Annotated in this window: 50 protein-coding genes (1 of these 50 only partly in view); 36 read left to right on the top strand and 14 right to left on the bottom strand. The window is 64.7% G+C overall.

The window, feature by feature from the left end:
- Together hpnI (ACQKRQ_RS12820) and ACQKRQ_RS12825 are read left to right on the top strand one after the other, a co-directional pair.
- Window positions 1-852, top strand: partial view of a bacteriohopanetetrol glucosamine biosynthesis glycosyltransferase HpnI gene (gene hpnI, locus ACQKRQ_RS12820; RefSeq protein ID WP_132374289.1) — the 3' portion only. The gene continues 309 nt to the left of window position 1, outside the view; only the last 852 of its 1,161 coding nucleotides appear in the window; its start codon lies beyond the left edge, outside the window; it ends in the stop codon at window positions 850-852.
- Between the two features lie 93 nt (window positions 853-945).
- The gene (locus tag ACQKRQ_RS12825) at window positions 946-1,944 is read left to right on the top strand and encodes a flippase-like domain-containing protein (RefSeq protein ID WP_427477301.1); all 999 of its coding nucleotides are present in this window, start codon (window positions 946-948) and stop codon (window positions 1,942-1,944) included.
- Here ACQKRQ_RS12825 and ACQKRQ_RS12830 read toward each other — a convergent pair.
- Both ACQKRQ_RS12830 and ACQKRQ_RS12835 read right to left on the bottom strand, forming a co-directional pair.
- Window positions 1,941-3,344, bottom strand: a complete 1,404-nt coding sequence (locus ACQKRQ_RS12830; protein ID WP_427477303.1) for an ATP-binding protein — start codon at window positions 3,342-3,344, stop codon at window positions 1,941-1,943. The genes ACQKRQ_RS12825 and ACQKRQ_RS12830 overlap by 4 nt on opposite strands.
- A complete protein-coding gene (locus ACQKRQ_RS12835) occupies window positions 3,341-4,000 on the bottom strand; it encodes a response regulator (RefSeq protein ID WP_132374292.1) in 660 nt (219 codons plus the stop codon). The genes ACQKRQ_RS12830 and ACQKRQ_RS12835 overlap by 4 nt, the downstream gene beginning before the upstream one ends.
- Window positions 4,001-4,328: 328 nt before the next feature.
- Between ACQKRQ_RS12835 and ACQKRQ_RS12840 the strand changes: the two genes are divergently transcribed.
- The 3 genes from ACQKRQ_RS12840 to hpnK are packed head-to-tail and all read left to right on the top strand — an operon-like array spanning window position 4,329 to window position 6,779.
- Window positions 4,329-4,679 carry a hypothetical protein gene (locus ACQKRQ_RS12840; protein ID WP_132374293.1) on the top strand — a complete coding sequence of 117 codons (351 nt, stop codon included), beginning with the start codon at window positions 4,329-4,331 and terminating at the stop codon, window positions 4,677-4,679.
- Between the two features lie 11 nt (window positions 4,680-4,690).
- Window positions 4,691-5,965, top strand: coding sequence for a bacteriohopanetetrol glucosamine biosynthesis glycosyltransferase HpnI (gene hpnI / locus ACQKRQ_RS12845; protein ID WP_427477306.1), 1,275 nt, complete (start codon window positions 4,691-4,693; stop codon window positions 5,963-5,965).
- Window positions 5,955-6,779 carry a hopanoid biosynthesis-associated protein HpnK gene (hpnK, locus tag ACQKRQ_RS12850; RefSeq protein WP_427477308.1) on the top strand — a complete coding sequence of 275 codons (825 nt, stop codon included), beginning with the start codon at window positions 5,955-5,957 and terminating at the stop codon, window positions 6,777-6,779. The genes hpnI (ACQKRQ_RS12845) and hpnK overlap by 11 nt, the downstream gene beginning before the upstream one ends.
- Window positions 6,780-6,869: 90 nt before the next feature.
- Here the strand turns inward: hpnK and ACQKRQ_RS12855 are convergent, their stop codons facing one another.
- From ACQKRQ_RS12855 to ACQKRQ_RS12865, 3 genes are read right to left on the bottom strand one after another with little or no spacing between them, the layout of a single operon-like run.
- A complete protein-coding gene (locus ACQKRQ_RS12855; protein WP_427477310.1) occupies window positions 6,870-9,920 on the bottom strand; it encodes an efflux RND transporter permease subunit in 3,051 nt (1,016 codons plus the stop codon).
- Entirely contained in the window at window positions 9,917-11,050 is a 1,134-nt protein-coding gene (locus ACQKRQ_RS12860) for an efflux RND transporter periplasmic adaptor subunit (protein WP_427477312.1), read from the bottom strand. The genes ACQKRQ_RS12855 and ACQKRQ_RS12860 overlap by 4 nt, the downstream gene beginning before the upstream one ends.
- Window positions 11,040-12,518, bottom strand: coding sequence for a TolC family protein (locus ACQKRQ_RS12865; RefSeq protein ID WP_427477314.1), 1,479 nt, complete (start codon window positions 12,516-12,518; stop codon window positions 11,040-11,042). Before ACQKRQ_RS12865 ends, ACQKRQ_RS12860 begins: the two co-directional genes overlap by 11 nt.
- Before the next feature lie 206 nt (window positions 12,519-12,724).
- Between ACQKRQ_RS12865 and ACQKRQ_RS12870 the strand changes: the two genes are divergently transcribed.
- Together ACQKRQ_RS12870 and ACQKRQ_RS12875 are read left to right on the top strand one after the other, a co-directional pair.
- Window positions 12,725-13,384, top strand: coding sequence for a response regulator (locus ACQKRQ_RS12870; protein ID WP_408430516.1), 660 nt, complete (start codon window positions 12,725-12,727; stop codon window positions 13,382-13,384).
- On the top strand, window positions 13,384-14,748 hold the full coding sequence (locus ACQKRQ_RS12875) for a sensor histidine kinase (RefSeq protein WP_132374299.1): 1,365 nt from the start codon (window positions 13,384-13,386) through the stop codon (window positions 14,746-14,748). Before ACQKRQ_RS12870 ends, ACQKRQ_RS12875 begins: the two co-directional genes overlap by 1 nt.
- Before the next feature lie 25 nt (window positions 14,749-14,773).
- Here the strand turns inward: ACQKRQ_RS12875 and ACQKRQ_RS12880 are convergent, their stop codons facing one another.
- Window positions 14,774-15,760 carry a LysR family transcriptional regulator gene (locus ACQKRQ_RS12880; RefSeq protein ID WP_427477317.1) on the bottom strand — a complete coding sequence of 329 codons (987 nt, stop codon included), beginning with the start codon at window positions 15,758-15,760 and terminating at the stop codon, window positions 14,774-14,776.
- A gap of 305 nt (window positions 15,761-16,065) precedes the next feature.
- Between ACQKRQ_RS12880 and ACQKRQ_RS12885 the strand changes: the two genes are divergently transcribed.
- The 9 genes from ACQKRQ_RS12885 (at window position 16,066) to ACQKRQ_RS12925 (ending at window position 26,705) form a co-directional block, all read left to right on the top strand.
- Window positions 16,066-17,550 carry a UbiD family decarboxylase gene (locus ACQKRQ_RS12885; RefSeq protein ID WP_427477318.1) on the top strand — a complete coding sequence of 495 codons (1,485 nt, stop codon included), beginning with the start codon at window positions 16,066-16,068 and terminating at the stop codon, window positions 17,548-17,550.
- Window positions 17,543-18,166, top strand: a complete 624-nt coding sequence (locus ACQKRQ_RS12890; protein ID WP_427477319.1) for a UbiX family flavin prenyltransferase — start codon at window positions 17,543-17,545, stop codon at window positions 18,164-18,166. The genes ACQKRQ_RS12885 and ACQKRQ_RS12890 overlap by 8 nt, the downstream gene beginning before the upstream one ends.
- The gene (locus ACQKRQ_RS12895; protein WP_427477321.1) at window positions 18,163-21,201 is read left to right on the top strand and encodes a xanthine dehydrogenase family protein molybdopterin-binding subunit; all 3,039 of its coding nucleotides are present in this window, start codon (window positions 18,163-18,165) and stop codon (window positions 21,199-21,201) included. The genes ACQKRQ_RS12890 and ACQKRQ_RS12895 overlap by 4 nt, the downstream gene beginning before the upstream one ends.
- Window positions 21,198-22,019: an FAD binding domain-containing protein gene (locus ACQKRQ_RS12900; protein WP_427477323.1), complete on the top strand. Its 822-nt coding sequence runs from the start codon at window positions 21,198-21,200 to the stop codon at window positions 22,017-22,019. Before ACQKRQ_RS12895 ends, ACQKRQ_RS12900 begins: the two co-directional genes overlap by 4 nt.
- Before the next feature lie 32 nt (window positions 22,020-22,051).
- Window positions 22,052-22,573, top strand: coding sequence for a (2Fe-2S)-binding protein (locus ACQKRQ_RS12905; protein ID WP_427478312.1), 522 nt, complete (start codon window positions 22,052-22,054; stop codon window positions 22,571-22,573).
- A complete protein-coding gene (locus ACQKRQ_RS12910) occupies window positions 22,566-24,143 on the top strand; it encodes an AMP-binding protein (protein ID WP_427477325.1) in 1,578 nt (525 codons plus the stop codon). Before ACQKRQ_RS12905 ends, ACQKRQ_RS12910 begins: the two co-directional genes overlap by 8 nt.
- Before the next feature lie 4 nt (window positions 24,144-24,147).
- Window positions 24,148-24,954 carry an enoyl-CoA hydratase/isomerase family protein gene (locus ACQKRQ_RS12915; protein WP_427477327.1) on the top strand — a complete coding sequence of 269 codons (807 nt, stop codon included), beginning with the start codon at window positions 24,148-24,150 and terminating at the stop codon, window positions 24,952-24,954.
- A 102-nt stretch (window positions 24,955-25,056) separates the two neighbouring features.
- Window positions 25,057-25,245, top strand: coding sequence for a hypothetical protein (locus tag ACQKRQ_RS12920; protein WP_427477329.1), 189 nt, complete (start codon window positions 25,057-25,059; stop codon window positions 25,243-25,245).
- A gap of 83 nt (window positions 25,246-25,328) precedes the next feature.
- Entirely contained in the window at window positions 25,329-26,705 is a 1,377-nt protein-coding gene (locus ACQKRQ_RS12925) for an MFS transporter (RefSeq protein WP_427477331.1), read from the top strand.
- A gap of 31 nt (window positions 26,706-26,736) precedes the next feature.
- Here ACQKRQ_RS12925 and ACQKRQ_RS12930 read toward each other — a convergent pair whose 3' ends face one another.
- Window positions 26,737-27,648 (bottom strand): LysR family transcriptional regulator, encoded by a 912-nt coding sequence (locus ACQKRQ_RS12930; RefSeq protein WP_132374310.1) that lies wholly within the window; start codon window positions 27,646-27,648, stop codon window positions 26,737-26,739.
- Window positions 27,649-27,871: 223 nt separating this feature from the next.
- Here ACQKRQ_RS12930 and ACQKRQ_RS12935 point away from each other — a divergent pair, with 223 nt between their 5' ends.
- Window positions 27,872-28,666, top strand: a complete 795-nt coding sequence (locus ACQKRQ_RS12935; protein ID WP_427477333.1) for a ProQ/FinO family protein — start codon at window positions 27,872-27,874, stop codon at window positions 28,664-28,666.
- A gap of 162 nt (window positions 28,667-28,828) precedes the next feature.
- Here the strand turns inward: ACQKRQ_RS12935 and ACQKRQ_RS12940 are convergent, their stop codons facing one another.
- Entirely contained in the window at window positions 28,829-30,181 is a 1,353-nt protein-coding gene (locus ACQKRQ_RS12940) for a TAXI family TRAP transporter solute-binding subunit (RefSeq protein WP_132374312.1), read from the bottom strand.
- 264 nt (window positions 30,182-30,445) lie between these two features.
- On the opposite strand from ACQKRQ_RS12940, the gene ACQKRQ_RS12945 reads away from it, so the two are divergent.
- From ACQKRQ_RS12945 to hypB, 19 genes are all read left to right on the top strand, one after another.
- Window positions 30,446-30,898, top strand: a complete 453-nt coding sequence (locus ACQKRQ_RS12945) for a DUF2946 domain-containing protein (protein WP_408311013.1) — start codon at window positions 30,446-30,448, stop codon at window positions 30,896-30,898.
- 106 nt (window positions 30,899-31,004) lie between these two features.
- The gene (locus ACQKRQ_RS12950) at window positions 31,005-31,901 is read left to right on the top strand and encodes a hypothetical protein (protein WP_408282019.1); all 897 of its coding nucleotides are present in this window, start codon (window positions 31,005-31,007) and stop codon (window positions 31,899-31,901) included.
- Window positions 31,902-31,916: 15 nt separating this feature from the next.
- Entirely contained in the window at window positions 31,917-32,309 is a 393-nt protein-coding gene (locus ACQKRQ_RS12955; protein WP_427478314.1) for a copper resistance CopC family protein, read from the top strand.
- A 135-nt stretch (window positions 32,310-32,444) separates the two neighbouring features.
- A complete protein-coding gene (locus ACQKRQ_RS12960; RefSeq protein WP_427477336.1) occupies window positions 32,445-33,500 on the top strand; it encodes a HoxN/HupN/NixA family nickel/cobalt transporter in 1,056 nt (351 codons plus the stop codon).
- A gap of 337 nt (window positions 33,501-33,837) precedes the next feature.
- On the top strand, window positions 33,838-34,896 hold the full coding sequence (locus tag ACQKRQ_RS12965; RefSeq protein ID WP_132374316.1) for a hydrogenase expression protein HypE: 1,059 nt from the start codon (window positions 33,838-33,840) through the stop codon (window positions 34,894-34,896).
- A 53-nt stretch (window positions 34,897-34,949) separates the two neighbouring features.
- Window positions 34,950-36,764: a nickel-dependent hydrogenase large subunit gene (locus ACQKRQ_RS12970; RefSeq protein ID WP_408176541.1), complete on the top strand. Its 1,815-nt coding sequence runs from the start codon at window positions 34,950-34,952 to the stop codon at window positions 36,762-36,764.
- Complete coding sequence (locus tag ACQKRQ_RS12975) at window positions 36,761-37,375, top strand: NifU family protein (RefSeq protein WP_427477338.1); 615 nt, start codon at window positions 36,761-36,763, stop codon at window positions 37,373-37,375. The genes ACQKRQ_RS12970 and ACQKRQ_RS12975 overlap by 4 nt, the downstream gene beginning before the upstream one ends.
- Complete coding sequence (locus ACQKRQ_RS12980) at window positions 37,372-38,010, top strand: DUF5947 family protein (protein ID WP_427477340.1); 639 nt, start codon at window positions 37,372-37,374, stop codon at window positions 38,008-38,010. Before ACQKRQ_RS12975 ends, ACQKRQ_RS12980 begins: the two co-directional genes overlap by 4 nt.
- Window positions 38,003-38,662 carry a DUF6084 family protein gene (locus ACQKRQ_RS12985; RefSeq protein ID WP_132374319.1) on the top strand — a complete coding sequence of 220 codons (660 nt, stop codon included), beginning with the start codon at window positions 38,003-38,005 and terminating at the stop codon, window positions 38,660-38,662. Before ACQKRQ_RS12980 ends, ACQKRQ_RS12985 begins: the two co-directional genes overlap by 8 nt.
- Window positions 38,659-40,071, top strand: coding sequence for a hypothetical protein (locus ACQKRQ_RS12990; RefSeq protein WP_427477342.1), 1,413 nt, complete (start codon window positions 38,659-38,661; stop codon window positions 40,069-40,071). Before ACQKRQ_RS12985 ends, ACQKRQ_RS12990 begins: the two co-directional genes overlap by 4 nt.
- Window positions 40,068-40,619: a hydrogenase maturation protease gene (locus tag ACQKRQ_RS12995; protein WP_132374321.1), complete on the top strand. Its 552-nt coding sequence runs from the start codon at window positions 40,068-40,070 to the stop codon at window positions 40,617-40,619. Before ACQKRQ_RS12990 ends, ACQKRQ_RS12995 begins: the two co-directional genes overlap by 4 nt.
- A 60-nt stretch (window positions 40,620-40,679) precedes the next feature.
- The gene (locus ACQKRQ_RS13000; RefSeq protein ID WP_408176547.1) at window positions 40,680-40,781 is read left to right on the top strand and encodes a DUF6893 family small protein; all 102 of its coding nucleotides are present in this window, start codon (window positions 40,680-40,682) and stop codon (window positions 40,779-40,781) included.
- Between the two features lie 24 nt (window positions 40,782-40,805).
- Window positions 40,806-43,217, top strand: a complete 2,412-nt coding sequence (hypF, locus tag ACQKRQ_RS13005) for a carbamoyltransferase HypF (protein ID WP_427477345.1) — start codon at window positions 40,806-40,808, stop codon at window positions 43,215-43,217.
- 31 nt (window positions 43,218-43,248) lie between these two features.
- Window positions 43,249-43,524, top strand: a complete 276-nt coding sequence (locus tag ACQKRQ_RS13010; protein ID WP_132374323.1) for a HypC/HybG/HupF family hydrogenase formation chaperone — start codon at window positions 43,249-43,251, stop codon at window positions 43,522-43,524.
- A gap of 31 nt (window positions 43,525-43,555) precedes the next feature.
- Window positions 43,556-44,263, top strand: a complete 708-nt coding sequence (locus ACQKRQ_RS13015) for a D-sedoheptulose-7-phosphate isomerase (protein WP_427477347.1) — start codon at window positions 43,556-43,558, stop codon at window positions 44,261-44,263.
- Window positions 44,260-45,489, top strand: a complete 1,230-nt coding sequence (gene hypD / locus ACQKRQ_RS13020) for a hydrogenase formation protein HypD (protein WP_427477349.1) — start codon at window positions 44,260-44,262, stop codon at window positions 45,487-45,489. Before ACQKRQ_RS13015 ends, hypD begins: the two co-directional genes overlap by 4 nt.
- Window positions 45,486-46,568 carry a hydrogenase expression/formation protein HypE gene (gene hypE, locus ACQKRQ_RS13025; protein ID WP_427477351.1) on the top strand — a complete coding sequence of 361 codons (1,083 nt, stop codon included), beginning with the start codon at window positions 45,486-45,488 and terminating at the stop codon, window positions 46,566-46,568. The genes hypD and hypE overlap by 4 nt, the downstream gene beginning before the upstream one ends.
- Window positions 46,569-46,589: 21 nt before the next feature.
- On the top strand, window positions 46,590-46,919 hold the full coding sequence (gene hypA / locus ACQKRQ_RS13030; protein ID WP_427477352.1) for a hydrogenase maturation nickel metallochaperone HypA: 330 nt from the start codon (window positions 46,590-46,592) through the stop codon (window positions 46,917-46,919).
- A gap of 203 nt (window positions 46,920-47,122) precedes the next feature.
- Window positions 47,123-47,839, top strand: coding sequence for a hydrogenase nickel incorporation protein HypB (gene hypB, locus ACQKRQ_RS13035; protein WP_427477354.1), 717 nt, complete (start codon window positions 47,123-47,125; stop codon window positions 47,837-47,839).
- Here hypB and icmH read toward each other — a convergent pair.
- The 6 genes from icmH to ACQKRQ_RS13065 form a co-directional block, all read right to left on the bottom strand.
- Window positions 47,823-49,028 (bottom strand): type IVB secretion system protein IcmH/DotU, encoded by a 1,206-nt coding sequence (icmH, locus tag ACQKRQ_RS13040; RefSeq protein WP_427477356.1) that lies wholly within the window; start codon window positions 49,026-49,028, stop codon window positions 47,823-47,825. The genes hypB and icmH overlap by 17 nt on opposite strands.
- Before the next feature lie 73 nt (window positions 49,029-49,101).
- Window positions 49,102-53,160, bottom strand: a complete 4,059-nt coding sequence (tssM, locus tag ACQKRQ_RS13045) for a type VI secretion system membrane subunit TssM (protein WP_427477357.1) — start codon at window positions 53,158-53,160, stop codon at window positions 49,102-49,104.
- Between the two features lie 32 nt (window positions 53,161-53,192).
- Window positions 53,193-54,527 (bottom strand): type VI secretion system protein TssL, long form, encoded by a 1,335-nt coding sequence (gene tssL, locus ACQKRQ_RS13050; RefSeq protein ID WP_427477359.1) that lies wholly within the window; start codon window positions 54,525-54,527, stop codon window positions 53,193-53,195.
- 87 nt (window positions 54,528-54,614) lie between these two features.
- Complete coding sequence (gene tssK, locus ACQKRQ_RS13055) at window positions 54,615-55,961, bottom strand: type VI secretion system baseplate subunit TssK (protein WP_427477361.1); 1,347 nt, start codon at window positions 55,959-55,961, stop codon at window positions 54,615-54,617.
- A gap of 12 nt (window positions 55,962-55,973) precedes the next feature.
- The gene (gene tssJ, locus ACQKRQ_RS13060) at window positions 55,974-56,474 is read right to left on the bottom strand and encodes a type VI secretion system lipoprotein TssJ (protein WP_427477363.1); all 501 of its coding nucleotides are present in this window, start codon (window positions 56,472-56,474) and stop codon (window positions 55,974-55,976) included.
- A gap of 100 nt (window positions 56,475-56,574) precedes the next feature.
- The gene (locus tag ACQKRQ_RS13065; protein ID WP_132374334.1) at window positions 56,575-57,057 is read right to left on the bottom strand and encodes an Hcp family type VI secretion system effector; all 483 of its coding nucleotides are present in this window, start codon (window positions 57,055-57,057) and stop codon (window positions 56,575-56,577) included.
- Window position 57,058 lies beyond the last annotated feature (1 nt).

Below are 57,058 nucleotides of genomic sequence, written 5' to 3' on the forward strand. Positions count from 1 at the left end.
CCCGAAGCCGACATCACCGTGGTGGCCGACACGCGCCTGTACGGCCCGAACCGCAAGATCAGCAACATCCTCAACATGCTGCCGCAAGCGCGGCACGACGTGCTCGTTTTCGCTGACAGCGACGTGAGCGTCGGCCCGAACTATCTGCGCAATGTGATCGGCGAGTTGCAGAAGCCCGGCGTCGGACTCGTCACCTGCGCGTATCGCGGACAGCCCGATCCGGGCTTCTGGCCGCGCCTGTCGGCCAAGGCGACCAACTATCAGTTCCTGCCGGGTGTCGTGACTGGTCTCGCGCTCGGGCTCGCGCGCCCGTGCTTCGGGCAGACCATCGTGATGCGGCGCGATACGCTCGAAAAAATCGGCGGCTTTACGCCGTTCGTGCGGCATCTGGCCGAGGACCATGCGATCGGCGAGGCGGTGCGCCTGCTCGGCGAGAAGGTGGTGATTCCGCCGTTCACAATCTCGCATGCTTGCGTCGAATCGAGCGCGGCGCAACTGATCGCGCATGAACTGCGCTGGAGCCGCACCATTCGCCGCATCGATCCGCTCGGCCATCTCGGCTCCGCGCTGGTTCATCCGTTCGCGTTCGCGTTGCTCGCGGTCATCTTCTCGGCAGGCGGCTGGTGGGCGTGGTCGCTCGCGCTGGCCGCCATGTGCGCGCGGCTCGCCTTGAAACTGCTGTCCGATCGCGCGTTGAAGCAGGCGCATCGCGATCTGTGGCTGCTGCCGTTCTGGGATATCGTATCGTTTGCGATCTTCGTCGCGAGCTTCTGGTCCTCGCGCGTGATCTGGCGAGGCGTCAGCTTCAAGGTGGATGGCGACGGCCTGTTGTCGGCGGCACAGGACGAATGAACGGCACCACGGATCGGTCATGATGCGCAGTTTTTTTAAAGCAGCGGTTAAAAGCACGGCAAGGCGCCTGAAGCGCGCGCAGGGGGTGCTCGCGTGACGAAGCATCTCGGCCGCGTAGCTGCGCTAGCCGGCTTGCTGGTGTCGCTCTGGCTCGTCTGGCAGGACAATCCGGGCGCCGTGCTCGGCGCGCTGCGCGCGGCCGGCGCGGGGCTGCTGCTGGCGGCGCTCGCGCACGTGCTGCCGATGCTCGCCAACGCTTGCGACTGGCGTTCGCTGATTCGTGGCGCGAACCGTCCTGGTCTCCTCAATATGCTGCACCTCGTGTGGGTGCGCGAATCGGTGAATAGCATGCTGCCGGTAGCGCGCATCGGCGGCGAAGTGGTGTCGTTTCGCATGCTCAAGCGCTGGGGCGTGCGGCCGTCCATGGCGGTGGGCAGCATCATCGTCGATATGCAGCTCACGGTGATCAGCCAGTTGCTCTTCACGATGGTCGGCATCGGCTTTCTGTTCGCACACGCGCATTCCGACACGCTGCGGCTCGCCGGGCAACTGGCGTGGGGCGTGGTGGTGCTCACGCCGTTGCTGGTGCTGTTCGCGCTGGTGCAGCATGCGAGTCCGTTCGAGCGCATCACGCGCGCGCTCAATCATATGACGAGCGGCAAGCTCGCCGCGCTGGTCGGGCAGTCGGCGCAGATCGATCAGGCCATCAAGCTGATCTGGCGCCGGCGTGGCGTGGTGTTGCGCTACCTGTTCTTCTGGCAGCCGCTGCAGTGCTTCCTCACGTCGCTGGAAATCTGGCTGGCGCTGCACTTTCTCGGCGTGCAGGTCACGCTGGTGGAAGCGGTGGTGATCGAATCGCTGATCCAGGCAATCAGTAGCGCGGCCTTCTTCGTGCCGGGCGGTCTCGGCGTGCAGGAGGGCGGCTTCATTCTGATCGGCGGCGCGCTGGGCCTCGATCCATCCATTTGTCTCGCGCTGGCCGGCGCGCGCCGGATTCGCGACCTCGTGATGTTCGTGCCCGGCCTCATTGCATGGCAGTTCGCGGAGTCGTCGAACCGGGCACCCGAGCGGGCGTTCGAGCGCGCACCTTAGCTCGCCTGCGCATAAGCGGGAAACGACACCTCGACCGCGAGCCCGCTCTCGCCGATACCCTTGCCCAGACGCAGGCTCGCGCCGAAATGCTCCGCGATCCGCGCGACGATTGAAAGACCTAGTCCGCTGCCGGTGGCCTGATTGCCGGTCGCGCGGAAAAAACGATTCGTCAGACGGTCGAGGTCGCCCGCCGCGACACCGGGGCCGTCATCGCGCACGGTCACCTGCACCCGGTCTTCGGCGTGCTGCACCGCCACTTCGATGATGCCGCCGGCATGCCCGTACTTGATCGCGTTATCGAGCAGATTGTCGAGCAGGATGCCGATCAGCACGGGCTCCGCGTCGATTTCCGCGCGCATGTCGCCGAGCAGCATCACGTGAATGTTTTTCTGCTGCGCGTTGCGCTCGTTCGCGAGCAGCGCGTCTTTCGCCACCGTTGCCGGTTTGAGCGGCGCCGTCGAGATTTTTTCATGCACGTCCAGGCGCGCGAGCAGCAGCAATTGCTCCGCGAGCCGCGCGCTGCGGTCGACGCCTTGCACCACGCGCTCCATGGCCAGCCGCTGGCGCACGGTGTCCTGTTCCGCCAGCGCGACTTGCGCCTGCACCTTGATCGCGGCCAGCGGCGTTTTCAGTTCGTGCGCGGCGTCGGCGGTGAACGCGCGTTCGCGCTCCAATGAATGCAGCAAACGCGACAGCAGCTGATTGATCGCATCGACGAGCGGGCGCACCTCGGTCGGCGCGCGGCCGATGTCGATCGGTTCCAGCCGGTTCACGTCGCGTGAGCGGATAGCGCGCGAGAGCAGCCTGAGCGGCGCCAGACTCCAGCCGATGCTGAACCACACCAGCACCGCCAGCACCGGCAGCGCGACCAGCGTAGGCCGGGCGATCCGGCTCGCGACGCCGCTCACCAGGTCGCTGCGCGTATTGGCCGGTTCGAAGACGCGCACGGTGTGGCCGAGCGTGGTGTCGCGCAAGGTGAACGAGTGGTACATCTGGCCGCCGAGCGTGATGTCCTGCGTGCCGCTCACGGCCGGCACCGGCAGGTCCCACGCCTTGAGCTCGCGCAATTGCGGGCTGCCCGCCAGCACGGCGTCGTTCGGGCCGCGCACCTGGAACAGCGCGTCGCGCGGCAGCGCGTCGTCGTCGTCGCTGTCGTTGGCGCCCGGCTCGCCGCCTTTTTCTTCCTCGCGCACGTCGATGCGCGCGTTGGCGAGCGTGGTCAGATTGCGCTGATCGAGCAGGGCGAGAATCTGCGCGAGTTCCGCGAGACGCGCCTCTTCCCATTCGGCGACTTCGCGCGTGGCCTGACGATAACTCGACACCAGCGCAATGCCCCAGACCAGCGCAATGCTGGTGAGGACCAACAGCACGAGACGCCGGCGAATCGACGCGCCCATCATTCTTTCTCCACCACGTAGCCGATATTGCGCACGGTCTTGATCAGCTTCGCGCCGAGTTTCTTGCGCAGATTGGACACGTGCACCTCGATCGCGTTGCTCTCGATTTCTTCCTGCCAGCCATACAGGCTTTCTTCGAGACGCGAGCGCGACTGGGGAATCCCCTGGTTGGTCAGCAACTGCAACAGGATCGCCCACTCGCGCGAGGTGAGCGACACGCGCGTCGCGCCCACTTCGACGGTTTGCGCGGCCGGGTTGACCGTCAGGTCCTGATAGCGGATCCGCTCGACGCTGCGGCCCTGCGCGCGGCGCAACAACGCCCGGCAACGGGCGATCAGTTCGGTCAGATCGAAGGGCTTGCCGAGATAGTCGTCGGCGCCCGCTTCGAGGCCGCCGACACGGTCGACCACCGTGCCCCGCGCGGTCAGCACGAGCACCGGCACGTCCTTGCCCGAATCGCGCAGGCGTTTCAGCAGTTCCATACCTGACACGCGGGGCAGGCCGAGATCGAGCAGCACCAGCGCGTAGGCGGTGGTGTCGAGCGCGAGACCGGCCTTGTGGCCGTCGCGAGCCCAGTCGACCGTGAAGCCGGCTTGACGCAGTCCCGCTTCGATACCGCAGCCGATCAGGTCGTCGTCTTCTACGAGGAGTACGCGCATGAGTTGAATATTTCCGTTCGATGTTCCATTGCACGGCAGCGGCGATATTCGAGCAGGCGCTGGGCCGTAATCCGAAGTTTAACCATGCTGTTCATCCCCCGCTTTATACGCCTTCTTCCTTAAGGTTTCCTTCAGCTTGAATCGCTACTATCGCCCCTCAACAGATCGCTGTCGCGGCGTCATCGCGGACACGCGGCGGCGGGGCTGTTGCGATGTCGTTGCAGTTCAATCGTAAGCACATCGATGGGATGACAGTCGGTGCTTTTCCACGCCGACGAGTTGCGTCGAATCAGGCGCCGGGCATTCCATCAGGTCACGAGACCCAGCCATGAAGCCAGCCACCGTCGACATGCTGCGCGCCCACCTGATGGTGGCCTCGCTCACCGCCATGGGCGCCGAGTTGCTCGCGTGCCTCGCACTGCTGGTGCTGCCGGTTTCGCAGAGCGTCTTCAGTTCCATGCCGTTCCGTCTGCTCGCCATCGCCGTGATTGCGAGCGGCGTGATCGTGACGCGCCAGTTCGCGCACGCTGCCTTCGAACTCGCGCTGCAGGGCCACTATGCGACCGGGACCAACCGTCTCGCGCGGCCGGTCGCGATCGCCTCGGATTGTCCGCGGCGCTGGCTCGTGATTCTTCATCTGCGCCTGACCGGCAGAGCGTTCGTGCTGGCCGAGCACTGACGGAACGGACGATGGCGGTGCACGCGGTGACGGCATCCCAATGGATCCTGCTAGCCGGCTGCGCATGCGCGTCGCTGTACGCGCTGCTGGCGGCGGTCGCGATGCCGTTTTTCGGCTCGCGCCGCGGCGCGGCGGGTCGTGCCTCTTATTCCACCTCGCAAGCTTCGCAGCCGCTGCATCGCTTTGCGCGTGTCGGCGTCAGCGTGCTCAAGCCGCTGTGCGGCGCGGAGCCGCGTCTCTACGACAATCTGCGGACCTTTTGCGATCAGCGTCATGAGCATTTTCAACTCGTGCTCGGCGTGTCCTCGCCGGACGATCCGGCGATTGCCGTAGTGCGCCGTTTGCAAGCCGCCTATCCATCGCACGACATCGAACTCGCGATCGACACGCGCGTGCACGGCAGCAATCTCAAGGTCAGCAATCTGATCAACATGGCGGCGCGGGCACGCCATGACGTGATCGTGATTGCCGACAGCGACATTGCCGTCGAAGCCGATTATCTCGACACTGTGGCCGCGCCGCTCGCGGATGCGCGGGTGGGCGTGGTCACGTGCCTCTACGTGGCGCGCGGCATCGGCGGCTTCTGGCCGCGCGTGGGCGCGCTCTTCATCAACGAATGGTTCGCGCCGTCGGTGCGGGTCGCGCACGCGGCCGGCTCGCGCCGTTTCGGCTTCGGTGCGACGCTCGCGTTGCGGCGCGCCACGCTCGAGCGCATCGGCGGTTTCGAGGCGCTGAAAAACTGTCTCGCGGACGATTACTGGCTGGCCGAACACGTGCGCGCTCTCGGCCTGCAAACCGTGCTCTCGCGCGTGACGGTGGCTACCGACGTGATCGAGCCGGCGTTATCCGCCTTGTGGCAGCGCGAAACACGCTGGCTGCGTACGATTCGCTCGGTGAATGCGCCCGGTTTCGCGTTCCTCTTCATTACGTTTCCTACACCCTGGCTCGTGGCCGGCGCGTGGCTCACCACCGCCCTCGCGGCCAGTTCGTCCGACGCGGTGCATGCGTGGGCCGCGTTCACGAGCGCAACCGGCACGGCCGCCGGCCTCGCCGCGCGTCTGTTGTTGCATCTGCGCTCGGCGCGTCGTGAGCGTACGTTCTGGCGAGATCTGCCGCTGGTGCCGTTGCGTGATACGTTGCTGGCGTTGCAGTGGTGCGCCGCCGTGTTCGGCTCGCATGTGATATGGCGCGGTGCGCGCGTGCCCGTCGACGCTTGCACGTTGAAGGCCGCGCGCAACGGCGCGTTGAACGTGATGGATGTGATGGAGACGTCGGATGGCGGCTAAGCCACGCGCATTGATCGTCACCGCGGACGATTTCGGCCTGCACGCGCGGGTGAATCTGGCGGTCGAGCGGGCGCATCGCGAAGGCGTGCTGAGCGCCGCGAGCCTGATGATCGGCGCACCGGCTGCCGGCGACGCGGTGGCGCGCGCCCGCGCCTTGCCGCGGCTGCGCGTCGGCCTGCATCTGGTGCTGGCCGACGGCGACGCGGTCACGCCGCGCGCGGGGATTGCCGCCTTGCTCGACGAGCATGGCCGTTTCGGCGACAACATGGTGCGCGACGGCGTGCGGTTTTTCTTTTTGCCGCATGTGCGCAAGCAGCTTGCGCGGGAAATTCGCGCGCAGTTCGATGCCTTTGCGCAGACCGGTCTGACGCTCGACCACGTCAACACGCACAAGCATTTTCATTTGCACCCGACGGTGCTCGGATTGATTCTGGACATCGGCCGCGAGTATGGGATGAAGGCCATGCGCTTGCCGTTCGAAGCGAATGCGCCGCTGTGGTTGCGGCCGTGGATCGCGCGGGTGAAGGCGCGTCTGGATCGCGCCGGCATCGCGCATAACGATTACGTAGTGGGAATCGCCGATAGCGGCCGGATGGATGAGGCGGCGTGGCTGGCGGCGCTCGCCGATCTGCCGCACGGGGTGGGGGAGATTTACTGCCATCCCGCGGTGGCGGGGGAGCGGCCGTTGAGTGACGGGATGAGGATGTATCGTCACGAGGACGAATTGCACGCGTTGTTGTCGCGGAAAGTTGCTATGGCGATTCGTGCGGCGGGGGTGCGGGTTGGCGGGTTTGGTGATGTGCTGAAGGTGTAGGTCTCTCGATTGCGTCGACTGAGTCGGAGATGCGCCCGCGGCGAGCCACAGGCGCACACACCGGAAGCCGCGCGGGCCGCATAGCGCGGCTTAAATCGCCTCCTTCTTCATCAACAACTTCAACAACACCGGCAGCAACAGCAACACCAGCGGCAACTGAACAATCAGCCCCGAGATAATCGCGATCGCCAGCGGCTGCTGCATCGCCGATCCTTGCCCCAATGCAAAAGCCAGCGGCAGCAGCGCCAGAATCGCGGCGATCGTCGTCATCGCGATAGGACGCAGACGATTGCGCCCGGCGCTCAGCAACGCTTCCTCGAATGGCATTTCGTCATCCCGCACGAGCCCCTGCAGCTCCGACACATAAAAAATCGCCACCTCGGTCACGATGCCGATGATCATCGTCATCCCCATCATCGCGGAGATGTTCAACTCGATGCCGGTGATCCACAAGCCGATGAACACCGCGCCCGCCGCCAGCAACGGCATCGCCATGACCGCCAGCGCAACGCGAAAGCGCTCGTACAGAAACAGCAGCAAACCGAACACCAGCGCGATCGCCGCACCGAACACACTCAGCAGCCCTTTGAACGCGATCTGCTGCTGCTGATACAGGCCGCCCAACTCGTAATACACGCCGCTCGGCAATAGAGCCTTATCGCTGAGCGTCTTCTGCACGTCGGCGATCGTCGAGCCGAGATCGCGGCCGTCGATGCGCGCGGTCACCGCCACCATCCGTTTCAGATTGTCGCGGCTGATTTCCGGTTGGCCTGTCACCGTCAGCTGATCGGCGACGCGATCGAGCGCGAACAGGTGGCCGTCTGGCGCGCGAATCTGCAACTGTCCCAGTTGCGTATCCGTGAGCTTCATCGCGCCGGCCACGCGCACGCGCACGCCGACCGTTTTCGGGCCGCTCTGGAATTGCGTGGCCACATTGCCTTCCACCATATCGGAGACGGCCTGAGCGATCGACTGCGGGTCCATGCCTTCGGCGGCCGCCGCTTCCGGGCGGATGTGCAATTCGAGGGCGTCGCCGGCCGGATTGATGCCGTCGTTCACGTCCACCACGCCCTGGATCTTGCCGATTTGCGCCGCGACCTTGCGCGCGGTCGTGTCGAGCGTGTTCGGGTCGTCGGAATAGATCTTGATCTGGACCGGTTGCGGCACTGCCGTCAGGTCGCCGATCAGATCCTCCATCAACTGCGCGAGTTCGATACTCACGCCCGGCACCTGAGTCTCGATCTTCGAGCGGATTTCTTCCATCACGGTATCGATTGGTTCGCGATTGCCAGACTTCAGCCGCACGAAGAAGTCGCCCTTGTTGGGCTCGTTCAGGTCGCCGCCGAGACCGGCGCCGGTGCGGCGCGAATAGGTCGCGACATTCGGATTCGCGCGGATGATGCTCTCGATCTGCTTCATCAAGCGGTCGGTCTCGGTCACCGACGTGCCCGGTTCAGTGTGGTAATCGAGCACGAAACCGCCTTCGTCCATGCTCGGCATGAAACCGCTGCCCACGCGAGTGAACGCGAACGCGGCCACCACGATCAACGGCAGCAGGCCCAATAACACGAGCACCGGCCGCGCGGTGACGCGCTCGACCAGAAACGCGTAGCGCCGGTTCATCCACGAGGCGAAGCGGGTTTCCTGGTGTTCCTCGGCGTCTTTCGGTTTCAGCCAGCGGTCGCACAGAATCGGCACTGCGAGCCACGTGACGAGAAACGAGATGAACAGGGCGCTCGCCATGGTCACGGAGAGCGCCTTGAAGAACGCACCCGTCACGCCGGACAGAAATGCCAGCGGCACGAAAATGATCAGCGTTGCCGCCGACGACCCGGCCAGCGGTCGCGTGAATTCGAGCGCCGCCGCCATCACGCGGCCATGAAACGCGCGCGCGCCGCCCTCGCGCATGCGCCGCACGATGTGTTCGATCATCACGATCGCATCGTCGATCACGAGACCGACGGCGGCTGCCATGCCGCCGAGCGTCATGATGTTGAAGCCCATGCCGAACACGTCGAGCAGGAGGATCGTCGCGGCCATCACCACCGGCACGAGCGCGACGGCGATCGCGGTGATCTTCCAGTTGCGCAGGAAAGCGAACAGCGTCAACGCCGCCAGCACCACGCCGATCATGATCGCGTCGCGCACGCTGGTGGCCGAGGCGATCACCAGTTCGCTCTGGTCGTACCAATTCGACAGATGCACGCCGGCCGGCATCTGATGCTGGAAATCGGCGAGCTTCGCGCGGATCGCCTTGGCCATCGCCACGCTGTTCGCGCCCGGCTGCTGATACACGTTGATGAGCACGGCGTCCTGGCCGTCGGCGGTGACGCGCATCCATTGCGGCACCACGCCAGCGCGTACGGTCGCGATGTCTCCGAGGCGGATCTGCGTCGCGCCGTTGGCCGACACCACGACATTGCGCAGTTCGTCGAGCCGCGTAATGGTGGTGTTGGCGATCACGAGGTAAAGCTTGTAGTGATCCTCGATGCGGCCGTTCGCCATCAGCACATTGCTCGCGCCGATCGCCTTCGACACATCGGACAGCGAGAGCTTGTACGCGGCGAGGCGGGCGGGATCGATCGCGACTTCGAACTCGTCCTGATCGCCGCCCGTCACGTCGACGCGCGCCACGCCTTCCACCGAAGACAGCAACGGCCGCATCTGGAATTGCGCGAGATCGTGCAGCGCGGAGAGCGACTGCCGCTGCGAAGTCAGGCTATACGCCAGCACCGGAAACACGGTGGGGTCCATGCGCCGCACCTGCATCGAGGTGCCTTGGGGCAGCGTCGCGAGTATTTCGCTGATGGCCGACTGCGCCTGCAAGGTGGCTTGCGCCATGTCGGTGCCCCAGTCGAAATTGATCGAGATTTCGGCCGCGCCGCGGCTCGTTTTCGATTCGACGTCGCGCACGTTCGGCACGCGCCGCAGCGCTTCTTCCACAGGCATCGTGACGAGCGTGGCCATCTGTTCCGCGGGGCGGTCGCCCGCGTCGAGCGAGACGACCGCACGCGGAAACGCGACGTTCGGGAACAGCGAGATCGGCAGGCGGAACGCGGTCAGTGCGCCCGCCATCGCCAGCAATGCGATCACGAACAGCAGCGAGCGCCGGTGCTTCTGCATCCATTGACCGAAATTCATCGCGGCGCGCCTCCGCTGGTTTGCACCGCCATGCCGTCCTTCAACTCATAGTTGCCGCTGACCACGAGGCCCTCGCCGGCGTCGAGCGGGCCATCCACGCCGTAGCGGTCGCCGTTCTCCACCTGCGTGGTCACCGCCACGCGGCGCGCCTTGTTCTGCGGCGTGATCTGAAACACGTACGCACCGTTGTCATCTTTCAGCACGGCGGCGCGCGGCACGATCCAGTGCGTGCCGCTGCGGGTCGCGATATCGGCGCTCACGCGCGTGCCGGGAATGAAGGCAGTCTGACCGAGCGGCACGTTCGCGCCGACGTCGACGAGTTGACTCTGCTGATCCACGGACGCGCCGACCAGCGCGACGTGGCCGTTCACCGAAGTCTTCGCGAGCGACGCGGACAGGCCGTGCAAGGTAACTGTGTCGCCGGCGTGGATCGCGGCGGCATCGGCGGGTTCGACGCCGAGCATCACGTTGGCGCGCGCGTCCTTGCCGCTGCCGCCGGCGAGTTGCAGGATCGCCGCGCCGGGCTGCACCTGGTCGCCCTGAGCGGCCGTGACCTGCAGCACCACGCCGTCGTTTGGCGCGGTGATGATCTTGTTGCCGCTTGCCACGCCTGTCTGGATCTGCGCGGCGAGCGCCTGCTGTGCATCGTCAGCGGCCTTGCGGGCACTGGCGAGTTGCGACTGGGTGGCGAGCGCTTTGTCGTACAGCGATTGCGTGCGCGCCAGCTCGCCTTGTGCGAGTGTCACGGCGCTTTTCGCCTGGGTGGCCGCGAGGACGGCGGCAGGGTCGGCCTGCACGACGAAGAGCGGCGTGCCGCGCGCCACGGTTTGCCCAGGCTGAACGCGCATCTGCACGATACGCGCGGTATACGGCAGATTGACGGTGGTGAGGTTCGACGCGGACGCCGCGACGATCCCATATGCCCGCACCGGCTGCGCGATCTCGGCGCGCTGCACGTGCACGGTCTGGACGGCGACCACCGGTTGATCGGCGGCGTCGGCGGCGGGCGCTGCCGCGGCGCTTGCGGCACGGGCCGCATGAACGCCGGCGCACAGCAACGTGGCGCAGGCGATAAAAATCGCACCGGCGGCAATGCGCGGCCGCAGCGCTGAAGTCAGGCTATTTCGCATGAGTGTCGGAGTCAGTCAGAGCGGTGGAGTAGGCGTCGGGAATCGCGCTGCCGAGCAGCGCCTGCAAGCCGACGCGTTGTTCGGCGAGCGACTCGCGCAACGTCGCGACGTCGATCTGTTTGGTGAGCGCGGCGCTTTGCGCGTCGGTGTAAGCGCCGAGCGCGAGGTTGTGTTCCGCGTAGGCCGCGGCCGCGTCGTTGGCGGCTACGTCGACATCGGGCAAGGCGGCCTCGGTCTGCTGCAACTGCCGTGTGAGGATCGTGTTGTCCGCACGCAGATGCGCGACATCCGCGTAAGCGTTGTTCAGCCGCGCCTGATATTCGTCGCGCAGGTGCTGGCGGGTCGCTTGCTCGATCGCGACGTTGCCCTGGTTACGGTTGAAGATCGGCAGGCTCAAGTTGATCTGGAAGCCGCTCGTGTATATGTTCGAGGTATCGCGCGCCCGCACGAAGCCCACGGACAGACTCGGAAACTGGCTGAGAATCGCGGCGCGATATTTCTGTTCCTGCGCCTCGTAGCCGGCTTGCAGCGCGATCAGATCGGGGCGGCGTCGAGGCAATCCGGCGAGCGCGGCGTCGAGCGTCGTGTCGGAGAGCGGCTCGATGTCTTCGCCGCCGGTGAGTTGCAACTGCACCTCGGGCGAGACGCCGAGCAGCGCGTTCAGATCGTGGTGCGTTTGCTCGGCTGCGCGTTCGGCGTCGGTGTATTGCTTGCGTGCGTCGCTATAGGCGAGGAGCGCCGCATTCAGCGTGTCGTCGGTGAGGTTGCCGTCGCGGCGCGCTTCGGCCGTGCGTTCGTAGCGCGTGCGCGCGAGGTCGCGCTGACGCTGCAAAAGCGGCAACGTGTCCTGCTGGAAGCGCGTCTTGATGAACAACTGCCGCGCCTGCGCGACGGTCTGCCATTCCTGCCACAGCAGACCGAGATCGGTTTTGGCCACGGTGGCGTCGGCTGATTGTTGGTTGGCGCTGCGCACGACGATCGCCATCACGTCCATGCTCAACCCGTAGCTGAACGCGCGCGTGGTGCCGATCTGGCCGGGATAATCGCTTGATACGCTCAGTTGCGGGTCGGGCAGCAGACCCGCCGAGTAGGCCTGCGCGCGGGCGATGCCGAGGTCGTCGCGGGCCAGCTTGAGGTCGGGATTGTTGGCCACCGCGAGCATCGCGACTTCGTCGATATCGAGCCCGTCGGACGGGTCGAAGCGATGCGCGGCCAATTCCGGCAGCGGCATGCTCGACGGATCGATACGGATGCGTTCGAGCGAATGCGCGGAGGTGGACGTGTCCTGCGGCGCGAGCGGCTCGCGGTGATACCACGTGCAGCCGCCCATCAGCAGCGCGCAGAGCGGCACGAGCACGCGCAGCCGGTCGTATGGTCGCGAAGTGTGTTTGACCGCGGGCTCGGCCGGCGCGGCGAACCCAGACACGGCCGCCGATATAGCCGCCGTTGCGGCATTGAAAACGGGCAAAGTCCGGCTCCTGAACGAAGAAATAGGGCATCCGCGCAGGGATGCCGCGAACAGGAGCCGATTCTGCTGATGGACTGCTTAAGACACGCTTAACGCCAATTTAAGCGTCCCTTCAGCGTCGCTTCAGGAAAACATAAGCAAGCCATAAGGAAGCGTTAAGCTACCGGGCGAGACAATGCCGGGGCCAACACGGGAGAGGAGAGACCATGCGTCTGCTATTGGTCGAAGACGACGACATGATTGCGGAAACGGTACTGGGCGCGATGCGCCGCGCCGGCTACGCGATCGACTGGGCCGAAGACGGCCGCGCGGCGGAGCTGTCGCTCGACAATGGTGTGTACGACCTCGTGCTGCTCGATCTCGGCTTGCCGAAGAAGGACGGCATCGACGTCCTCAACGCCTATCGCAAGGGCGGCGGCGCCGCGCCGGTCATCATCCTGACGGCTCGCGACGCCGTCGACGCACGGATTCGCGGCCTCGACGCCGGCGCCGACGACTATCTGATCAAGCCATTCGACCTCGACGAACTGGCCGCGCGCGTGCGTGCGCTGCTCAGACGCCGCACCGGCCAGAAGCAGCCGGTCTACGCCCACGGCGAGCTCACGCTCGACCCCGCCGCGCACGAAGTCACCAAGTCCGGCGAGTCGCTGCCGCTCGTGCCGCGCGAATTCGCGCTGCTGCAGGCGCTGATCGAAGAGCCGACGCGCGTGTTCACCAAGGCCGAGCTGGAAGAGAAACTGTACGGCTGGGGCGAGGAAGTGGGCAGCAATACCATCGAAGTGCATGTACATAGCCTGCGGCGCAAGATCGGCGCGGAGCAGGTGGTGACCGTGCGCGGCGTGGGCTACCGTCTGAAGAGGTGCTGATGAAGTCGATTCGCCGCTGGCTGCTGGGTTGGCTGATTTTCGGCCTGGCGGTTGCCTCGGGCGTGGCTGGCTACGGCATCTTTCACACGGCGCGCGAGGAAGCGAGCGAACTGTTCGACTACGAGTTGCGCACGATCGCGCTGTCGCTGCCGTCGAACCTCGCCGGTGCGGGCGACGGTGAACATCGTAATCCCGACCTCGGTGGTCTGGCCGACGACCGGGTCGTCATCGAAATCTGGGACGCTGCCGGCAAGCTCATCTATCACTCGCTGCAGGCGCCGGTGTTTCCGCGTCAGCCCGCGGGCTTCAACACGGTGGAGCGCGGCGAGTATCACTGGCGCACATTCGCCGTGCAGCAGGCGCAGCGTTATATCCAGGTGGCGCAGCCCATCTCCGTGCGCGAGGACCTTGCGCTGCAACTCGCGCTGCACACGCTCTGGCCGCTCGGCGTGCTGGTGCCGGTGACGATCGTGCTGGTCCTGCTGGTGGTGGCGCGCGGGCTGGCGCCGATCGGCGGGCTGTCGCGCGCGCTGTCCACCCGCACCATCGACTCGCTCGAACCGCTGCGTCTGGACGGCAGCGTGCCGGTCGAAATCAAGCCGCTGGTCGAAGCTCTCAACGATATGCTGCAGCGACTGCACACGGCGTCGCAGGCACAGCGCACCTTTATTGCCGATGCCGCGCACGAGTTGCGCTCACCGCTCGCCGCGCTGAAGCTGCAATTGCAGGCCGCGTCGCGCGACGGTTCGTTAAAGGGCGAAGGGCAAACGCTCGAGCGCGTCGAAGGGCGCGTCAACCGCATCATTCACCTGGTGCAGCAACTGCTGACGCTGGCGCGTGAAGACGCGCATCCGGTCACGTCGATGGTGCCGGTCAGCTTGCGCCGGATCGGTGAGCAGGCCGTGGGTGATTTTTCGTTGCTGGCGGAAACGAAGGAGATCGACATCGGCCTGGAATGCGAGGGCGCGCGCACGGAGGGCGATGCTTATACCGTGCTGGCGGAGCCGCACGGCATGAGCGTGCTGCTGGGCAATCTGATCAACAATGCGATCCGTCATACGCCGCGCGGCGGCCGTGTCGACGTGATCCTGAAGCGTGCCGGTACGCGCGTTGGCTTCGAGGTCGTCGATACCGGCGCGGGCATTCCGGAGGCCGAACTCGAACGGGTCTTCGACCGCTTCTATCGCGGCGAGGAAGCGCAAGGCGAGGGCAGCGGCCTCGGGCTCGCGATCGTGTCGCGCATCGCCGAGCGGCATCAGATGGACCTTTCGCTGCGCAACAACGAGGGCCGGCACGGCTTGCGTGTGACCGTGTCCGGTCTGAAGGCGCATGACGTCGACGCGCCGGTGGCCGTCAAAAGCTGACGGCCATTGCTTCATGGCGCGGCATTCATACGGAGCGCTCCCTGGACAAGGGCGATGAACGCTGATCGTTCGATGCATCACTGGGCGGCCCGTTTAGCGTCGCGTCCAGTTCCGACACGCTCGACACCTGGCGCAATTCGTCGGCGATGATCGACACCAGCGCATCCGCCGCGGCGCTCAACGGGCGGCGCGGATGGCTCACACACACGATATGCCGCACGATGCGCGGCGCGAGGATCGGATAAGCGCGCAGGCTGCCCAGGCGCACCGCGCGCTGCACGGCGATACGCGGCAGGATGGTCGCGAAGTGCGTGCTTTCCACCAGCTTCACGATCGTGCTCAACACGTCGATCTCGAAGCGCGGCGCGAGCAGCACGTCTTCATGTTGCGCGGCTGTATCGAGCACGCCGCGCAAGCCGTGGCGCTTGGTCGGCAACACCAGTTCCAGCTCGGGCAGTTGCGCGAGTTCGATCGCATGCGGCAACTCGGGGCCGTGCTCGGCGCTCGTCACCAGCACCATTTCCTCGTCGAGCAAGGGCTGCGCGTCGAGCGAGAGACGCGCGCGCGGCTTGTTGATCAGCGCCGCGTCGAGCTGGCCGCCCGCCACCCAATCGATGAAGGTCGCGCTGTAGCCGTCCGCCACGGTCACCTCGACATGCGGGTAGCGCGCGTGGAAACGCGATAGCGCATCGGCCAGCACACTTTCCGTAACCGACGCGATCAGCCCGATCGACACATGGCCGGTCACCACCTCGTCGCGCTGCACGAGTTGCTGACGCGCATGCGCGAGATCGCGCATGATCGGTAGAAAGAGCCGATACATGAGCCGGCCGGCGGCAGTCGGCGCCATGCCGTGCGCGTTGCGCTCGAAGAGCTGCTGGTGCAGTTCGTCCTCGAGTTTGGCGATCTGCATGCTGAGCGCAGGCTGCACGATGTTCAGGCGTTTCGCCGCCCGCGTGACCGAACCGTCCTCGAAGAGCGCGATGAAATACTGGATTTGCCTGAGGTCCATGTTGGTATGAATAAAACATCAGCAAACGTAATGAGAATGACGCGCCGTATCAGATAAAGGCCGCAACCGTGTGCCATGGACGCTCCCAAACCCTCAGCCGACGGTGGCGCATGCGCCCCCGCCCGCGCCGTGTCTATTGATATCCTGCCTACAATTACCTGTCATTGGTGCTAACACGCATATCATCGGGAATGATTCGACGCATCAATAATCAATATTAGAAGTTATACGCTGATCTCGTTACGCTTCCATCATCAACTGGCCGTCCGGTTCGGACATGAAGCCAGGCATTGATGGAGACGTAGATGAATACTCGCGATGCCGCATCGCACGGTACTTTTCACCTGACGTGGGCCCACCCGTCCGCCGCGCTCACGCTGCGCGACTGGCTGGCGCATCTGGCGCGCACGGGCCGGGTCGCGACGATCGACAAGCCGGTCGCGCTCGAACACGAACTCGCCGCGATTGCAAAGCGGCTGGACGGCACGCAAGCCGCGTTCTTCACGAAGCCGGGCGGTCACGACGTACCGGTGGTCAGCGGTTTCATGTCGCGGCGCGCGTGGATCGCGGAAGCGATGGGCGTGGCCGAGGCCGATCTGCTGGCGCGCTTTCGCGACGCGGCCGATCAGCCGGTTCCTTCGAAGGAAATCCCGCGTGCCGAAGCGGCCTGCCAGCAGGTCGTGCATACCAGCGGCATCGATCTTCACAAGCTGTTGCCGATTCCTACGCATAGCGAGCACGACAACGGGCCGTACATCACCGCGGGTCTCGTGATTGCACGCAATCCGCGTACCGGCGTGCAGAACGTGTCCATCAACCGCATTCAGGTGCATGGACCCGATCGCATGGCGATCCTGCTGTTGCCGCGCCATCTGTATGCATTCCAGAAAGCCGCGGAAGAGGCGGGCGACGCGCTCGACGTCGCGATCGCCATCGGCGTCGATCCGTTGACGATGCTCGCCTCGCAAGCCATTTCCCCGATCGATTCCGACGAGCTGGAAATCGCCGGCGCGCTGCATGGCGCGCCGCTGCCGGTGGTCAAGTGCGTGAGCAACGGCGTGAACGTTCCGGCCTTCGCGGAGATCGTGATCGAAGGGCGCATTCTGCCCAACGTGCGCGAACCGGAAGGCCCGTTCGGCGAATTTCCGAAGTACTACAGCGCTCAGGAAGCGCGTGAAGTGATCGAAGTCACCGCGGTGACGCATCGCGAGAAGCCGATCTTTCATACGATCGTGCCGGCGGAAATGGAGCATCTGCTGCTCGGCGCGATTCCGCGCGAGGCGACTTTGCTGGCGCATCTGCAACGTAGTCATCCCAATGTGAAGGACGTGCATCTGTCCGTGGGCGGCGTGTGCCGTTATCACCTGTGGGTGCAGTTCGAAAAGAAGCGCGAGGGCGAAGCGAAGAACGTGATTCTGTGCGCGTTCGGTGCGCACTACGACATCAAACAGGTGGTGGTGGTCGATACCGATGTCGACGTGCACGACCCGGCCGAAATCGAATGGGCGATTGCCACGCGTTTTCAGGCCGATCGCGATCTGGTCGTGATCGAAGGCGCGCAAGGCTCGCCGCTCGATCCGTCGACTACCGTGGGTCAGCCGGAAGACGCGCCGCCGCATCTGCAAGGCGTGAGCGCCAAAATGGGACTCGACGCTACACGGCCGGTGGTGTACCCGTCGCACGTATTCACGCGGGTGCGCATTCCCGGTCAGGACACGGTGAATCTGGACGCGCTGATTGCCGCCGACAACGCCGCGTTCGACAGCTATCTGGGTGGCGCACATGGTTGAACACAAACGTGAGCGTATCGTCGTGGGCATATCCGGCGCGAGCGGCGCGCTGATCGGCGTGCGTCTGCTCGCCGCGCTGCGGCGCCTCGGCACGCACGAGACGCATCTGATCGTGTCGGCCTCCGGCGCGGTCACGGCGGCGCAGGAACTCGGCATGACGCGCGGCGATCTGGAGCGTCTCGCCGACGTGGCCTACAACGTGCGCGACATCGGCGCGGCGGTGGCGAGCGGTTCCTTCATCACCACGGGCATGGTGATCGCGCCGTGCTCGATGAAGACGCTCGCGGGCGTGGCCAACGGTTTCGCCGACAACCTGCTCACGCGTGCCGCCGATGTGATGCTCAAGGAGCGTCGCCGGCTCGTGCTGGTCGCGCGCGAAACGCCGCTCAATCTCGCGCATTTGCGCAACATGACTTCCGTCACCGAGATGGGCGGGATCGTCATGCCGCCGGTGCCCGCGTTCTACGCGCATCCCAAGACTATCGAAGACGTGGTCGACCATACGGTGGGGCGGATTCTCGATCTGTTCGGTATCGAGCATCGCGAGATCGCGCAGCGCTGGAGCGGACTCGCCGACGAATTCGCGCAGCGCCGCGAATCGGGAGCGGACCAATGAATCGGCGCGACACGCTCCACGCCGGCGACACGGCGACGCAGGACCGCGACCCGGAACTGGACAAACGCCCGCAGCGTCATCTCGGCCGCCCGATGGAGCGTCTGGAAGATCCCGCGATTCTCACCGGTCGCGGCCGTTACGGCGACGACATCGGCATCCGGCCCGGCACGCTGCACGCCGCGATCCTGCGCTCGCCGCACGCGCATGCCGAACTGGTGTCGATCGACACGGATGCCGCCGCGAAACTGCCCGGCGTGCGCGCGATCCTGACACGCGACGACCTGCGCGCGTGGTCGCGGCCCTTCGTGGTCGGCGTGAAATCGCCGATGGAACAGTGGGCGCTGGCGATGGACCGCGTGCGCTATGTCGGCGAACCGGTGGCGGTGGTGCTGGCGCAATCGCGCGCTATCGCCGAGGACGCGCTCGATCTGCTCAAGGTCGAGTACGCGACGCTCGATCCGGTCACATCGATCGAACAGGCGGCAAGCGACCAGTCGCCGGTATTGCACGAGAAAGTAGGCAGCAACGTGATCAGCGACCGGCACTTTCGCTACGGCGAGCCGGATGCGGCGTTCGAGAAAGCGCCGCATCGCGTGAAACTGGTCGCGCATTATCCGCGCAATAGCTGCGCGCCGATCGAATGCGGCGTGGTGATCGCGGAGTATCTGGCGGGCGATGAAGGCTACGACGTCACGTCGAATTTCATGGGCCCGTTCTCGCTGCACGCGGTGATGGCGATGGCGCTGAACGTGCCCGCCAACCGTTTGCGTCACAAGGCGCCGCGCGATTCGGGCGGCAGCTTCGGCGTGAAGCAGGCAGTGTTTCCGTACGTCGTACTGATGTGTCTCGCCTCGCGCAAGGCGGGCGCGCCGGTGAAATGGGTCGAGGACCGGCTCGAACATCTGAGCGCGGCCACTTCCGCGACCGCGCGCGTATCGACACTCGAAGCGGCGGTGGAAAACGACGGCCGCATCACGGCGCTCTCCTACGATCAACTCGAAGACTGCGGCGGCTATCTGCGCGCGCCGGAACCGGCCACGTTCTATCGCATGCACGGCTGCCTGACCGGCGCGTATGCGATCGACAATCTGCTGGTGCGCAACCGCGTCGTGCTGACCAACAAGACGCCGACGGGGCTAGTGCGCGGCTTCGGCGGACCGCAGGTGTACTTCGCGCTCGAACGGCTGATGCAGCGCATCGCGCTCGAACTGAAGCTCGATGTGCTCGACGTGTACCGCCGCAACTTCGTCGCCGCCGATGCGTTCCCATATCGCGCCGCGGCCGGCGCGCTGCTCGACTCGGGCAACTATCAGGAAGCGCTGCGCCGCGCGCTGGCCGAAGGCGGCTATGACGAACTGCATGCGCGTCGCGAGGCGGCACGCAAGGAAGGACGTCTGTACGGCATTGGCTTTGCGGCGATCGTCGAACCGTCGGTGTCGAACATGGGCTACATCACGACGGTAATGCCCGCCGACGCCCGCAAGAAAGCCGGACCGAAGAGCGGCGCGATCGCGAGCGCGACGGTCAGCGTCGATCTGCTCGGCGGCGTGGTGGTGACGATTGCGTCGACGCCCGCCGGCCAGGGGCATATGACGGTGTGTGCGCAAGTCGTAGCGGACGTGCTCGGCGTCTCGCCGCACGATGTCGTCGTCAATGTCGAATTCGATACACACAAGGATGCGTGGTCGGTGGCGGCGGGCAATTATTCGAGCCGCTTTGCCGGTGCGGTGGCGGGCACGGTGCATCTGGCGGCGGTGCGCGTACGGGACAAGATCGCGCGCATCGTGTCGAAACAATTGGGCTGCGCGCCGGACGATGTCTGTTTTGCAGAAGGCCGCATCTTTGCAAAGGGCGCCGAGGATCGCGCGCAGCCGTTCGGCCGCGTCGCCGCCAATGCGCCGCATTGGGCGCCCGCGCTGTTGCCCGAAGGCGAAGAGCCCGGTCTGCGCGAGACCGTGTTCTGGAATCCGCCGAACATGGCCGCGCCGGACGAGAACGATCGCATCAACACTTCGGCGGCCTACGGCTTTGCGTTCGACATGTGCGGGGTCGAAGTGGATCGCGCCACCGGCCGTGTGCGGATCGACCGCTACGTCACCGCGCACGACGCCGGCACGCTGCTGAACCCCGCGCTCGCCGACGGCCAGATTCGCGGCGCCTTCGCGCAAGGGCTCGGCGCGGCGTTGATGGAGGAGTTTCGCTACGGCGCGGACGGCAGCTTCCAGTCCGGCACGCTCGCCGACTATCTGATGCCGACCACCTGCGAAGTGCCCGACCCGGTGATCGTGCATCTGGAGACGCCGTCGCCGTTCACGCCGCTCGGTGCGAAAGGACTCGGCGAGGGCAACAACATGAGCACGCCGCCGTGCATCGCGAATGCGGTGGCGGACGCGCTCGGCGTCGACGATATCCGTTTGCCGCTGACGCCTTCGAAAGTGATGGCGCTGATCGGCATCGACGATCCCGCGCCGTCGCGTCCCGAGTTGCGTGAAGCCGCAGCGGCCAAACCGGCGCTGCCGGGCGGCGGCAAGGCGCTTACCGCGCAGGGCAGCGTCGATCTGCCGGCAGCGCCGGAAGCGATTTTTGCCGTGCTGCTCGATCCGAACGCGCTCGCCAAGGTCATTCCCGGCTGCCATGCGCTCGAAGCCGAAGGTACGAATCAGTATCGCGCCGACGTGACGGTCGGCGTCGGCATGATCAAGGCGCGTTTCGAAGCGAAGATCGGCCTGTCGGAAATCGACGCGCCGCATCGGCTGCGTTTGGCTGGCGCGGGCATGTCGTCGCTCGGCAGCGCGCGCGGCAGCGGCCTCGTCGAATTGACGCCGATCGAAACGGGCACGCGTCTTTCGTACGACTACGAAGCCCAGGTGTCGGGCAAGGTCGCGGCGGTCGGCGGGCGCATGCTCGAAGGCGCGGCCAAGGTCGTGTTGCGGCAACTGTTCGAATCGCTCGGCCGTCAGGCGGCGGGCAAGCCGGTTCAAACCGGTGGCTCGTGGCTTTCGCGCCTCTTCGCCCGTTTCAGGAGACAGGCATGAAACCCGCGCCGTTCGATTATTTGCGCGCCATGACCACCCAGCATGCGCTCGACGCCCTCGCGCAAAGCGGCGAGGACGCACGCGTGCTGGCCGGCGGCCAGTCGTTGATGGCGGTGCTGAACATGCGGCTCGCGCAGCCGCGGATGCTGATCGACATCTCGCGCACCGACGAGCTGAACTCGGTGCGTGTCGATCACAAGGCGGGCTTGCTGGTGGTGGGCGCGGCGGCGACGCAAGGCAGCGTCGAGTGGCGTGAATCTCTGCGCGACGAAGTGCCGTTGCTGGGGATGGCGTTCCCGCACATCTCGCACTTCCAGATCCGCAATCGCGGCACGGTGTGCGGTTCGATAGCGCATGCCGACCCGAGCGCGGAACTGCCGCTGGTGTTGGCCGCGCTCGGCGGCGACGTGATGTTGCGCTCGAAAAGGAAACACCGCGTGCTGCCCGCCGCCGAGTTTTTTCAAGGCATGTTGATGACCGCGCGCGAGCCGGATGAACTCGTCGAAGCCGTGCGCTTTCCGCTGAAGCGGCAGGGCGAACGCTACGGTTTCACGGAATTCTCCGCGCGCCACGGCGACTTCGCGATGGTTGCTTGCGCGGCCGTCGTGACGTGCGATTCGATCCGCCTCGCGGTGGGCGGCGTCGCGGACCGGCCGGTGGTCGAGCAATGGCCGCGTCTGCGTGACGAGGATCTGCGCAGCGCATTGAACGATTTGAGCTGGAAGCTGGGCGCGCAGGACGACGCGCATATCAGCGCGGCGTATCGCCGGCATCTGGTCCGGCAACTCGGATGGCGCGTAATCGAGGAGGCGAAGTGAGCAACACATCGAACGGCAACGTCGTGCACGTGATGCGGCAGGGCGAACGGCAGTGCGTCACGCTGACGCTCAATGGCCGTGAACGCAGCGGCTATTGCGAGCCGCGCGAACTGCTATCGGATTTCATCCGTCACGAACTGGGCGCGACCGGCACGCACGTCGGCTGCGAGCACGGCGTGTGCGGCGCGTGCACGGTGCACGTCGACGGCGTGGCGGGACGCTCGTGCCTGATGCTGGCGGTGCAGGCGGAGGGACGCCGCATCGACACCGTGGAGGGACTCGCGTCCGACATGAAACTCGGAGACTTGCAGCAGGCGTTCCAGCGTCACCACGCGTTGCAGTGCGGCTTCTGCACCGCCGGAATTCTGATGTCGTGCGCGGACTATCTGCAGCGCGTGCCCGATCCGAGCGAAGCGCAGGTGCGCGACATGCTCTCGGGCCATCTGTGCCGCTGTACGGGCTATACGCCGATCGTCGCCGCGGTGCTCGACGTGGCTTCGCGGCGCCGGCAAGGCAAGACGGCTGGCGAGACCGTGGAGGCCGCTCATGCTTGACCTCGGCCGAACCTTTCTGCAGAGCGTGGAACGCAGCCCCGACGCACTCGCGCTCGTCGACGGTGAGTTGACGCTGACGTATGCGCAGTGGCATCGACTGATCATGAAGGTGGCCGAAGGTCTGCGCGGCCTGGGCCTCGCGCATGGCGACCGCTTGCTGGTGGTGCTGCAAAACCGCTGGGAAATGGCGACCTTGCATTGGGCCTGCCAGTTCACGGGCGTGGTGATCGTGCCGCTGAACTGGCGTGCGAAACCCGATGAACTCGAATACTGCGTGACCGATGCCGGTGTGAAGGCTATCGTGTACGAGCCGGTTTGCGCCGATGCCGTCGCGCAGAGTCCCGCAGCGCAACGTCTGCCGCGTATCGGTCTCGACGACGCGCAGGGCCGCACTGCGAGCTTCGAAACTCTGATGGCGCACAGCACGCCGGATGCGCTGAACGCCGGACACACCTGCGCGAATGCCGACGACTACTCGCTGATTCTCTACACCTCGGGCACCACCGGCAAGGCGAAGGGCGTGCCGCGCCGTCATCGTCATGAACGCGCCGCCGCGCTCGCGCATGTCGCGCAGAATCTGTATGGCCACGGCGAGCGCACGCTCGGCGTGATGCCGCTTTATCACACGATGGGCGTGCGCTCGCTGCTCTCGATGGCACTCGTGGACGGCCTGTTCGTCTGCGTGCGCCGCTGGAATGCGCGCTTCGCACTCGATGCGATTGCGCAGCACAAGCTCACGTGTCTCTATCTGGTGCCGACGCTGTATCACGATCTGCTGGCCGATCCGGCTTTCGCGTCGATTGATACGTCGACGGTGAAGAAGCTCGGTTTTGCCGGCGCGCCGATGAACGACGGTTTGCTCAAGCGCCTCTCGGCGGCGTTCGAACCGGAACTGTTCGTCAATCACTACGGCTCGTCCGAGGTCTACACCTTCAGCATCGATCAGGACGCCACGCGCAAGCCGGGCAGTGCGGGGCGCGCGGGCATCAACACGCGCTTGCGCGTCGTCAGGCTCGACGCCCACACGCCCGAAGACCTCGCGCAAGTGGGCGAGGAAGGCCAGATCATCGCCGACCTGCTCGGCGACGAAGCCTTCGAAGGGTACTGGAACCGTCCCGATGCGAACGCCAAATCATTGCGCGACGGCTGGTATTTCACGGGCGACACCGGTTTCTTCGACGCGCAAGGCGACCTGTACGTGTCGGGCCGCGTCGACGACATGATCATCAGCGGCGGCGAGAACATTTCGCCGGTCGATATCGAGTCGGTGCTGTCGCTGCATCCCGCGGTCGACGAGGTCGCGGTGGCCGGCGTGAAGGACGAGCGCTGGGGCCAGCGCGTGGTCGCCTTCGTCAAGCGCCGCGATTACGTCGACGCCGACACGCTCGACGCGCACTGCCGCACCTCCGATCTCGTCAACTTCAAGCGTCCGCGCGAATACGTGTTCGTCGACGACATACCGAAGTCGCCGGTCGGCAAGATCCTGCGCCGCAAGCTGTCCGCGGGCGAGTACCACCGCGACACGCGCGGCGAATCCATTGCACCTCACACGGAAACCACCAAGGAGTAACCTCATGACCGACCTGACCCACCGCGGCCAGACGCTGCTTCAGGATCTCGACGGCTTCTCGATCGAGATCGACGCCGAACGCGAACGCGCGGACATCATCCTGCATCGCCCGCCGTTCAACGTGATTTCGATGCACGCGCGGGATCAAATGCGCGCCGCCTTCGAGGCGCTCGACGAAGATCCGCGCGTGCGCGTGATCGTGGTGCGCGCCAAGGGCGAGCACTTTTCGAGCGGCGGCGACATCAAGGGCTTTCTCGAAGCATCGCCGGAAACCGTGTCGAAGCTTGCCTGGAATATCGCCGCGCCCGCGCGCTGCTCGAAGCCGGTGATCGCCGCCAATCGCGGCTTCTGTTTCGGCGTGGGCTTCGAACTGTCGCTCGCGTGCGACTTCCGCATTGCCACCGACACCACTTTTTACGCGCTGCCGGAACAGAAGCTCGGCCAGATTCCGGGGTCGGGCGGCTCGGCCCGTTTGCAGCAGATGGTCGGCATCGGCCGCACCAAGGACATCGTGATGCGCTCGCGCCGCATTCCGGGCAAGCAGGCCTACGAGTGGGGCATCGCGGTCGAGTGCGTGGCCGACTCGGAACTCGAAGCCACGACCGATGCGCTGGTGGACGAGCTGCGCGCGTTCTCGCCGCTCGCGCAACGCACCGCGAAGAAGCTGCTTAACGACACCGAGGACGCGCCGCTGTCGATCGCGATCGAACTCGAAGGGCACTGCTATAGCCGTCTGCGTACTTCCGACGATTTCCGCGAAGGCGTCGAGGCATTTCACGGCAAACGCAAGCCGGTGTTTCGCGGCAGTTAATGCGACCGCCGCACGACGGCGAATGGGAAGACAGCGGCCAGGTTGCATGGGACCGGAGTAAGCGCTAAAGCGCTAACTCCGGTCGACAAAGGAGACAGGGGGATGGAGCGTTTCTTCACGCGGGGTCAATGCATGTCCGCGCTGCTGGTCGAGTCGGGCGCGCTCGAAGACTTCATTGTCCCGACTATCACGATGGCCGAAAAAATCGCCGACGCGATGCTCGCGCGGCGCGAGGCAAACGCAGCATCGAAACGGCGCCGCTCACCGCGGCCTCGCCATAAGGTTTCTTAACACCACCAAGAGCGCGCGCAAGAGAGCGTGCCTACAAACGCGGACGATCGAGAGACGGCCCGCTGATAGTCAAGGAGATGACGATGTCCGTAGCAGCGCAAAATGGCGCCGCCTTGCCCGCGGTAGACCAGCGGCAAGTGATGGGTGCGGTAATGGCCTCGTGCCTCGGCTGGGCACTGGATCTGTTCGATCTGTTCGTGTTGCTGTTCGTCGCGCCGGTGGTGGGGCGGCTGTTCTTCCCGTCCGAACACGCGATGCTCTCGCTCGCCGCGGTTTATGCGTCCTTTGCCGTGACGCTGCTGATGCGCCCGCTCGGCTCGGCATGGTTCGGCTCCTATGCGGATCGCCACGGACGCAAGGGCGCGATGATCATCGCGGTGGTCGGCGTCGGTCTTTCCACGGCCGCGTTCGGCGTGCTACCGACCGTCGTGCAGGTGGGCCTCGTCGCGCCGATCCTGTTCCTCGTGTTGCGCCTCGTGCAGGGCGTGTTCGTGGGCGGCGTGGTGGCATCGACGCATACCATCGGCACGGAATCGGTCGCGCCGAAATATCGCGGCGCGGTGTCGGGGTTGATCGGCGGCGGCGGAGCAGGCCTCGGCGCGTTGCTCGCATCGCTCACGTATCTGGCGATGTCGGCGCTGTTCCCCGGCCCATCGTTCGATGTGTGGGGCTGGCGCTGCATGTTCTTCACCGGCATCATCAGTTCGGTGCTCGGGCTGTTCGTTTTCAGCAGCCTCGAAGAGTCGCCGCTGTGGAAGAAGCTCGCCGTCGAGAAGGCCGCCAAGGCCGCGGCGCAGAAGCTCGACACGCCCGTCGAAATCGTGCGCTCGCCGGTGCGCACGCTGTTTTCCCGCGACTATCGCTCGATTCTGTTCGTCAACCTGCTGCTGACCATCGGCGGCGGCAGCGGCTATTACCTGACCTCGGGCTATCTGCCGACCTTTCTCAAGGTGGTGAGCCACGCGCCGAACGGCGCCGCGGCGGCGATCCTGCTGATCTGCAGTGTGGCGGTGGTGATCGCGTCGGTGGCGGCGGGGCATCTGAGCACGTTCATCGGGCGCAAGAGCGCTTTCATCTGGCTCGGCCTGATTCGCCTGTTCGCGTTGCCCGCGCTGTTCCTGCTGCTGCCCACGGCGCAAAGCATCACGATGATCGGCGTGTACGCGGTGATTCTCAGCGCGCTCGGCAGCGCCGGCTACGCGCCGGTCCTGATCTTCCTGAACGAACGGTTTCCGACGGCGATTCGCGCGACCGGCACGGGGCTTTCCTGGAACATCGGCTTTGCGATCGGCGGGATAATGCCGACCGCCGTCTCGCTGGTGGCGAAAGACGCGAGCGAGTTGCCGATGACGCTGGCGATCTTCGTCGGGGCGATCAGCGTGATTTTCCTGATCGGCGCGTTCGTCGTGCCGGAAACACGTGGGAGGCTCGAGGAGGGGGCGGTGCGCGAGGCGGTTTAGGTCGCGGTTGGGCGGGTGGCCTGGCGACGTTTCAGCCGGCCGGGACACCAGTAGTCACACGCCGGATCTCCTCGCCGATGATATCGATCAGCGCATGCGCCGCCGGCCCGATCGGCCGCTTCGGATGGCTCACGCGGATGATGTGCCGCACGATCGGCGGCGACGCGATGGCGCGCGCGCACAGCACGCCTTCGTCGACCTTGCGCTGAACCACCACGCGCGGCAGGATCGTCGCGACGCCGCTCTGTTCGACGAACTGCACGATGGTGTTGAGCAGGTCGATCTCGAACTTCGGCTTGATGACCACGTCGGCGGCCAGCAGCGCCGCGTCCAGCACGCCGCGCAAGCCATTGCGGCGGGTCGGCAGCACCAGTTCGATGCCGGCCAGTTTCGCGAGATCGACGGTCGGCGGCAGGTCGGGGCCGAGCGCGGCGCTCGTCACCAGCACCATTTCCTCGTCGAGCAACGGCACCACGTCGAGCGTGAGACGCCCGCGCGGTTTGTTGATGATGGCCGCATCCAGCCGGCCGGCTTCGACCGCGTCGATCAACTGCGCGCTGAAGCCGTCGGCAACCGACACTTCGACCTGCGGGAACATCGCGTTGAATCTGGCGAGCGACTCCGGCAGCACGCTTTCCGCCTCCGACGACACCATGCCGAGCGACACCCGCCCCGTGACGATCGCATCCTGCCGGCTCAACTGGTCGCGCGCCCGTTCGATGTCGCGCATGATCGGCGTGTACAGGCGATACATCTGGCGCGCCGCGTCGGTCGGCGTCATGCCGTGCGGCCCGCGTTCGAAGAGTTTCTGGCGCAATTCGGTTTCGAGCTTCGAAATCTGCATGCTGAGCGCGGGTTGGACGATATTGAGCCGTTTCGCCGCGCGCGTGACGGAGCCGTCTTCGAAAAGTGCGATGAAGTACTGGATTTGCTTGAGGTCCATGAAGCGCGGGAGCGGGGCCGGGAAGGGAAAAAAGGGGGCGGAAACGGGGCCGGAAGGGGGCGGGAAAGGCCGCAAACATCGAGCTTGACCGTGCCGCGCCGAGCCTACAGGGTAACACTCGCGCAACCCCGCACGGAGCCCCGCGCGGCGCGGCTCGCGGCGTCGTCACGAGCGTGTTTCCTTACGCTGCTACAATCTCGTCTTTCTCGATTGATTGTGCGCTATGGGTTTCGAACAACTCGCTGAACTGAAGAAGCAATTGGCCGCGGCTCGCCGCGAGGCTGCGCCTGCCGCGAAGTCCGGCGCCAAGCCTGCTTCGAAGGACGCTTCCAAGCCCGCTAAGGACGCTTCCAAGCCTGCTGCCAAGGACGCGTCCAAGCCGGGCGCGAGGCCTGCCCGCAAGCCCGCGCCGCCGCGCCGTGCCGCGCCCGCAGCCGCGTCCGACGCCAAACCGGCGGTGGACGCGAAGCCCGTGGATCCGGTGGTGAAATCGATCGGGCGGCTGCAGAAGCGCTTCCCCATTGCCTTTCCGAAGAATCCGGCGCCCAAGCTGCCGCTCAAGGTCGGTATTTTCGAAGACCTCGTGGTGCACGCCAAGGACCTGTCGTTGAGCGAAGCGGAATTGCGCGACGCGATCAAGACGTGGTGCCGTGGCAGCCGCTACTGGAAATGTCTCGTGGAAGGCGCGGCTCGCGTCGATCTGACGGGCGCCGAGGCGGGCAAGGTCACGGCGCAGGAAGCCGCGGGCGCGCAGCGTCTGCAGGCGCATCGCGCAGCCAGGGGTGCGCAGAAGGCGGCAGCCGGTGCGGCGAGCGCGAATGCGAATGCGGCCGGCGAGACGGCCACGCAAGCGACGGCTGAAGTAGCCACGCAAGCATCCGCCGAGACAGCCGCGGAGCCGAACGCTGAAGCGGCCACGCAAGCGCCCGCTGAAGCAACCACGCAGGCCACTGCCGAAGCAGCGAATGCGCCGGCCGAGGCCGCCACGGCTTCGCAGGACGGCGAAGCGAAGGCGTAAGGCGTAGGCCGGCTCGACGAGCCGGCCGGCTGATCGGTGACACCGCACACGAAAATGTGCAGGACACCGGGCACGAAACCGCGCCCGAAGTCTCCCACGCAGTTTCCGGCCGAACCGCCCAACTCACCCGTCACCCGAAAAGCGCAAAACCCGCCACCCCGCCTAGGGGTGGCTGCCTAGCCGCGACGCAGCCCCCAGCCGGCTGCGCACGAAGCCGACGTGTTCGCGCAGCACATAGAACGCGTCTGCGTAAGCGAGCGGCATGCGCAGCCGATTCAACGAATCCTCGATCTGATCCAGTTCCGCGAAGAGCCGCGCGCGCTCCTCGTCGGTCGAATCGGCGAGCGCACCGCGTTCGATCGCAATCAGCGAACCATAATAGCGATAGATGCGCGAGCGCACCCGCCAGCGATAGAGCGCCGGAATCAGGCGCATGGCCGGGAACAGCAGCACGGCCATCGGCAGCAGCAGAACGAGCGTGCGGTCGCCGATGCTCGCCAGCCAGAACGGCAGCGTGCGATACAGAAAGCTTTTGCCCGTCTTGTAGTAGCGCTGCGCGTCTTCACTGATCTGATATTCGCGCGCGACGGGACTCGGAAATTCCCCCGCGCGCTGCAACAGGCCCGGCATGCCATGCACTTCCTGCGCCGCTTCGATCAGCAAATCGGAAATGGCCGGATGCAGCGTGGTACGAGCCACCAGCTCGACGGTCGGACTGATCAGATGCACCGTTTCGGGCGGAATCCTGCGCTTCAGATCCAGCACGCCGGCCGGCAGGTCGATCTGGTCCAGATAGGGAAAGAGACGCGTATACGCGTTCGCTTCGGCGAAGTTCATCACCGACACGCCGGGCACCTTGAGCAGGCGCAGCATCAGCCCGCGCGTGGCCGAGTCGCCGTTCAGGATCGCGGCGTCCACGTCACCCGCCACCAGTTGGGTGGCGGCCTGCATGCCGTCGCTCGGCACCAGCGTGGTGTCGCCGCCCGGCTCGATGCCGTTCGCATCCAGCAGTTTGAGCGCCAGCAGCCGCGTGCCGCTGCCTTCGCGGCCCACCGCGACGCGTTTGCCTTCCAGTTGCGAAAGCTGGCTCAGGCCCGTGCCGCGATAGAACACCACCACAGGAATATAGAAAACGCTGCCGAGCGACATCAGCGACGAGGTGTCGAGGCCGTCGGCGACGCCGCCTTGCACGAGCGCGACGTCGACGCGCTCTTTCGGGTCCAGCAGACGGTGCAGGTTCTGCACGGAGCCGTCGGACTCCAGCACGTTCAGCTTGATGCCGTTGCGGGCGAGAATTTTCTTGTACTGCTCGGCGGCGACGAGAAACGAGCTGTCATGCGGACCGGCGCTCAGGGTGATCGTCTTGGGCGGCGCCGGATCGACCAGCCAGACGGCCAGCGTGACCATCAGGATGATGACCCCGGCCACGACGACATAGAGCAGGGTGTGGTCGCGCCACTCGGCATGCGGCTCTTCGCCGGGAAAGTGCGGGGGACGCGGGCGCTGCGCTTTCATGGACACTCCGTGCCGAGCCGGGATGATCGCATTGTCCACCGTCCGCGATGGGTTTGGCGTCGGCAGTTTGCTCTATTGACCGGGCGGTCGCGAAGCTCTTGCCGGTTGGCGACGCGAGCCCTCCGCGCGGCACCTTCGAAGACGTGCGCTGCATGCGTGATGCATGAGTGAAATGTCCAACATAACTGCCGCGTCAGGACCGGAATGCGGTATCGACCGTGGCATAATCCGCGACAGCTTCCCTATCGTGTCGCCGGGCGCATCGTGAGTCGTTTCTATCGGAAGATCGGCAGTTGGCTGGGATTGTTCGCGATCCTGATGGCCACGCTCGCTCCGACGATCTCGCACACGCTCGCCGCACGCAGCGATGAAAGCGGCATGTCAGCCGAGCATTGCGACATGCCGTCGATGGCGTCCATGGGTTCGATGGACTCGATGGACTCGATGCAGGACGACACGCCGGACGCGACATCGGTCACGTCGAGCGCGCCGGATCCAGCAGGCGACAAACACGCCGACCACACGGCCATGTCCGACGGCGACCTCTGCGGTTATTGCAGCCTGCTCGCCCACATGCCGGCCGTGCCGAGCGTCGAGGCACTGTTCGTCGTCACCGTCCGCGCTGTGCAGCACACTGTCGCGACCCGCTTCGAGAGCGTGCGCCGCGTCGAACCGCTCACCTTCGCTCAACCCCGGGCACCTCCGTCCGCATCCTGATTCGAGTCACCACGGCGCGATGCATCGAATGCATCGCGGTTGCCGCCGCGCGTCCCTATCGACTGCGCGCGCCGGCATTGTCACGACCCATGAAACAGGATGAATCATGCTTACCCACACAACGCCCCGCAGGCAACCGCTGCGCGCGGCGGCGCTTTTCGCGGCCACCGCCGGCGCATTGTTGTGCGCCCCTTCGCTTGCCGGCGCTCACGCGATTGCGGGCAACCGCGTCTTCCCATCGACGATGGCCGTCGACGACCCCGGCGTCGGCGACGAAGCCAACCTTCAGTTCGGCCACCAACGCGTGCCGGGCGACAACGGCGACCAGAGCATCAACACCTTCGACTTCGAATACGACAAGCTGATCACACCTCGGCTCGCGGTGTCCGTCGACGGTACATATGCAATGCAGAACAATCCGCGGGCGCACGGCTTCGACAACTTCGGCGTTGGCTTGAAGTACTTGCTGTACGTCAACGACGCGCACGAATTCATGACCTCGGTCGGTGTGGATGCCGAACTCGGCGGCACGGGCAGCCGCGCGATCGCCGACAACTTCTCGACCATCTCGCCGACCATCTTTGCCGGCAAGGGCATGGGCGATCTGCCCGACTCGCTGGCGTATCTGCGACCGATCGCCATCACGGGCGAAGCGGGACCGGCGCTGACCACCGGCGCGGGACAGCCGAACGCCTTCAATTACGGCTTCACCGTGCAGTACAGCTTGCCGTATCTGCAACAGCACGTGCGCGATGTCGGTCTGCCGCAGCCGTTCGCCAACCTGATTCCGCTGGTGGAAATTCCACTATCGCGCAGCCAGGGGCAGACGACCGGCACGGTCAATCCGGGCTTTATCTGGATCAACCGTTATGGGCAGTTCGGCGTCGAGGCGCAGATCCCGATCAATCGTGCGAGCGGCTCGCATGTGGGCATTCTGGTGCAGGCGCATATTTTCTTCGACGATGTCGCGCCGACCACGATCGGCAAACCGCTGTTCCAGTAACGCAGGAGAGTGATGATGAATGGCACGATGAAACACCGACGTTTGCGCGGCACTAAAGCCGTGGCGAAACTGGCGGCGCTGTGCGCTGGCCTCGCGCTCGCGGGCGCGGCCTTCGCTCACGTGTTCCCTCAAAAGCAGGAGCCGGGAGCGGGCGTGACGGTGGCCTCGCCCGGGCAGGTGCGGGTGATTTTCGACGGGCCGCTCGAAGCGGCGTTCAGTTCGCTGACGGTGACCGACGCGAGCGGCAAGCAGGTCAACACGCAGAAGGCCTCGGTCGACGAGCATCAGCCGGCGCTCATCGCCGTGCCGCTGCCGCCGCTCGCGGCCGGTCACTACACGGTGCATTGGGTGGCCGTGGCGTCGGACGGACATCGCACGCATGGCGACTATGCGTTCAATGTGAAGTAGCCTGAAGCGGTGATGCGCTGCGTCATCCATCGAGCGATGGCGCAGCGTGTGAAAAGGTCTATTATCGAAAAGGCGCCTCGCGCGCCTGGCTGTGCAAAGCAGCCGCCTTCGCCTTCGCTCCGGGGAGAAGAACACATGACGGAGTTCGTGAAGGCGTTTCCGATAGCGGCATCCGGCCATCAGCGCCGGCGGATCGCGTGGCTCTACGCGTTGCTGCTGACCTTCAATCTCGCGGCGTGGCTTGCGGCCTTCATGGCGTTTCGCGGCTATCCGCTGCTGATGGGCTCGTGTCTACTGGCTTACTCGCTCGGTTTGCGGCACGCCGTGGACGCGGACCACATCGCCGCCATCGACAACGTCACGCGCAAGCTCATGCAGTCCGGCCAGCGTCCGCTGACGGCAGGGCTGATGTTCTCGCTCGGCCACTCCACCATCGTCGTACTCGCCACGCTCGGCATTGCCGTCACCGCGATGGCCTTGCAAACCCGGCTGAGCGGATTCAGGGAAACGGGCGCCATGATCGGCACGCTCGTGTCGACGTTTTTCCTGTTCGCCATTGCGCTGCTGAACCTCGTCGTGCTGCGCGCCGTGCTGCGTGCGTTTCGGCGCGTGCGCCGCGGCGAGCCCTACGTCGACGAAGATCTCGACATGCTGCTCGCCAATCGCGGTTTTCTCGCACGCCTCTTCCGGCCGCTGTTTCGCCTGATCACTCGAAGCTGGCACATGTATCCGCTCGGCTTTCTGTTCGGCCTCGGTTTCGACACCGCGACCGAAGTCGGCTTGCTCGGTATCTCCGCGGCGGGCGCCGCGCAAGGCATGTCGATCTGGTCGATCCTCGTGTTCCCGGTGCTGTTTACGGCGGGCATGACGCTGATCGATACCACCGACAGTATCCTCATGCTGGGCGCTTACGGCTGGGCCTTCGTGAAGCCGGTCCGCAAGCTCTACTACAACCTCACCATCACGACGATTTCGGTGCTGGTGGCGTTGCTGGTCGGCAGCATCGAAGGGCTTGGGCTGGTAGCCGACAAGCTGCATCTGAATGGCGGATTCTGGCAGGCGGTGGCGGTTCTCAACGATAACTTCGGCATGCTCGGCTATGCGATCGTCGGCGTATTCGCGGCCGCCTGGTTATTGTCCGTGGCGATCTACAAATGGCAGCGAATCGGGGAGATGGAGATCCGTTCCTGATTGGCACGCAACGGCAGATCAGTTTGGCGCAAACCCTTAAGAGCTATCGTCAGAGAATTGATCAGAGCGTGTGGATGCGGCTATCGCGGCGCGCGAAGCTTCGCGAATAAGCTCTGAAAATTGGGTTATTCCGAATCGCTGACCTATACTCGAAAAAGTTTTGCGGGCTCATTGCGGTGGGCACCATTCAAACGAAAACATGCAGCAAATCCGATCTTTTTAACCGCTCCCCACGCGGAATTTATCCCTGATCGATTGCTGGACACGTGACTGCCGTGCGGCGCTCGCCACGTATCTTTGTTTGTCCAAAAGAACGTGAACGTCGTGGAGACACATCATGGCAGAAGCAGACAACGTCCCCTATGGGCGCAAGACTCAGCACGCGCCGGCCCTCAAGGAAGTGCACATCATCTGGATCACCGCGGGCCTCGGCTGTGACGGCGATTCGGTCTCCATTACCGCCGCCACCCAGCCGAGTATCGAGGACGTGATACTCGGCGCGATTCCCGGCTTGCCGAAGGTCCATTTACACAATCCCGTGCTGGCGTATGAAAACGGCGACGAGTTTCTCAAGCCGTTTCATCAGGCCGCGCGTGGCGAGCTGGACAACTTCGTGCTGGTGATGGAAGGCTCGATACCCAATGAGCGGATCAATCGCGAGGGCTATTGGGCCGCCTTGGGCACCGACCCCGATACGGGCGACCCGATCACGATTCCGCAATGGCTCGACCGGCTTGCGCCACGCGCGCTGGCGGTGGTCGGCGCGGGAACCTGCGCGACGTATGGCGGCATTCACGCGATGCAGGGCAACCCGACCGGCTGCATGGGTCTCGCCGATTATCTCGGCTGGGACTGGAAGTCGAAAGCGGGTCTGCCGATCGTCAACGTGCCGGGATGTCCGGTGCAGCCGGACAACTTCATGGAGACGTTGCTCTATCTGCTGTATCAGCTCGCGGGCCTCGCGCCCATGATTCCCCTCGACGACGCGTTGCGGCCGAAGTGGCTGTTCACCCGCACCGTGCACGACGGTTGCGACCGGGCGGGTTCGTACGAGCAGGCGATCTTCGCGACCGAATACGGCAGCCCGAATTGCATCGTCAAGCTCGGTTGCTGGGGACCGGTCGTGCAATGCAACGTGCCCAAGCGCGGCTGGATGGCGGGCATCGGCGGCTGCCCGAACGTGGGCGGCATCTGCATCGGCTGCACGATGCCGGGCTTCCCGGACAAGTTCATGCCGTTCATGGACGAGCCGCCCGGCGCGGTGCTGTCGTCGAATCTGATCAGGAGCTATGGGCCGCTGATCCGCAGCTTGCGCAAGCTGACCAAAAACACGCTCAACGATGAGCCGAAATGGCGTCATAACCGTTCGGAACTCACCACCGGTTACCGTCGCTGAGCGGGCGGAATTCGCGTAGTCAGTGTCGTCAGCATAGTCAGCAGGAGAAGGTCATGGCCGTCAGCACCGCACCTGAAGCGACCGGCACCACCCAGGCAGCGCCGGGCAAGCTGGTCGAAATGAACTGGGATCCGATCACGCGGATCGTCGGCAGTCTGGGGATTTACACCAAGATCGATTTTGCGAACCGGCGTGTGGCGGAATGCTATAGCACCTCGTCGATCTTTCGCGGCTATAGCATTTTCATGAAGGGCAAGGACCCGCGCGACGCGCATTTCATCACGAGCCGGATCTGCGGCATCTGCGGCGACAATCACGCGACCTGCTCGGTCTACGCGCAGAACATGGCCTACGGCGTGAAGCCGCCGCCGATCGCCGAGTGGATCGTCAATCTCGGCGAAGCGGCCGAATACATGTTCGATCACAACATCTTCCAGGACAATCTGGTGGGCGTGGACTTCTGCGAGACGATGGTCAAGGAGACCAATCCGGGCGTGTGGGACAAGGCCCAGAAAACACCCGCGCCACACGCGGACAAGCACGGCTATAAAACCATTGCGGAGATCATGACCGCGCTCAATCCGTTTACCGGCGAGTTCTACCGCGAGACGCTGATGGTGAGCCGCTACACGCGCGAAATGTTCTGCCTGATGGAAGGCCGCCACGTGCATCCGTCGACGCTGTATCCGGGCGGCGTGGGCACCGTGCCGACCATTCAACTCTTCACCGACTACATCACGCGCCTGATGAAATACGTGGAGTTCATGAAGAAGGTCGTGCCGCTGCACGACGATCTGTTCGACTTCTTCTACGAGGCACTGCCGGGCTACGAAGAAGTGGGCCGGCGCCGTGTTCTACTCGGTTGCTGGGGCTCGTTCCAGGACCCGAACGTGTGCGACTACAACTACAACACCATGACGCAATGGGGCCGCGGCATGTTCGTCACCCCGGGCGTGGTGGTGGACGGCGAACTGGTCACGACCGATCTCGTCGACATCAACCTGAACATTCGCATTCTGCTCGGCAGTTCCTATTACGACGACTGGGATCACGAGGAAACCTTCGTGAAGAACGACCCGCTCGGCAACCCGGTGGACCGCAAGCATCCGTGGAATCAGACTACGCTGCCGCATCCGCAGAAGCGTAAATTCGACGGCAACTATACGTGGGTGATGTCGCCGCGCTGGCTCGACAAGCGCACGGGCGATCACCTCGCGCTCGATACCGGCGGTGGTCCGATTGCGCGCCTGTGGGCCACCGCGTTGGCGGGACTGGTGGATATCGGCTATATCAAGGCGACCGGTCACAGCGTGAAAATCTATTTGCCGAAGACCGCGCTCAAGCCCGAAGTCGAATTCGAATGGAAGATTCCGAAGTGGAGCAATGCGCTCGAACGCGATCGCGCCCGCACGTATTTTCAGGCCTATTCGGCAGCAGCAGCGCTGTATTTCGCCGAGCAGGCGCTCGCCGAATTGCATGCGGGTCGCACCCGCACGTTCAGCGATTTCACGGTGCCGGAAGAAGGCCTCGGCTGCGGCTTCCATGAAGCGGTGCGCGGCGTGCTCTCACATCACCTCGTGATTCGCGAGGGCAAGATCGCCAACTATCATCCGTATCCGCCTACGCCCTGGAACGCCAACCCACGCGATATTTACGGCACGCCCGGACCTTATGAGGACGCGGTGCAGAACACGCCGATCTTCGAGGAGAACGGCCCCGACAAGTTCAAGGGCATCGACATCATGCGCGCGGTGCGCAGCTTCGATCCATGCCTGCCGTGCGGCGTGCACATGTATGTGGGCAACGGCAAGACCATCGACACCTCGCACTCGCCGACCTTCGGCGTGATGCAGGGAGCGCATACGTGAGCGCCCAGACGAGCGACTCGCGCTCGGTCGCCGCCCAGCAACGCCGCATCGAGGAACTCATTGCGGCGCTGGAGACGCTCGACGATCCGCCGGCGCGCGAGAGCGCTCAGGAACTGCTGCAGGTGGTGCTCGATCTGCATACGAACGGGCTCGCGCGTCTGCTGGAAATCGTTTCGTCCGCCGGGGCGATGGACGACGCCATGCTTGAAACGTTCGAACGCGATGCCAGCGTATCGGCGCTGCTGCTGTTGCACGGTTTGCATCCGCAGGATCTGCCGACGCGCGTATCGCGCGCGGTGGAGAAGATGCGGCCACTGCTCGGCGTGCAAGGCATTCAGATCGAATTGCTCGACGCCGCCGAAGAAGCGGTGCGCGTGAAAGTGGCCGGGCGTCTGCAAGGCAAACACAATTCGGTCGGCGAATTGCGGCAGGAAATCGAGCTTGCGATTTTCGAAGCTGCGCCCGAGACGATGCGCGTCGACATCGCGGGTTTGCAGGACGTCAACGTGCATGAACTGCGCTTCGTGCCTAACACGCACACCGACCCGCACGCCGACGCGCGCTCCGAGCACACCGAGGTAGCCAGCCGGACCGAGGCCGGCGCGCAATGACACCCGCCGCCGCCGCGACGCGCGGCTGGGTCGCGGCCGTGCGCCATTTCGTGCGCCAAGCCGACGACGTGCATTGCGAGTTGTGCGGCGCGCCGCTGCTGGCCGACCATCCTCATCTGTTCGAAATCGCCAAACGCCAACTGTATTGCTGCTGCCGTGCCTGCGCGCTGCTGTTCGGCAATCAGCAGAACGCGCGCTATCGTCCGGTGCCGCGCGACGCGCGTTATCTCGACGGCTTTCGCATGAGCGACGCGCAGTGGGACGCGCTGGCGATTCCCATCGACATGGCTTTCTTCTTTCACGACAGTTCGGCGCAACGGATCGTCGCGCTGTATCCCGGACCGGCGGGCGGCACGCAGTCGCTGCTGGATCTGCAGGCGTGGACCGAACTCGTCGCCGACAATCCGTGGCTCGCGCAACTGGAGCCCGATGTCGAAGCGCTGCTCGTGAACCGCAGCGAGGGCGCGCGCGAGTACTACCGCGTGCCGATCGACCAATGTTATGCGCTGACCGGCGTAATTCGCGCGCGTTGGCGTGGCGTCGCGGGCGGGCGGCAGACCTGGGACGCGATCCATCGTTTCTTCGCCGCGCTGAAGACCCAGGGCCGCGTACCGGAGGGCTTGCTCCATGCCTGATCTCGGATTCACCGTCGAGTCGGCGGAAGTGGTGCCGTTTGCCGCGGCGCCGCTGCTGATGTTCAAGCTGCGTGTCGTCGATACGGCGGTGGACAATGCGCCGCAGCGCGAGATCGCCAGCATCACGCTGCAATGCCAGATTCAGATCGAAGCCGCGAAACGCCGCTACGCGCCCGCTGAGCAGTACGGTCTCGAAGACCTGTTCGGCATTCCGCCGCGTTGGGGCGATACGTTACGCACGATGCTGTGGACGCATGCGTCGGCAGTGGCGCCTCCGTTTACCGGCGAATGCACGCTCGATCTGCCCGTGCCGTGCAGCTACGATTTCAATGTGGCCGCCACCAAATATTTTCACGGACTCGAAGAGGGCGAGATTCCGCTGATGCTGCAGTTCAGCGGCACCGTGTTCTATCGCGAGGCCGACGGCGCATTGCAGGTCGCGCCGATTCCGTGGCACAAGGAGGCGGCGTACCGTCTGCCGGTGGCGCTATGGCGCGACATGATGGCTCGCTATTACCCGAGCGGCGCATGGCTGTGCCTGCATCGCGACGTGTTCGATCGCCTCTCGCGCTTCAAAACCCGTGGGGGGCTGACGAGTTGGGAGCAGGCGGTCACGAGCCTGCTCGACAGGCTCGAGGAGGACATATCGTGAACGCGGTCGAAAGCGTGGTGCAGGCGGTGCTGTACGAAGGCTACATGCTGTATCCGTACCGGCCGACTTCGGTGAAGAACCGGCAGCGCTGGACCTTCGGCGGCGTGTATCCGCGCGCCTATGCGGAGGCATCCGGCAGCGATCCGTGGGTGACGCAAAGCGAGTGTCTGCTGCGCGGCGGCGAACATACGCGCGTCGGGGTGCGGCCCGGGTTTTTGCAGGTGATCGAGCGGATGGTGCTGGACGTGTCGGAGAACGCCGCGGTGCGCCCGGAGTCGGGCGAGCCCGCGTGGCGCACGGTGTCTGGGCTCGATATCGACGAACGGCGCTATACGCCGTGGCAGGAAGCGGCTGAACGGCATCTCGCGCTGCCCGTGCTGGTGCTGGGCGAATTGCTGAACGCGCCGCGCGATATGCCGTTTTCATTCGACGCCGGCAGTGACCTCGAACCGCTGGCGGACCGGCATGGCACGCTGCGTGGCGCGTTGCGCCGCACGCGTGCGGCGCTGCAAGGCCGCGTCGAAATCAGTGCGGCGAGCGTGGCGGCGGGCGTCTATCGGCTGAAGGTGCGCATCGTCAACGAGACGCCGCTCGAGCATGCGCGCGACCTCACGCGCGACGCTGCTTCGCTATATGCGCTGGTCTCGTGCCATACCGTGCTGAGCATCGAGCGCGGCACGTGGATCTCGTCGATCGATCCGCCCGACGAGCTCGCGGCGGCGTCGGCCGCGTGCCGCAATATCGGCGTGTGGCCGGTGCTGGTCGGCGATGAACAGCGGCCCGACACCATGCTCGCCTCGCCGATCATCCTCTACGATTTTCCGCAGATCGCGCCCGAAAGCGCCGGCGATCTGTTCGACGCCACGGAGATCGACGAGATTCTCACGCTGCGCATTCTCACCATGACAGACGAAGAAAAGCGCGAAATGATCGCCACCGACGAGCGTGCTCGCGCCTTGCTCGCGCGCACCGAAGGTTTGGGCGCCGAGCAGATGCAGAAGCTGCACGGCACCTTGCGGCAGGTGCGCGCGCTCGACGCGGCGAGCGTGGGCGCGTCCATCTCCGCGGCGCAGACCGCCATGCCCGTCTCGCCGTGGGCCGAACTCGATGCGCGACCGCATCTTGCCTGCGTGCGGGTCGCGGGCGTGGAGATTCGCATCGGCGATCAGGTGCGCTTGCGCCCGCGCGGCCGCGCCGACATCTTCGATATCGCGCTGAGCGGCATGGTCGCGACGATCGAATCGATCGAACGCGATTTCGACGACCACGTGCATGTCGCCGTGACTATCGACGACGATCCGGGCAAGGACTTCGGCGTGCAGCGCATGCCGGGCCACCGGTTCTTCTTCGGGCCGGACGAGATCGAGCCGCTCGGCCATGCTGCCGGCGCCCGGCGGGGGCTCGTATGAGCGCGATTCTGGTGGCCGGCATCGGCAACGTGTTTCTCGGCGACGACGGCTTCGGCGTCGAAGTGGTGCGGCGTTTGCAGGAACAGTTGGCCGCGGGTGAGTTGCCGGCATTCGCGGCGGGTGTAAACGTCGCGGACTTCGGCATTCGCGGCGTCGATCTGTGTTACGCGCTGCTCGACGGCGTGGACAGCGCGATCCTGATCGATGCGACGCAGCGCGGCGGCGCGCCCGGCACGCTGTACGTGATCGAGCCGTCCATCGAAGAGTCGGGTGGCGCTGCGAGCGACGATCCGTACGCCGTGCCGATCCTGATGTCGCCGCATGAGATGGACCCGGCCAAGGTGCTGCAAACCGTGCGGATGCTCGGCGGCGGGTGCGAGGACATCGTCGTGCTCGGCTGCGAGCCGCAGGATTTCGGTTGCGAAGAGGGCGAAGAAGGACGGATGAGTTTGAGCCGCCCCGTGGCGGCCGCGGTGGAGCAGGCCGCCGAAGTGGTGGTGCGGCTCGTGACGGCGAGGCTGGAACAGCGCGCCGCGCGCGTGGCCTGACATGCGGGGTGCGCGAACACGTCATGCATACGGTGTGAAACGATTGAAGCGGGAGACATCATGAAAGGATTTTTCAAGTACCTCTTGTTGCCGGCATTGGTGGTCGGCGTGTTGGCGAATATGAAGGACATCAAGCGCTATATCCGCATTCGCAACATGTAGGCGACAACGGCCAGGGAGATGGCGATGAGCACGCATGCACAGCCCGCCGGGCAGGGTTCGGCACAGCATCCGGCGGTCGTGGGACCGGTCGGCGAAGAGATCCGCGTGCGCGGACTGGTGCAGGGCGTCGGCTTCCGGCCGACCGTGTGGCGGCTTGCGCATGCCTGCGGCGTGGTCGGCGACGTGTGCAACGACAGCGACGGCGTGCTGATTCACGCATGGGGCGACGCGTTGATGCTGCAACGCTTCATCGACAGCCTGAGCGCCGAGTGTCCGCCGCTTGCGCGGATCGACGCGATCGAGCGGCATCAATTGAACGAGGCGGCGGAGGCCAACGACTTTCGTATCGTGCCAAGCGTGAGCGGCCATGTGCAAACCGGCGTCACACCCGATGCCGTCATCTGCGCCGACTGCGCGGCGGAAATCTCCGATCCGGCGAACCGCCGCTACCGCTACCCGTTTACGAATTGCACGCACTGTGGGCCCCGGCTGTCGATCATACAAGCGATTCCCTACGATCGCGCCAATACCACAATGGCGGCGTTCGTCATGTGCGACGCGTGTCGTGCGGAATACGACGATCCGGCCGACCGGCGCTTTCACGCGCAACCGGTTGCGTGCCCCGCATGCGGCCCGCGTGTCTGGCTGGAGAGCCGTGACGGCGCGCGCGTGAATGGCGACGACCCGTGCCGCGCGGCGAGCCTGCTGCTGCGGCACGGCGCGATCGTCGCGATCAAAGGCTTGGGCGGTTTTCAGCTCGCCTGCCATGCGAGCGATGAAACCGCGGTCGCACGTCTGCGGCGGCTAAAACGGCGCGAGCGCAAACCCTTCGCGCTGATGACGCGCGATCTGCAAGCCATGCGCCGGTATTGCACGCCGAGCGAGGCCGAATGCGCGCTGCTCGCGAGCGCCGGCGGACCCATCGTGATCATGTCCGCCGACGGCGCCGAATGCGTCGCGCCAAGTGTTGCGCCGGGCGTCGGCACGCTGGGCTTCATGCTGCCGTCCACGCCGCTGCATCGGCTGCTGACGGAGTCGATCGATTCCGCGCTGGTCGTGACGAGCGGCAACACCAGCGACGAGCCGCCGTGCATCGACAACGCGGACGCCCGCGCGCGTCTCGGCCGTATCGCCGATGTCTTCCTGATGCACGATCGCGACATTTCGCGCCGGGTCGACGATTCGGTGGCGCGCGTCGTGCGGGGTAGCGCGCAGATCGTTCGGCGCGCGCGCGGCTATGCGCCGGCGCCGCTGCTGTTGCCCGAAGGTTTCGCCGACACCCCCTCGGTGCTGGCGATGGGCGGCGAGCTCAAGAACACCTTCTGCCTTGCGCGCGATGCGCAAGCGATCGTCTCGCATCACATCGGCGATCTGGAAGACGCGCTGACGTATGCGGACTACCGCCGCGCGGTGGCGCAGTATCTGCGTTTGTTCGAATACGAACCGCAGGTGATCGCGCTCGACCTGCATCCCGAGTATCTGTCGCGCAAGATCGGCTACGAGCTCGCGCAAGCCTCGCAGATTCCCGTGGTCGAAGTGCAGCATCATCATGCGCATCTTGCCGCGTGCATGGCCGAAAACGGGGTCGCCTTCGATGCGTTGCCGATGCTCGGCGTCGCGCTCGACGGTCTCGGCTACGGCGACGACGGCACACTGTGGGGCGGCGAATTCATGCTGGCCGACTATCGCGGCTACACGCGTCTCGGCCGCTTCAAGCCGGTGGCGATGCCGGGCGGCACGCGCGCCATCGACGAGCCGTGGCGCAATGCCTACGCGCATCTGCGGGCTGCCTTCGACTGGTACGGATTTACGCGGCACTACAGCGGTCTGGAGATGCAGCAGTTCCTGAGCGGCCGTCCGCGCGCCGCGCTCGACTCGATGATCGCGCAGCGCGTAAACAGCCCGCTCGCAAGTTCGACGGGCCGCCTGTTCGACGCGGTGGCGGCCACGCTCGGCGTGTGCCGTGAGCGTGTGCTTTACGAAGGCCAGGCCGCGATCGAACTGGAGGCGCTGGTCGATCAGCACACGCTGCGCAACGATAGCGACGCGCATGCATACCCGTTCGAACTGACCAACACCGTGCCGGGTGGGTTGCGCTGCATCGAACCCCGGCCGATGTGGGAAGCCTTGCTCGACGATCTGCTGCGCTGCACGCCTGTGCCGGTGATCGCGGCGCGTTTTCACAAGGGCGTGGCGATTGCGATCGTGCGCATGGTGGAGTGTCTTGCCGACCTGCTGACCGGTCCGGCCGACGCACGCAGCGTCGCGCTATCGGGCGGCGTGTTCCAGAACCGCATCCTGTTCGAACAGGTGGCAACGCGCCTTGGCGAGGCGGGGTTTCGCGTGCTGACGCATCGCCAGGTGCCGGCCAACGACGGCGGATTGTCACTCGGGCAGGCGGTCATCGCGGCGGCGCGGCAGCGCGGCGAGGGTTGATGGTTCGCACGGGGGCAGAGAGGAGAGCGACATGTGTTTGGGCATCCCAGGGCAGATCGTCGAAGTGACGGATGCGGCGAACGATCTCGCGCTCGTCAACGTCGGCGGTGTCCGGCGCGTGATCAACATCGCGTTCGTGATCGATGAAGACCGGCCGGCGAGCGCGTGCGTCGGCGAATGGGTGCTGGTGCATGTCGGCTTTGCGATGAGCCGGCTCGACGAGCAGGAAGCGGCGCGCACGCTTGCGCTGCTGCACGAACTGGGCGTCGCGCAGGGCGAGATGGATGAGTTGCGCGGCGCGCCGTGAGCGCGCCGTCGTCAGCACACGGAGACCGGCCATGCCCGAACATGAATCGCTGCAAGCGTTGTATCCGTTCCTGCATGGCGCGCATCAGGATGCGGAGCGGCTCGACGCGGCCCTGCTCGAATCGGTGCGTCGCAAGGCGCAGGACAGCGTGGATGCGAAGACGCGTTTCTTCGAGGAAAGCGCGCCCGAGGTCGTGCGCGCGGCTCACGCCATTGCCGACGTGTATCGCCGTGGCGGCCGGCTCTTCGCGATGGGCAACGGCGGTTCGAGTTGCGACGCGGCGCATATCGCGGTCGAGTTTCTGCATCCGGTCACGACGGGACGTCCCGCGCTCACCGCCATCAATCTTGTCGCCGACATGGCCATGTTGACGGCGGTCGGCAACGACGTCGGCTTCAATCATATTTTCGTCCGGCAACTGGTCGCGCAGGCACGGCGCGGCGACGCGCTGATCGGCGTGTCGACGAGCGGCAATTCGGAGAACCTGCTGGCCGCGTTCGCAAAGGCCAAAGAGATGGAACTGCTGACCATCGGACTCTCCGGTCACGACGGCGGACGCATGGCCACGAGCGCCGCGCTCGATCATTGCCTCGTGGTGAGAAGCGACAGCATTCATCGCGTGCAGGAGACGCACGTCGCGATTTATCACATTCTGTGGGACCTCGTGCATACGCTGCTCGCCGACGACCGCGGCGGTCTCGGCGCTTCACCCACGACGGCCGCCGGAGGCGCGCCATGAAATACGTCGATGAGTTTCGCGACCCGGAGAAGGCGAAAACGCTCGCGAGGGAAATTCGCGCGCTGGTGTCACGCATCGAGCGCGCGAAGCAGAGGCCGCTGCAAATCATGGAAGTGTGCGGCGGCCACACTCACACGATTTTCCGCTACGGCATCCAGCAATTGCTGCCCGACGCCGTGGAGTTCGTGCACGGTCCCGGCTGCCCGGTGTGCGTGCTGCCGATGGGGCGCGTCGACGATTGCGTCGCGCTGGCGGAGCGTCCGGAAGTCATCTTCACGACGTTCGGCGACGCGATGCGCGTGCCCGGTTCGAAGAAAAGCCTGCTCAAGGCGAAGGCCGACGGCGCCGACGTGCGCATGGTTTATTCGCCGCTCGACGCATTGAAGATCGCGCAGCTCAATCCGCAACGCGAGGTGATCTTCTTCGGCCTGGGCTTCGAGACGACCATGCCGAGCACCGCGATGACCGTCTTGCAGGCGCACGCGCGAAAGGTCACGAATTTCTCGCTGTTCTGCAATCACATCACGATCATTCCGACCATCAAGGCGATTCTCGACTCGCCCGATTTGCACCTCGACGGCTTTCTTGGTCCGGGACATGTCAGCATGGTAATCGGCACGCGGCCGTATGACTTCATCGCGCGGCACTATCGCAAGCCGATCACGGTGGCGGGCTTCGAGCCGCTGGACGTGCTGCAATCGATGTGGATGGTGCTCAAGCAGATTGCGGATGGCCGCTGCGAGGTCGAGAACCAGTATGGGCGGATCGTGCCGGAGGATGGCAACGCGCAGGCTTTGTCGGCGGTCACGCGCGTGTTCGAGACGCGTGAGTTTTTCGAGTGGCGTGGACTCGGCTCGATCGATCATTCCGGCGTGCGGATGCGCGAGGCGTTTGCGGGATTCGACGCCGAGCGCAAGTTCGCGGTGCCGAACGTGAAGATCGCCGATCCGAAAGCATGTCAATGCGGCGAGGTGCTCAAGGGCGTGATCAAGCCGCATCAATGCAAGGTGTTCGGCACAGCGTGTACGCCGGACTCGCCGCTCGGCTCGCTGATGGTGTCGAGCGAAGGGGCGTGCGCGGCGTATTACAACTATGGGCGGATCGATACGTCGCGTATCGATGAACGGCGTGAAGCGCGGCAAGCGGCGCTTCAGGGCGGGGCGTGTCCTGGCGCGGCTAGCAGGGCCGATGTGCTTGGCGTGTCCACCGCGCGAGGTGGCCCATGAACGATCGCGCTTCTACTTCGATCAAAGCCAGCGCGCCGCATCGCGTGCGCGACGCGACCGTCAATCTGGCGCATGGCAGCGGTGGCCGTGCGATGCGCGATCTGATCGAAGACGTGTTCGTGTCGAGCTTCGACAATCCCACGCTCGCGGCGCTGGAAGATCAGGCCGTCTTCGCGCTGGCCGATCTCGCCGCGCACGGCGACCGGCTCGCTTTTACAACCGATAGTTACGTGGTCGATCCGCTATTCTTTCCGGGCGGCGACATCGGCACGCTGGCCGTGTCCGGGACGGTGAACGACCTGGCGGTGTGTGGCGCGACGCCTTTATACCTATCGTGCGCCGTGGTGATCGAGGAGGGGTTCTCCGTCGATCTTCTGCGCCGCGTCGCGGCGAGCATGCAGCGCGTCGCGCTCGAAGCGGGCGTCGCGATCGTCACGGGCGACACGAAAGTGGTGGAGCGCGGTTGCGCCGACAAGCTGTTCATCAACACCACGGGCATTGGCGTGGTGCGCCGCGATGTCTCGATTTCGGCGCGCAACGCGCGTCCGGGCGACGTGGTGATCGTCAACGGCTGTCTCGGCGATCACGGCGCCGCGATTCTGGTGGCGCGTCAGCAGCTTGCACTCGAAGCCGACATAGAGAGCGATTGCTGTCCTCTCAACAGCCTGATCGCGGCAATGCTCGACGCGTGTCCGCAGATCCACTGTCTGCGCGATGCGACGCGCGGTGGTGTTGCGACCGTGCTGAATGAATTCGCGCAAAGTTCGAACGTGACGATACGGCTCGATGAAGCCGCGCTGCCCTTGCGTGAACAGGTGAAGGGCGCGTGCGAGATTCTCGGCCTGGACCCGCTGTATCTGGCCAATGAAGGCAAGCTGGTGGCCGTCGTGCCCGCGAACGCCGCCGAACGCGTGCTGGCGGCCATGCGCGTGCACCCGGTGGGACGCGAGGCGGCGGTGATCGGTACGGTTGAACGGAACGAGGCGGAGGCGAATGGACTAGTCGTGATGCGGACCGTGTTCGGCGGGCAACGCATTGTCGATATGCTGGTGGGCGAGCAACTGCCGCGCATCTGTTGAGCGGGCAACCGGGAGTGCGCCGTGCACGAGTTGAGTATTGCGAACAGCGTCGTCGAGATTTGCGCGGAACAGGCGCACGGCGCGCGCGTGCGGCGCGTGACGCTGGAGATCGGGCAACTGTCGGCGGTGATGCCGGAGGCGATCCGGTTTTGCTTCGACGTGTGCGCGAAGGATACGGCGGTGGAGGGCGCGACGCTCGAGATCGTCGTGATGCCGGGCGAGGCGCGCTGTCTCACATGCGGAGCGACGCTCGCGGTCAACCTGCCATTTGGGCAATGCGCGTGCGGCAGCGGGAATCTCGAACTGGTTTCCGGTCAGCAGTTGAAGATCCGGCAGATGGAGGTGGTGTGATGTGTACGACATGCGGATGCTCGAATACGCGGAGTGCGGCAGTGACCGATCTGGATGAGGCGGTGGAGGCGGGGGCTCAGTCTCAGGGGACAACCGCAGGTGCGCGCTCGGCCGGAACTGCCTATCGGCGAGTCAGCTCGAATCATCTTGTGGGTGTCAGTGCGCATTCGCATTCACACTCGCACAGCCATCACGATGATCATGTGCACGATCAAGGAGATGTCCACCACCATCACGAACATCACCAGGAACACGGACACAGCACTTCGATCAACCTCGAACGCGACATCCTGGCCAAAAATCAGCTACTGGCCGAACGCAATCGCGGCTGGCTAGCCGGCCGTTCGATCCTGGCGCTGAACCTGATGAGCTCGCCGGGCGCCGGCAAGACGACATTGCTCGAAAGAACGATCCGCGATCTGGGTAACGCGTTCCCCCTAACGGTGATCGAAGGCGATCAGGCCACGCTCAACGACGCCGAGCGGATTCGCGCAACCGGCGCGCGCGTGGTGCAGATCAACACCGGCACCGGGTGCCATCTCGACGCGGAGATGGCGTCGAGAGCCTTGACGCAACTTGACCCGCCGCTGCATTCGGTGGTGATGATCGAAAACGTCGGCAACCTGGTGTGTCCCGCGCTATTCGATCTCGGTGAAGCCGCCAAGGTATTGATTCTTTCGGTGACTGAAGGCGAGGACAAGCCGATCAAGTATCCGCATATGTTCCGGGCGTGTTCCTTGTTGTTGCTCAGCAAGATCGACTTGTTGCCGCATTTGCGCTTCGATGTGGAGCGGTGCATCGAGTATGCGAAGCGTGTCAATCCACAAATGCAGATTCTTCAGGTGTCGGCGCAGAGCGGGGAGGGCATGGAAGCGTGGTATGGGTGGCTGCGCAGCCGCGCTGCTACTGCGTCACCGTGATCTCGACGCGCCGGTTTTTCATCCGGCCGTGAGGCGTGTCGTTGGCTGCAATCGGTTCCTCATCGCCTTTTCCTGTTGCAATGACACGATCAGACGGCAGACCCGCTGCGAGCAATATCTGCATGACCTGTTTCGCGCGCTCTTCGGACAGAGTCTGGTTGGACGCCAGCGAAGACCTTGCGACCGGCAAACTGTCCGCATACCCTATGACCCGCAACGTTACCGGCATCCGGGCAACTTCTCTTCCCACGATGGCGATCAGCGGCGCAACCCAGGCGTTCACACTTGTCTCGCCCGGCAGAAACATGTCGTCAAAGCGAAGCTTAATGGTTCCCTGCCGGGCATTTTCCATCAGGCTGACCGTGCCGGCCGCAATCTCGTTCTTCAGAAGATCAGCCAGATTTCCCGCCAGTACATCAGCTGGCTTTGCGAGTCGAGCCGGTCGCGGCTCATCAACTCTGGTGTGGAAACCGGCGTAGGTGACGAGATCGAGCAGCGCGGCAAGCACGAGGGCGAGCGCAACCCGCAGATACGCCTTGCGTCTTGGCGCTGCTGCCACGAGCCTGACCTCCGGATCGACGTGGTCGCGCGGCGACGGAGTGAAGGCGCAGGCAGCGACTGCGGTATGAGCAAGACGCGCGGGTGCTGATCGGTTCGTTGTCGCGGCCGCGTTGTGAAGCTGCCTGCGAACCGCTTCGAGTTCGGCCTGCCCATTCGACGCGAACCGGTACCGTCCCTTGAAGCCGAGGTCCAGCACCTTCTGGATCACCTCGATCAGGTCACGATGTTCGAGCGGATCAAGCATGGCCTGCTCGATGATCGCATAGACCCGGTCGCCGCCCTGGCGATCTCCGCCGAACGCAACGGCGAGGCTATGCGTCGTCCATTCCATACCAGTCGACAAGCCTTTGCCCCAGGCAGTTTGCATGGCGGCTTCGTCCAACGCCGAACACAGGCAATAACGCGTGTTCTGAACGTGATCGGGGCGAAGACGGAGTTCGGCGCAGGCTTTGTCGAATACCCTGACTTCATGCGAGAGCCACCTGTAACGCATTTCGACGGCCCGGCCGTCGAGTACCACGGGCGTATCGGCCAGTGCGTCGAGCAAAGGGCGCGCGGCTTCGAGAAGCGGATTTGCCGCGGCCTCAGCCGCCTCGACACGCGTGCGAATCGGCGGCGATGCGGGCATGCGTGGTTGCGTGGGCAAAATGGCCGGACCGGATGTCGATGTCATGTGCATTCCCCGGATGTCGCGTGCGAGTTCAATGAGGCGTGCCCGGCGCCGCAGCCGGAGCGCCCGGCGGCAATCCCGCCGGCGGCCCGCTGTCGGTGAGGGTGAACACCGGCATCGAGCTCGGGCATCGGAATGTTTTCAGCACATCGCTCGTCAGGGGATTGGAAACGCTGCTTACACCGGCGATATCGAGTACGGCTTTGCGGCCGTCGAAATCGAATGCGACACGTATGCGTCCGGGTGTCGTGGTATCGACGACCTGCCCTTTCTGGACCAGCCGCATCAGCGCCCACGGACCGTCCGCTGTGATCGTCGAACTCTCCGGCCGGATGCGCGGCTCGGCCATCATCTCCGCGTGCACGCCGCCGCGAGGTCCTGGCCAGGCCACCGGGAACGACGCAACCGGCCCATGCTGATAGAGCGTCGTCTGGCCGTCGATGTCGACCATCAGACCGGTGATCGTCGGATCGAGTTCAGGAATCCGGATATCCGCCTTCCAGGACAACTGCTTCTGATCTGGATCGCCAAAGAAGATGTCGCGAATGGTCTTGGCATGCTGGAAGGGTTCGAGGTCCGGACCTTGGACGGGTTCGGTGGCGCCAGCCAGCGTCTTGTAGCGCCATGGTTTTGCCGAGGTGTCGACGAATGCCGAGAGCGTCTTCGTGAAGAAATCGTCAATGACGCCACCTTGTGCGAAGACGCGCGTGAAGTCATCGATACGGACATCGCGCTTGCTGTCGGCTGCGAACGGATAGTTGCCCTCGATCGTCAGCCGGCAGGTGTCGCCGACCACCGCCTGCATCTGTCGCGACAACAATTGGCCAATGCCCTGATTCACCTCGCGCGAGCCGTCCCCCGCCAGCGCCAGCAATACGGCGCGAAACGGAGCCGGCATCGTGTTGGCGGTCATCTTGAGTTTGGACGCCGTGTCGCTTGCCGGTGGCATGCTGTTGTTGGCGATGGCGTTGTCGGCGACAGTCAGCGATGTGTAGTAGTCGTTCAACAAGCTCGCGACACCGTCGAGACCGGTCTTGCCGGCCTGCGCAGTGGCTGCTTGCGGTGCGGCCTGTCCGTCCGCGTTGCCCGTGACGACCTCGCGCAGCGCGGCGAAGTGGCTATCGACCAGCTCGCGTTCGATGATTTCCGAAGCCCGTATCCCGAGCGTCTTGTCCGCCTTCTGGCTTAGCTGGTCAGCCGCCTTTTGCAGCAGAGAGCCGTCCGCTGCCGCGATGGGTTGCGTCAGCGTGGTCTCGCGCACCGCTGCGCGCGCCAGGCGGGCAAGCGGTGAATCAGGCGCCGCAAAGCTGCGCAGCACCTGCAGATTGAACTGCAGACTGGTGCCGTTCACTGTACGGATGTCACCGAGAAACGCGTCCCACAGTTGTGCGTATTCCGTCAGATACTGCCGGCGGATGGCATCCGTCAGCGGGTCGTCAGCGCCGCTCACGGCGCCTACGAATTCAGATGTTTTTTTTTGAGCCTCGCCGAGATAGGAGCGACCCATCACCCACGCATCGTCGTCGCGTGCGGCCTCCACGAACTCAGGCAGCCGCTTGTCGAATAGATGCCGGTATCCGTCGAAGGTGAACAGTCCAGGCACGCCACGCGACAGCGGCGCGCCGCTCGCCCGCGTGAAGACGAGTCCGGCTTGCGGCCCGACCGAGCGGATCAACGAGAATTCGTCGGGCGCTTCCTTTTGCATCGCCGTCTTGGCCCGTTCGTACAGACGCCCGGTTGCATTGCTGCCGTCGAGAAACGAGCGGGCCTGCTGGACCAGTGAATCGTTGCGGATCAACGGCGACTGGACCACGCGGCTTCCTGAAAAGAGCTGCTGTACGTGGTCGACCATCGAGGCCCGGCCGCCGAAGGCCGTTGCGCTATCCGTATTCGCCCAGTCGTTGAGCACCCAGGCCTTCACGTCGTCGGCGTTGAATTTCGCCTTGTCGTAGAGCATCAGGTAGACGCGCAGCGCGTCGTAGGCCGCCTTCGAATCCTTGTTGGCCACCGCCTGCGAGATGACGTCCTCCACACGCTTGACGATCTGCGGCAGCAGCAGGTTGTCCTCGAGCACGTCGTAGGTGCGACGGCTCTCAGTGACGACGTCAGGCGCGGTGTAAAGGCCGAAACGAAATGCGCTATCCGGGTCCGACAGGTCGAGCCTCGGGAAGGTCGGCAGGTAGCGTGCCTCGGTGAGCGTATCGGGGATCGCCTCGGGTTTCGGCTCCTTGTACAGTTGCGCGACCTTCGCGGCCAGCGCCTGGGTCTTGCGGCTGATGATGGAGAGATAGTCGCTGTTGTTGCCGAAGCTCAGGCGCAGGCCGATGGCCAGCCATGCGAACAGCAGCACGGCGAGGGCATGGCCGATGAGCCGCAGGAGACGGAAACGGAATTCCCAGCGCAGATTGGGTCGCACCAGCTGCGCCTCGGCGAACACGACTTTCGTGAGCAGATCGTGCAGGAAGTAGCTCTGGTTGCCGGCCGGTCTCGACGCGCGTGTGCCCAGTACCCGATCGAGCGACGCCGACAGCCGCTGCGCGATAGTCCGCCGCTCGGCCACAAGTGTGCCGCCTGCCTGGATCGCGCTGGTGAAATAGACGCCGCGCAGAGTGGCGTGAAGTTGGGTATCGTCGTAACGCGAGTCGAGGAAGACGCGTTCGACCAGCTCGCCGAGCGGTCGGGACAGTGCGGCGAACTCTTCAGATAGCGCGACAAGCTGCCGGCGTCGGGTGGCATCGAACTCGTCCTGCAAGCGCGTGTTGACGCCGTCGGCCAGACGATTTGCCAGCAAGCCGAGTTCCTCGTCGCAGCGAGTCCGAACTCCTTCCGCCGCAATGGTCTCCTTGCCGTAGGGAAGCGTAAAACCCCAGGACTGGGCACGTCCCTCCGCTGGCAAGGAAGCAAAGTATTCGTTGAAGCCGGTCAGCCGGTCCATTTTGGTCACGACCAGATAGACCGGAAAACGGATGCCGAGCGCTTGGCGCAGCTCCGCGAGACGTCCGCGCAACGCAGCCGCTTCGGCCATGCGCGCGCTGTCGTCGAGACTCGTCAGCACGGCGAGATCCAGCGTCAGTAGTGCGCCGTTGATCGGTGCGCGAGGCCGGTGCTTGCGCAGCATCGCCAGAAAGCCGAACCACTCGGCCGCATCCATTTTCTCGTGCAACGGGCCAGAGGCGGGATGGACCGTGGCGGAAGCCGTAGCGGCAGCGGGCTGCACCGGGAGAGCCACGACCGATTTGTCCTTGTCGTGCGCGCTTTCGCTCTTTGACGTGGCATCCGTCCTGTCGGCAGATTTCCTTCCGGCAGTAGCGACCGTCGACAACAGCCGGCTGTGTTGCGAGGTGCCGTGACGGGTGTAGTGGCCCGCGGTATCGATCAGCACCGCGTCGTTGGTGAGCCACCAGTCGACGGACTCGGTGCCGGCAAGGGCGCCCACGGTACGCTGCATCTGGCCTGCGACCGGAAACGACAGACCGGCATTGAGCAAGGCGGCCGTTTTCCCCGAACCCTGCGAGCCGAGCGTGATGTACCACGGCAGTTCGTACAGGTAGCGCTTGCCCTGAAACAGGCGTCCGATGCCGCGTGCTCCGGTGCGCATTGCCTTCAGCCGCGCCAATGCGCCCGATACGATCGCCTGCACTTTTTCCAGCTGCGCCGCAGCCGGCGATGCTTCTTTTGCGCCACCGAAGTCGAGCAGGCTCTTGAGGAATTGCGCGTCGGTGCGCATTCTCTGCCAGAGCCGCAAAGTCCAGTACACGGCGAAGATCGCCAGCACGACTGCAATGGCGATCACGCGTGCCGATGCGGGCACGAACGGCTGTTCGCGCCCGAACGCGAGGAGCGGCGACGCATACCAGATGAGCAGGCACAGTAGCGCCACGAACATCACGCTGGTGGACCAGCCGGCTAGCCACAGCAGCACTCCGCCCAGCATCAGTCCGATCACCAGCACACGCATCCCGACGGTTGCGAGCGGCTTCAGCCCACCGAACGCAACAAGGGGACCGACAAACCAGATCACCAGCGCGACAACCAGCAGCGCGACAAAGGCAAGAAACTGGCGCGATACCAGAAACGACAACTTCTTCATGCTTGAATTTCCCGTGTGTCCTGGTTGGCCCGTTATTGCGCGACCGTGATTTCGACGCGGCGATTCTGCGCGCGGCCCTGCACGGTTGCGTTATCGCCTATCGGATCGGCGTCACCCCTTCCTACTGCTTCGAGCCGGGCCGCCGGCACGCCCGCGGTCTGAAGCATCTGCATGATCTGGGTGGCGCGCTCCTCGGACAAGGCTTCGTTCGACGCGAACTGGCGGCTCTTTATCGGCAGGTTATCGGTGTAACCCAGCACCGTTACCTTGCCCGGTACCTTGACGATTTCGCCCGCGATCTTCGTGACCAACGGCGTCATCGACGTCTTCACCGCCGCGGCGCCCGGCGGGAACATCGAATCACCGCGGAACGTCACTGAACTGTGATGCGCGTCTTCGTCGACGCTCACGGTGCCCGCGGCAATCTCGTTCTTCAGCAGTTCCTTGAGATGAAGTGCGGGCGGGGCAGGCGGGGGCGTCATGCGCCCGATGTCGGCGATCTGTTTTTGCACCTCGGCACTGCGGTTCAGCAGTTCGTATTTGAAATAGCCGAACAGACCGATCAGGATGACTGATAGAACGGCAAGCGTGATCCATACCGGGAAGTCGAAGAACGACACGCGCTTGCCCGTCACATCCGATTGCCAGTGAGGTGATAGTGCGACGGCCAGGCTCCCGCGCTGCGACATGATCTCGTTGTAGATGCGCTGACGCACGGTTTCGTGTTTGCGTCGGCCATCCGCCTCGTAGCGGTAGCGACCTTCGAAGCCGAGGCTAAGAATCCGGTAAATGAGTTCGAGCAGGTCGAGATGTTCCTGCGACTCGCTCATCAACCGCCCGACCAACAGATAGACTTTGGTGCCGCCCTGGCGATCCTCGTGGAAAAGCGTGGCAAGACCGTTGGTATTCCATTCGACGCCGGTTTCACCGCCTTTTCCCCATACCGTTTGCATCGCGGCTTCGTCGAGTGCCGTGCACAGGCAATAGCGTGCGCCGAGCATGTGATCGCGCCGGATACTGATCTGATCGCAGAGCTTCTGGAAGCCCCGCACTTCTTGCTCCAGCAAGACTCGCAACTGATCTATTCCGTCCTTTTCCAACTGATCGGGCAAGTCCGCCAGCGCCCGCAATAGCGGGCGAGCTGCCTCGAGCAGCGGATTGCGGGCCGCTCTGATGGCGGCAAGGCGCTCCGCAGTCGATTCCCCCTGCGGCACATCTCGATGAAGAGACGCTCCGGACGCTGCCGCGCCCGCGCTCCGGGAAGACTGTCCTCCTGGTGCGGAACGCGGGACGGTGCTCTGAATGCCGTCTTGATCGCCTGGCCACCGGTCACGCTCGCCCGAACGGTTCGCTACGTCTGAATTCACTGGTTTACCTTTTTTCTCTGCAATTTCGTCGCGCCTTCTGATCTCAGGCACGAGCAGCTCCAGCTGCCCGATAGCGGCTGATGTGTGCTAGCCGCGCACGCCCCACAGTTCGAGCTTCAGCGACGGGAAATCACCGGCGACATGCAGGGCGAGGCCGCCGTGCCGCGCGACTTCTTCCCACAATGGGCCGCTGCGCGAGAGTTCGTAGTACACGAAGCCCGCGTTGAACGGGATCTGTCGCGGCGGCACCGGCAGCGCCTGCAGCGCGATGCCCGGCAAGTGGCCGCGCACCAGGTCCGGCAACCGTTCAGAGGGACCGGCTTTCGCCTGGGCGGCGAACTGTTGCTGGAGCAGATCCGGCGGCATTGCGGCGTGCACTGCGAGCACGACTGCCGTGAAGCCGCGCATGTCGACCGGATCGACCACCGCGTTGCGCATCCCATGTCCCTGTTCTTTCAGCACGATGCTTTGCGCGCTGCGCACCAGCACCGCGTTGAGTAACAGGTGCGTGTCATCCACCACGGGCTTCAGGCAAAGATGCGGTGTGGTGTGCTGGTAGGCTGGATGGGAGTCGAGCGGGCGGCGGCTTTCGGGACGCACGTAGGTCGACAGTTCTCCTGCCATGCTCAGCAGCAGCGCGTACAGATCGGCCGGCGACGTGGTCGGTACCCGGCGCAGATGCTGAAGCAGAGGCTCGTAACGGTTAAGCGTCTGCAACAGCAGATAGTCGGACACTTCGGCGGTCGTGCCGGCTTTGCCGTCGCCGCCGGTCAGCCGTGTAGCGAGGGCGGTTGCGCGCAGGCGCGTGAGTTCGTGAATCTTCGCGAGCCAGCTCGTGAGCAGGTCGCTCGCCCCGAAGCCGGCCACCGGCGGAATCAATGTGTCGTCCAGAACGATGCTGCTATCCGCGTGAATCGTCTTGACGCGTGTCAGCGCAAGTCCGATCCATGCATCGGTCAATTCCTTTTCCGGCACGAGTCGCAGGCGCAGATTCGACAACTGCACGGTCTTCGGCCCTTGTCCGATCGAATTGGTGTCGCGCAGGTCGGTATCGAATACGACGTTGCGGGCGAGCGAGTCAGCGGCGTTGTCGAAAGTCGTCTCTTCGCCGTTCGGCACACGGACAGGCACGGCGAGGTAGATCAACTGATCCAGGTGTTCCGCGCGGATGGTGAGCGGCGCAGGCGGGGGAGTGCTGCCGGGCGTATCGAATGGCGTGCCGTCGGCGAACACGCCGCTGGCCGATTTCACGATCACCTTGCCTAACGCCAGCGCCTCGGTATCGAGGCTGTAATGACTGAAGCCGAAGAAGAACGGCGAGAGCGTTGCTGCGCGCTTGTGCGCATAGTGTTCGAGATACCGTTCCTGTTGCTGAAAAAGCTGTGGGCGCAGAAAGAGCCCCTCGCTCCAGACGACCTTGTTGTGCCAGCTCATGCGTTCATTCCACTATTTGGTCTCGGTAATCTTGATTGCGTTGGGTTCAAGATTGATGGTCAGTTTGAGTTTTGGCGAGGCGCGGTACCACGCCGCATCCGGCGCCGCCGGCAGCGGATAGACCGCGCGCCATACCGAGTTGGGCAGATCCCGGTAGGCCGCCAGGATACCGACGCTGGTGGTTGCGGGATCGGCCCTGGTCTTGATGGATTTGCTCTCGCCAGGCCGCAGCTGGAATTGCTGGCGGGTGACGAGATCGTCCGCGAGAGCGGTCTTGTCTTTGTCCTGCAATGAAAAAAAGTCGGCGGAATTGAACACGCCGTCGGTTTTCAATTCATAGATCCGTACGACAATCGGCGCCGCGCGCTTCTGATCGTCGGGATTGACGCCGGCGGATGCGACGACCGACAGTTCGAGCTTGACGGGCTCCTTCGCCATTTTGGGATCGCTGCTGACGCACGCGGTCAGCGTGGATGCAAAAGCGAGAGCAATAACGTTGATGAAGAGGCGCATTAGGCAACGCAAAATGAGGCGCGATAGAAACGCCGCGGGAAGCAAACCGGAAAGGCCCAGGCGGGCCAGGACCTGCCCGGGCGACTGTTGGCAGGACGGCTTAAGCCTCCTTATTGCCCTTGATGTCGAAGGCGGCCGTCACGGCGCCGCCGCTACCGCCTTGCGCGTTCTGTACGACGTATTCCTGCTTGACCTTGGCAAACGAAAGCCGGACGTGTTCGTGAATGCCTTCGTCGGAGTTGCTGCCGGACGGATGAACCTGAGTCACGATCACGTCACTCATCGTGATCTTCAGATATTCGAGCGGGTTGCCACCGGCTTTGCGGACAACCAGCACAGCCTGGTCGACGTGCTTGCCGGTCAGGCAGTACTTCATCAGGTTCGGGCTCGCCCGGTCCACGAGGTGTTCGAACTCGAGGTCCTCGACGGTGGCCTTGCCGGCGCCGCCACCCGAACCAGCGTGCATGTTCGCTTGCTGCGACACGCGCCAGCCCCAGCTCCTCACCTCGATCTCGTTCTTGTGCGACGAGTCGGGCGACTCGCCATCAATGCCGTTAATCTTGAGAAAAATGTCTTGTGCCATC

The organism is Paraburkholderia sp. NPDC080076, from assembly GCF_050281145.1.
In the GTDB taxonomy this organism is placed as follows: Bacteria; Pseudomonadota; Gammaproteobacteria; order Burkholderiales; family Burkholderiaceae; genus Paraburkholderia.

Coding starts and splice junctions, on each gene's coding strand:
- ACQKRQ_RS12830 (WP_427477303.1), bottom strand. CDS start 3,344: ATGATGGGCGCGTCGATTCGCCGGCGTCTCGTGCTGTTGGTCCTCACC.
- ACQKRQ_RS12835 (WP_132374292.1), bottom strand. CDS start 4,000: ATGCGCGTACTCCTCGTAGAAGACGACGACCTGATCGGCTGCGGTATC.
- ACQKRQ_RS12840 (WP_132374293.1), top strand. CDS start 4,329: ATGAAGCCAGCCACCGTCGACATGCTGCGCGCCCACCTGATGGTGGCC.
- hpnI (WP_427477306.1), top strand. CDS start 4,691: ATGGCGGTGCACGCGGTGACGGCATCCCAATGGATCCTGCTAGCCGGC.
- hpnK (WP_427477308.1), top strand. CDS start 5,955: ATGGCGGCTAAGCCACGCGCATTGATCGTCACCGCGGACGATTTCGGC.
- ACQKRQ_RS12855 (WP_427477310.1), bottom strand. CDS start 9,920: ATGAATTTCGGTCAATGGATGCAGAAGCACCGGCGCTCGCTGCTGTTC.
- ACQKRQ_RS12860 (WP_427477312.1), bottom strand. CDS start 11,050: ATGCGAAATAGCCTGACTTCAGCGCTGCGGCCGCGCATTGCCGCCGGT.
- ACQKRQ_RS12870 (WP_408430516.1), top strand. CDS start 12,725: ATGCGTCTGCTATTGGTCGAAGACGACGACATGATTGCGGAAACGGTA.
- ACQKRQ_RS12875 (WP_132374299.1), top strand. CDS start 13,384: ATGAAGTCGATTCGCCGCTGGCTGCTGGGTTGGCTGATTTTCGGCCTG.
- ACQKRQ_RS12880 (WP_427477317.1), bottom strand. CDS start 15,760: ATGGACCTCAGGCAAATCCAGTATTTCATCGCGCTCTTCGAGGACGGT.
- ACQKRQ_RS12885 (WP_427477318.1), top strand. CDS start 16,066: ATGAATACTCGCGATGCCGCATCGCACGGTACTTTTCACCTGACGTGG.
- ACQKRQ_RS12890 (WP_427477319.1), top strand. CDS start 17,543: ATGGTTGAACACAAACGTGAGCGTATCGTCGTGGGCATATCCGGCGCG.
- ACQKRQ_RS12895 (WP_427477321.1), top strand. CDS start 18,163: ATGAATCGGCGCGACACGCTCCACGCCGGCGACACGGCGACGCAGGAC.
- ACQKRQ_RS12900 (WP_427477323.1), top strand. CDS start 21,198: ATGAAACCCGCGCCGTTCGATTATTTGCGCGCCATGACCACCCAGCAT.
- ACQKRQ_RS12905 (WP_427478312.1), top strand. CDS start 22,052: ATGCGGCAGGGCGAACGGCAGTGCGTCACGCTGACGCTCAATGGCCGT.
- ACQKRQ_RS12910 (WP_427477325.1), top strand. CDS start 22,566: ATGCTTGACCTCGGCCGAACCTTTCTGCAGAGCGTGGAACGCAGCCCC.
- ACQKRQ_RS12915 (WP_427477327.1), top strand. CDS start 24,148: ATGACCGACCTGACCCACCGCGGCCAGACGCTGCTTCAGGATCTCGAC.
- ACQKRQ_RS12920 (WP_427477329.1), top strand. CDS start 25,057: ATGGAGCGTTTCTTCACGCGGGGTCAATGCATGTCCGCGCTGCTGGTC.
- ACQKRQ_RS12925 (WP_427477331.1), top strand. CDS start 25,329: ATGTCCGTAGCAGCGCAAAATGGCGCCGCCTTGCCCGCGGTAGACCAG.
- ACQKRQ_RS12930 (WP_132374310.1), bottom strand. CDS start 27,648: ATGGACCTCAAGCAAATCCAGTACTTCATCGCACTTTTCGAAGACGGC.
- ACQKRQ_RS12935 (WP_427477333.1), top strand. CDS start 27,872: ATGGGTTTCGAACAACTCGCTGAACTGAAGAAGCAATTGGCCGCGGCT.
- ACQKRQ_RS12940 (WP_132374312.1), bottom strand. CDS start 30,181: ATGAAAGCGCAGCGCCCGCGTCCCCCGCACTTTCCCGGCGAAGAGCCG.
- ACQKRQ_RS12950 (WP_408282019.1), top strand. CDS start 31,005: ATGCTTACCCACACAACGCCCCGCAGGCAACCGCTGCGCGCGGCGGCG.
- ACQKRQ_RS12955 (WP_427478314.1), top strand. CDS start 31,917: ATGAATGGCACGATGAAACACCGACGTTTGCGCGGCACTAAAGCCGTG.
- ACQKRQ_RS12960 (WP_427477336.1), top strand. CDS start 32,445: ATGACGGAGTTCGTGAAGGCGTTTCCGATAGCGGCATCCGGCCATCAG.
- ACQKRQ_RS12965 (WP_132374316.1), top strand. CDS start 33,838: ATGGCAGAAGCAGACAACGTCCCCTATGGGCGCAAGACTCAGCACGCG.
- ACQKRQ_RS12970 (WP_408176541.1), top strand. CDS start 34,950: ATGGCCGTCAGCACCGCACCTGAAGCGACCGGCACCACCCAGGCAGCG.
- ACQKRQ_RS12980 (WP_427477340.1), top strand. CDS start 37,372: ATGACACCCGCCGCCGCCGCGACGCGCGGCTGGGTCGCGGCCGTGCGC.
- ACQKRQ_RS12985 (WP_132374319.1), top strand. CDS start 38,003: ATGCCTGATCTCGGATTCACCGTCGAGTCGGCGGAAGTGGTGCCGTTT.
- ACQKRQ_RS12995 (WP_132374321.1), top strand. CDS start 40,068: ATGAGCGCGATTCTGGTGGCCGGCATCGGCAACGTGTTTCTCGGCGAC.
- ACQKRQ_RS13000 (WP_408176547.1), top strand. CDS start 40,680: ATGAAAGGATTTTTCAAGTACCTCTTGTTGCCGGCATTGGTGGTCGGC.
- hypF (WP_427477345.1), top strand. CDS start 40,806: ATGAGCACGCATGCACAGCCCGCCGGGCAGGGTTCGGCACAGCATCCG.
- ACQKRQ_RS13010 (WP_132374323.1), top strand. CDS start 43,249: ATGTGTTTGGGCATCCCAGGGCAGATCGTCGAAGTGACGGATGCGGCG.
- ACQKRQ_RS13015 (WP_427477347.1), top strand. CDS start 43,556: ATGCCCGAACATGAATCGCTGCAAGCGTTGTATCCGTTCCTGCATGGC.
- hypD (WP_427477349.1), top strand. CDS start 44,260: ATGAAATACGTCGATGAGTTTCGCGACCCGGAGAAGGCGAAAACGCTC.
- hypE (WP_427477351.1), top strand. CDS start 45,486: ATGAACGATCGCGCTTCTACTTCGATCAAAGCCAGCGCGCCGCATCGC.
- icmH (WP_427477356.1), bottom strand. CDS start 49,028: ATGCCCGCATCGCCGCCGATTCGCACGCGTGTCGAGGCGGCTGAGGCC.
- tssM (WP_427477357.1), bottom strand. CDS start 53,160: ATGAAGAAGTTGTCGTTTCTGGTATCGCGCCAGTTTCTTGCCTTTGTC.
- tssK (WP_427477361.1), bottom strand. CDS start 55,961: ATGAGCTGGCACAACAAGGTCGTCTGGAGCGAGGGGCTCTTTCTGCGC.
- tssJ (WP_427477363.1), bottom strand. CDS start 56,474: ATGCGCCTCTTCATCAACGTTATTGCTCTCGCTTTTGCATCCACGCTG.
- ACQKRQ_RS13065 (WP_132374334.1), bottom strand. CDS start 57,057: ATGGCACAAGACATTTTTCTCAAGATTAACGGCATTGATGGCGAGTCG.